Source organism: Glaciihabitans tibetensis, from assembly GCF_003003265.1.
Taxonomy (GTDB): domain Bacteria; phylum Actinomycetota; class Actinomycetes; order Actinomycetales; family Microbacteriaceae; genus Glaciihabitans; species Glaciihabitans tibetensis.
In genome coordinates, this window is the sequence record NZ_PVTL01000001.1 from 282666 (window position 1) to 340336 (window position 57671).

At 64.0% G+C, this 57671-nt stretch carries 52 protein-coding genes and 1 pseudogene (2 of these 53 cut by a window edge); 25 read left to right on the forward strand and 28 right to left on the reverse strand.

Translation table 11 applies throughout. The annotated features are described in order from the left end of the window. On the forward strand, positions 1-728 hold the 3' portion of the coding sequence (locus B0I08_RS01410) for an FAD-binding oxidoreductase (RefSeq protein WP_106209086.1). Its footprint begins 706 nt before the window's first position; only the last 728 of its 1434 coding nucleotides appear in the window; its start codon lies beyond the left edge, outside the window; its stop codon occupies positions 726-728. A 40-nt stretch (positions 729-768) separates the two neighbouring features. Here B0I08_RS01410 and B0I08_RS01415 read toward each other — a convergent pair whose 3' ends face one another. After that, positions 769-1191: a pyridoxamine 5'-phosphate oxidase family protein gene (locus B0I08_RS01415; protein WP_106209088.1), complete on the reverse strand. Its 423-nt coding sequence runs from the start codon at positions 1189-1191 to the stop codon at positions 769-771. A 146-nt stretch (positions 1192-1337) separates the two neighbouring features. Here B0I08_RS01415 and B0I08_RS01420 point away from each other — a divergent pair, with 146 nt between their 5' ends. Continuing rightward, on the forward strand, positions 1338-3794 hold the full coding sequence (locus B0I08_RS01420; RefSeq protein ID WP_106209090.1) for a phosphoketolase family protein: 2457 nt from the start codon (positions 1338-1340) through the stop codon (positions 3792-3794). Between the two features lie 128 nt (positions 3795-3922). Here B0I08_RS01420 and B0I08_RS01425 read toward each other — a convergent pair whose 3' ends face one another. Then, positions 3923-4771 carry a universal stress protein gene (locus B0I08_RS01425; RefSeq protein WP_106209091.1) on the reverse strand — a complete coding sequence of 283 codons (849 nt, stop codon included), beginning with the start codon at positions 4769-4771 and terminating at the stop codon, positions 3923-3925. Positions 4772-5012: 241 nt separating this feature from the next. On the opposite strand from B0I08_RS01425, the gene B0I08_RS01430 reads away from it, so the two are divergent. The 4 genes from B0I08_RS01430 (at position 5013) to B0I08_RS01445 (ending at position 9254) form a co-directional block, all read left to right on the forward strand. Continuing rightward, on the forward strand, positions 5013-6728 hold the full coding sequence (locus tag B0I08_RS01430) for a sensor histidine kinase (protein ID WP_106209092.1): 1716 nt from the start codon (positions 5013-5015) through the stop codon (positions 6726-6728). Continuing rightward, positions 6725-7375, forward strand: a complete 651-nt coding sequence (locus B0I08_RS01435) for a response regulator (protein WP_106209093.1) — start codon at positions 6725-6727, stop codon at positions 7373-7375. Before B0I08_RS01430 ends, B0I08_RS01435 begins: the two co-directional genes overlap by 4 nt. Before the next feature lie 76 nt (positions 7376-7451). Next, the gene (locus tag B0I08_RS01440) at positions 7452-7994 is read left to right on the forward strand and encodes a universal stress protein (RefSeq protein WP_106209095.1); all 543 of its coding nucleotides are present in this window, start codon (positions 7452-7454) and stop codon (positions 7992-7994) included. A 210-nt stretch (positions 7995-8204) separates the two neighbouring features. Next, positions 8205-9254: an LLM class flavin-dependent oxidoreductase gene (locus tag B0I08_RS01445; protein WP_106209961.1), complete on the forward strand. Its 1050-nt coding sequence runs from the start codon at positions 8205-8207 to the stop codon at positions 9252-9254. 127 nt (positions 9255-9381) lie between these two features. On the opposite strand, the gene B0I08_RS01450 is transcribed toward B0I08_RS01445, so the two are convergent. The 3 genes from B0I08_RS01450 to B0I08_RS01460 form a co-directional block, all read right to left on the reverse strand. Further along, a complete protein-coding gene (locus tag B0I08_RS01450; protein ID WP_106209096.1) occupies positions 9382-9585 on the reverse strand; it encodes a cold-shock protein in 204 nt (67 codons plus the stop codon). Positions 9586-9735: 150 nt separating this feature from the next. Continuing rightward, the gene (locus B0I08_RS01455) at positions 9736-9981 is read right to left on the reverse strand and encodes a putative acetyltransferase (RefSeq protein WP_106209097.1); all 246 of its coding nucleotides are present in this window, start codon (positions 9979-9981) and stop codon (positions 9736-9738) included. A gap of 46 nt (positions 9982-10027) precedes the next feature. After that, positions 10028-11521 carry an SDR family NAD(P)-dependent oxidoreductase gene (locus B0I08_RS01460; protein ID WP_245884440.1) on the reverse strand — a complete coding sequence of 498 codons (1494 nt, stop codon included), beginning with the start codon at positions 11519-11521 and terminating at the stop codon, positions 10028-10030. 94 nt (positions 11522-11615) lie between these two features. Here B0I08_RS01460 and B0I08_RS01465 point away from each other — a divergent pair, with 94 nt between their 5' ends. After that, on the forward strand, positions 11616-12536 hold the full coding sequence (locus tag B0I08_RS01465) for a nucleoside hydrolase (protein ID WP_106209100.1): 921 nt from the start codon (positions 11616-11618) through the stop codon (positions 12534-12536). Positions 12537-12603: 67 nt separating this feature from the next. Further along, entirely contained in the window at positions 12604-15183 is a 2580-nt protein-coding gene (locus B0I08_RS01470; protein WP_106209102.1) for a DEAD/DEAH box helicase, read from the forward strand. Positions 15184-15256: 73 nt separating this feature from the next. Here B0I08_RS01470 and B0I08_RS01475 read toward each other — a convergent pair whose 3' ends face one another. Beyond that, positions 15257-16504 (reverse strand): D-arabinono-1,4-lactone oxidase, encoded by a 1248-nt coding sequence (locus B0I08_RS01475; protein WP_106209103.1) that lies wholly within the window; start codon positions 16502-16504, stop codon positions 15257-15259. A gap of 119 nt (positions 16505-16623) precedes the next feature. Here B0I08_RS01475 and B0I08_RS01480 point away from each other — a divergent pair, with 119 nt between their 5' ends. Beyond that, on the forward strand, positions 16624-18033 hold the full coding sequence (locus B0I08_RS01480) for an MFS transporter (protein ID WP_106209105.1): 1410 nt from the start codon (positions 16624-16626) through the stop codon (positions 18031-18033). Here B0I08_RS01480 and B0I08_RS01485 read toward each other — a convergent pair. Continuing rightward, positions 17969-18799 (reverse strand): UbiA family prenyltransferase, encoded by an 831-nt coding sequence (locus tag B0I08_RS01485; RefSeq protein WP_106209106.1) that lies wholly within the window; start codon positions 18797-18799, stop codon positions 17969-17971. The two genes, B0I08_RS01480 and B0I08_RS01485, sit on opposite strands and share 65 nt — an antisense overlap. Positions 18800-18907: 108 nt before the next feature. Here B0I08_RS01485 and B0I08_RS01490 point away from each other — a divergent pair, with 108 nt between their 5' ends. Together B0I08_RS01490 and B0I08_RS01495 are read left to right on the forward strand one after the other, a co-directional pair. Then, on the forward strand, positions 18908-19393 hold the full coding sequence (locus B0I08_RS01490) for a hypothetical protein (protein WP_106209108.1): 486 nt from the start codon (positions 18908-18910) through the stop codon (positions 19391-19393). Positions 19394-19686: 293 nt separating this feature from the next. Then, positions 19687-20685 carry a glycoside hydrolase family 3 N-terminal domain-containing protein gene (locus B0I08_RS01495; protein WP_181243126.1) on the forward strand — a complete coding sequence of 333 codons (999 nt, stop codon included), beginning with the start codon at positions 19687-19689 and terminating at the stop codon, positions 20683-20685. Here the strand turns inward: B0I08_RS01495 and B0I08_RS01500 are convergent. Genes B0I08_RS01500 through B0I08_RS01520 form a run of 5 tightly spaced genes read right to left on the reverse strand, consistent with a single transcriptional unit; the run spans position 20661 to position 26504 of the window. Then, positions 20661-21623, reverse strand: coding sequence for an alpha/beta fold hydrolase (locus B0I08_RS01500; protein WP_106209111.1), 963 nt, complete (start codon positions 21621-21623; stop codon positions 20661-20663). The two genes, B0I08_RS01495 and B0I08_RS01500, sit on opposite strands and share 25 nt — an antisense overlap. Next, positions 21620-22741, reverse strand: a complete 1122-nt coding sequence (locus tag B0I08_RS01505) for an FUSC family protein (protein WP_106209113.1) — start codon at positions 22739-22741, stop codon at positions 21620-21622. The genes B0I08_RS01500 and B0I08_RS01505 overlap by 4 nt, the downstream gene beginning before the upstream one ends. 46 nt (positions 22742-22787) lie before the next feature. Beyond that, positions 22788-24626, reverse strand: a complete 1839-nt coding sequence (locus B0I08_RS01510) for a glycoside hydrolase family 15 protein (RefSeq protein WP_106209115.1) — start codon at positions 24624-24626, stop codon at positions 22788-22790. Between the two features lie 44 nt (positions 24627-24670). Continuing rightward, the gene (locus tag B0I08_RS01515) at positions 24671-25741 is read right to left on the reverse strand and encodes an App1 family protein phosphatidate phosphatase (protein WP_106209117.1); all 1071 of its coding nucleotides are present in this window, start codon (positions 25739-25741) and stop codon (positions 24671-24673) included. Positions 25742-25778: 37 nt separating this feature from the next. Beyond that, positions 25779-26504 (reverse strand): SOS response-associated peptidase, encoded by a 726-nt coding sequence (locus B0I08_RS01520; RefSeq protein ID WP_342748149.1) that lies wholly within the window; start codon positions 26502-26504, stop codon positions 25779-25781. Between the two features lie 253 nt (positions 26505-26757). Here B0I08_RS01520 and B0I08_RS18255 point away from each other — a divergent pair, with 253 nt between their 5' ends. The 5 genes from B0I08_RS18255 (at position 26758) to B0I08_RS01545 (ending at position 30906) form a co-directional block, all read left to right on the forward strand. Further along, a complete protein-coding gene (locus B0I08_RS18255; RefSeq protein WP_425432982.1) occupies positions 26758-27264 on the forward strand; it encodes a TetR/AcrR family transcriptional regulator in 507 nt (168 codons plus the stop codon). 276 nt (positions 27265-27540) lie between these two features. Further along, the gene (locus B0I08_RS01530) at positions 27541-28446 is read left to right on the forward strand and encodes an ABC transporter ATP-binding protein (RefSeq protein WP_106209121.1); all 906 of its coding nucleotides are present in this window, start codon (positions 27541-27543) and stop codon (positions 28444-28446) included. 43 nt (positions 28447-28489) lie between these two features. Beyond that, positions 28490-29176 carry an ABC transporter permease gene (locus B0I08_RS01535; protein WP_106209123.1) on the forward strand — a complete coding sequence of 229 codons (687 nt, stop codon included), beginning with the start codon at positions 28490-28492 and terminating at the stop codon, positions 29174-29176. Continuing rightward, a complete protein-coding gene (locus B0I08_RS01540; RefSeq protein WP_106209125.1) occupies positions 29173-29925 on the forward strand; it encodes an ABC transporter permease in 753 nt (250 codons plus the stop codon). The genes B0I08_RS01535 and B0I08_RS01540 overlap by 4 nt, the downstream gene beginning before the upstream one ends. Positions 29926-29979: 54 nt before the next feature. Then, complete coding sequence (locus B0I08_RS01545) at positions 29980-30906, forward strand: ABC transporter substrate-binding protein (protein WP_106209127.1); 927 nt, start codon at positions 29980-29982, stop codon at positions 30904-30906. Positions 30907-30960: 54 nt separating this feature from the next. Here B0I08_RS01545 and B0I08_RS01550 read toward each other — a convergent pair whose 3' ends face one another. Beyond that, positions 30961-31746, reverse strand: a complete 786-nt coding sequence (locus B0I08_RS01550) for a DedA family protein (RefSeq protein WP_219905605.1) — start codon at positions 31744-31746, stop codon at positions 30961-30963. A gap of 67 nt (positions 31747-31813) precedes the next feature. Further along, the gene (locus tag B0I08_RS01555) at positions 31814-32617 is read right to left on the reverse strand and encodes an aminotransferase class IV (protein ID WP_106209129.1); all 804 of its coding nucleotides are present in this window, start codon (positions 32615-32617) and stop codon (positions 31814-31816) included. An 11-nt stretch (positions 32618-32628) separates the two neighbouring features. Between B0I08_RS01555 and B0I08_RS01560 the strand changes: the two genes are divergently transcribed. The 5 genes from B0I08_RS01560 to B0I08_RS01580 all read left to right on the forward strand — a co-directional run bounded on the left by B0I08_RS01560 (position 32629) and on the right by B0I08_RS01580 (position 39107). Next, positions 32629-33960: an anthranilate synthase component I family protein gene (locus tag B0I08_RS01560; RefSeq protein ID WP_106209131.1), complete on the forward strand. Its 1332-nt coding sequence runs from the start codon at positions 32629-32631 to the stop codon at positions 33958-33960. 104 nt (positions 33961-34064) lie between these two features. After that, on the forward strand, positions 34065-36638 hold the full coding sequence (gene leuS, locus B0I08_RS01565) for a leucine--tRNA ligase (RefSeq protein WP_425432976.1): 2574 nt from the start codon (positions 34065-34067) through the stop codon (positions 36636-36638). A gap of 64 nt (positions 36639-36702) precedes the next feature. Continuing rightward, positions 36703-37452 (forward strand): ComEA family DNA-binding protein, encoded by a 750-nt coding sequence (locus tag B0I08_RS01570; RefSeq protein WP_106209133.1) that lies wholly within the window; start codon positions 36703-36705, stop codon positions 37450-37452. After that, entirely contained in the window at positions 37453-38409 is a 957-nt protein-coding gene (locus B0I08_RS01575) for a hypothetical protein (RefSeq protein ID WP_106209135.1), read from the forward strand. Between the two features lie 395 nt (positions 38410-38804). Continuing rightward, entirely contained in the window at positions 38805-39107 is a 303-nt protein-coding gene (locus tag B0I08_RS01580) for a hypothetical protein (RefSeq protein WP_106209137.1), read from the forward strand. Between the two features lie 619 nt (positions 39108-39726). On the opposite strand, the gene B0I08_RS01585 is transcribed toward B0I08_RS01580, so the two are convergent. The 13 genes from B0I08_RS01585 to B0I08_RS01655 all read right to left on the reverse strand — a co-directional run bounded on the left by B0I08_RS01585 (position 39727) and on the right by B0I08_RS01655 (position 54211). After that, positions 39727-40461, reverse strand: a complete 735-nt coding sequence (locus tag B0I08_RS01585) for a hypothetical protein (RefSeq protein WP_146134290.1) — start codon at positions 40459-40461, stop codon at positions 39727-39729. Then, positions 40461-41276: a hypothetical protein gene (locus B0I08_RS01590; protein WP_106209141.1), complete on the reverse strand. Its 816-nt coding sequence runs from the start codon at positions 41274-41276 to the stop codon at positions 40461-40463. Before B0I08_RS01590 ends, B0I08_RS01585 begins: the two co-directional genes overlap by 1 nt. 10 nt (positions 41277-41286) lie before the next feature. Further along, entirely contained in the window at positions 41287-42378 is a 1092-nt protein-coding gene (locus B0I08_RS01595) for a hypothetical protein (protein WP_106209143.1), read from the reverse strand. Further along, a complete protein-coding gene (locus B0I08_RS01600) occupies positions 42375-42734 on the reverse strand; it encodes a hypothetical protein (RefSeq protein WP_106209145.1) in 360 nt (119 codons plus the stop codon). The genes B0I08_RS01595 and B0I08_RS01600 overlap by 4 nt, the downstream gene beginning before the upstream one ends. Further along, entirely contained in the window at positions 42734-44167 is a 1434-nt protein-coding gene (locus B0I08_RS01605) for a hypothetical protein (protein WP_106209147.1), read from the reverse strand. The genes B0I08_RS01600 and B0I08_RS01605 overlap by 1 nt, the downstream gene beginning before the upstream one ends. Then, a complete protein-coding gene (locus tag B0I08_RS01610) occupies positions 44160-44612 on the reverse strand; it encodes a hypothetical protein (RefSeq protein ID WP_146134291.1) in 453 nt (150 codons plus the stop codon). Before B0I08_RS01610 ends, B0I08_RS01605 begins: the two co-directional genes overlap by 8 nt. A 98-nt stretch (positions 44613-44710) precedes the next feature. Then, positions 44711-45142 (reverse strand): hypothetical protein, encoded by a 432-nt coding sequence (locus B0I08_RS01615; RefSeq protein ID WP_106209151.1) that lies wholly within the window; start codon positions 45140-45142, stop codon positions 44711-44713. Positions 45143-45153: 11 nt separating this feature from the next. Beyond that, complete coding sequence (locus B0I08_RS01620) at positions 45154-45528, reverse strand: hypothetical protein (RefSeq protein WP_146134292.1); 375 nt, start codon at positions 45526-45528, stop codon at positions 45154-45156. Then, entirely contained in the window at positions 45518-46144 is a 627-nt protein-coding gene (locus B0I08_RS01625) for a head-tail connector protein (RefSeq protein ID WP_106209155.1), read from the reverse strand. The genes B0I08_RS01620 and B0I08_RS01625 overlap by 11 nt, the downstream gene beginning before the upstream one ends. A gap of 79 nt (positions 46145-46223) precedes the next feature. After that, positions 46224-47837 (reverse strand): phage major capsid protein, encoded by a 1614-nt coding sequence (locus B0I08_RS01630; RefSeq protein WP_106209157.1) that lies wholly within the window; start codon positions 47835-47837, stop codon positions 46224-46226. Positions 47838-47846: 9 nt separating this feature from the next. Beyond that, positions 47847-48884: a phage portal protein gene (locus tag B0I08_RS01635; protein WP_106209159.1), complete on the reverse strand. Its 1038-nt coding sequence runs from the start codon at positions 48882-48884 to the stop codon at positions 47847-47849. Positions 48885-48942: 58 nt separating this feature from the next. Continuing rightward, on the reverse strand, positions 48943-50595 hold the full coding sequence (locus B0I08_RS01640) for a hypothetical protein (protein WP_106209161.1): 1653 nt from the start codon (positions 50593-50595) through the stop codon (positions 48943-48945). Between the two features lie 2179 nt (positions 50596-52774). After that, entirely contained in the window at positions 52775-54211 is a 1437-nt protein-coding gene (locus B0I08_RS01655; protein ID WP_106209166.1) for a recombinase family protein, read from the reverse strand. A 44-nt stretch (positions 54212-54255) separates the two neighbouring features. Between B0I08_RS01655 and B0I08_RS18130 the strand changes: the two are divergent. From B0I08_RS18130 to holA, 3 genes and pseudogenes are all read left to right on the forward strand, one after another. Then, positions 54256-54957: pseudogene (locus tag B0I08_RS18130) on the forward strand (ComEC/Rec2 family competence protein); the annotation flags it as partial. A 105-nt stretch (positions 54958-55062) separates the two neighbouring features. Further along, complete coding sequence (locus B0I08_RS18135; protein WP_281260194.1) at positions 55063-55875, forward strand: ComEC/Rec2 family competence protein; 813 nt, start codon at positions 55063-55065, stop codon at positions 55873-55875. A gap of 25 nt (positions 55876-55900) precedes the next feature. After that, the gene (holA, locus tag B0I08_RS01665; protein ID WP_106209170.1) at positions 55901-56920 is read left to right on the forward strand and encodes a DNA polymerase III subunit delta; all 1020 of its coding nucleotides are present in this window, start codon (positions 55901-55903) and stop codon (positions 56918-56920) included. Between the two features lie 170 nt (positions 56921-57090). Here the strand turns inward: holA and rpsT are convergent, their stop codons facing one another. After that, complete coding sequence (gene rpsT, locus B0I08_RS01670; RefSeq protein WP_106209172.1) at positions 57091-57351, reverse strand: 30S ribosomal protein S20; 261 nt, start codon at positions 57349-57351, stop codon at positions 57091-57093. A gap of 267 nt (positions 57352-57618) precedes the next feature. Here rpsT and B0I08_RS01675 point away from each other — a divergent pair, with 267 nt between their 5' ends. Next, positions 57619-57671 carry the 5' end (the start) of a pyridoxal phosphate-dependent aminotransferase gene (locus B0I08_RS01675; RefSeq protein WP_106209174.1) on the forward strand. The gene runs 1099 nt beyond the window's last position, so 53 of the gene's 1152 nt are visible here — the first part of the coding sequence; its start codon is at positions 57619-57621; its stop codon lies off the right edge, out of view.

Here is a 57671-nt window from a genome sequence, read left to right on the forward strand (position 1 = left end):
AGCCGCAGTGGAGACAGGCGCTGCGCGCATATGAGGTGTGGACTCGCGACATCCCCGACGAACTCACCTCGATACTCACTTTCATGGTGCCACCCGCCAGTTGGGACCTGGGCGACGAGCCGCGGCTCGTGATCGGATTTGTGTGGGCCGGTGAGGACATCACGGCTGGTGAGCGGGTGATCGCGAGCCTTCGTGAAGTCGCTCCGCCCGATGTGGAGGTTGTCGAGCCGATGCCCTGGACACAGTGGCAATCAGCGGTTGACGAACTCTTCCCGCGGGGTGCCCGCGCCTACTGGAAGAACCTGGCGTTCGATGAGATGGATGACGCGGTGCTGGAGGTTCTCATGCGCCGGGGTGCGGAACAGAACTGGTACGGCACCGGGTTCGACATCCACCACCTGGGTGGTGCCTTCGGGCGGGTGGCAGAAAAGGCCACACCCTTCCCCAACCGGGACGCGCGGTTCTGGCTCAACGTGTACGGATTCTGGCCGGATGCTGCGGACGATGCGGCGCGGATCGCGTTCGTTCGGGGGCTCGCGGCAGACATGGACGCGTTCGCCGCTGGGGGCCAGTACGTGAACTTCGTGGGGGAGGAAGCGGGCACTGACCCTCTGGCGCTGGCACGGGAGGCGTACGGCCCGCAGAAGCTGCGGCGCCTTCGCGAGGTGAAGCACGAGTTCGACCCCGACAACGTCTTTCGCCTCAACCACAACATCCCGCCTCGCTGAGCTGGGTTGGTGGGCGCTCCACCCGCCAACGGCGGCAGCGTTAGTCGCGCTCCGGTTCTGGTCCCCGCACGAATCGCCGCCCGGTCACACTCGTGGGGGTGATTCGCACGTAAACGTATTTCAGCGTGGGAAGCCACGAAACCAGGGGCGCCCGGTCTGCCTCCTCGATCGCCGAGCGCGTGTCGAGCCACTCGGCGGTGCCCTTCACCACCACGCTCACCGCTTCTTCATCGGTGAAGTCGTCGATCTCGAAGGCGACATCGGAGTGGATGGTCATTTCCACGAGCTTCGTGCCCGGCGTCGTGCGCATGAGAATCGTGGAGCCATCGGCGTAATAGTTGAGCGGAAAGATGTCGATCACGCCAGCGGCGCTCGCGGCCAGTCGTCCCAGCGAGTGGCTCCGGAGCAGTACCCAGCACTCCGACTCGTCTAACACGATCATGACGTCTTCGGCGTCCGACATGGAGATGCACCTTTCGATCGCGGGACTCCAGCGTGCCCACCAATCCAGTAAAGCCGTTCCCTTATGGCGCGCTTAGGGCCTTAGGTCCCGGGGCGTTGGGCCTTTCTACCTATGCCTCACGCATCCAGGCTGGCTACTCTGAAACCATGACACAAGGTCGCGCCACCACGCCCGTTTCCGTCCCGGAATCCGTTTCGCTCGCGGTTGTTGACGGGTGGTGGCGCGCGGCAAACTACCTCTCCGTCGGCCAGATCTATCTGCTCGACAACCCGCTGATGCAGCGGCCCCTCGCCGCCGCAGATATCAAACCGCGGCTGCTCGGGCACTGGGGCACCACTCCGGCGCTCAACCTCGTGTACGCACACCTGAACCGGGTCATCCTGCAACGCGACCTGGACGTCATCTACATTGCCGGTCCCGGCCACGGCGGTCCCGGCATGGTCGCCAACGGCTACCTGGACGGAACGTATTCCGAGCTCTACTCTGACATCTCGGAGGACCGCGAAGGCCTGCGAAAGCTGTTCCGCCAGTTCTCCTTCCCGGGCGGCATCCCCTCTCACGCGTCGCCGGAGACACCAGGATCAATCCACGAGGGTGGCGAGCTCGGCTACTCCGTGGTGCACGCCTATGGTGCCGCGCTGGACAACCCCGATCTCGTGGTCGCCTGCGTGGTGGGAGACGGAGAGGCAGAAACCGCGACCCTCGCCGCCAGCTGGCATCTCAACAAATTCCTGAACCCCGCCACCGACGGTGCCGTCCTGCCGATCCTCAACCTCAATGGGTACAAGATCGCGAACCCGTCGTTCCTCGCACGCATCCCGGAGGCCGAGCTGCTTGAGCTGTTCCGCGGCTACGGTTACTCCCCGCGCATGGTCGCGGGCGGCTTTGATGGCGAGGATCCGATGAAGACCCACCAGCGCTTCGCGGAGGCGTTGGAACTCGCGCTCGACGATATCGCTGCCATCCAGAAGGACGCTCGTGAGGCCGGCCAGACGGTTCGACCGATGTGGCCGCTGCTCATCCTCAAGACGCCGAAGGGTTGGACGGGCCCGAAGGTCGTCGACGGGCTCCCGGTCGAGAACACGTGGCGCGCTCACCAGGTGCCGCTCGCGGGAGTTCGCCAGAACCCCGAGCACCTCGCCGAGCTGCAGGCGTGGCTGGAAAGCTACCGCCCTGACGAGCTGTTCGACGCCGAAGGCAAGCTCGTCGCCGAGTTGCAAGTCAACCGGCCCCTGGGTTCTCGGCGGATGAGCTCTAACCCGCATGCCAACGGCGGACTCCTGATGAAGTCCCTGTGCCTGCCGACGCTCGAATCCAATGCGGTGGACATCAGCGACGGGCGCGGCGCGCTTGCCGAACCCACGCGCGTGCTCGGCGGGTGGCTTCGCGATGTTCTCACCGAAAACCCCGACAACTTTCGGGTCTTCGGACCGGATGAAACGGCGTCCAATCGCCTCGACGACGTGTACGACGTCACCGCGAAGGCATGGCAAGGCGAGGTGCTGCCGACCGACGAGAACCTGTCACACGACGGCAAGGTCATCGAGGTGCTCAGCGAAAACCTGACCCAGGGATTGTTGGAAGGGTACCTCTTGACCGGGCGGCACGGCCTGTTCAGCTCCTACGAAGCGTTCATCCACGTGGTGGACTCGATGTTCAACCAGTATGCAAAGTGGCTCGACTCCAGCGCGGACGTTGAGTGGCGCCGCCCCGTCGCTTCCTTCAACTACCTGCTCTCGTCGCATGTCTGGCGGCAGGATCACAACGGGTTCTCGCATCAGGATCCCGGTTTCCTCGACCACGTCGTAAACAAGCGCGCCAGCATCGTGCGCATCTACCTGCCCGCCGACGCGAACTCGCTCCTGGTCACCGCATCGCACTGCCTGCGTTCCAAGAACTACGTCAACGTGATTGTGGCGGGCAAGCAGCCCTCGCCGACGTTCCTGAGCATCGACGAGGCACGCGCCCACGGCGCCCGCGGGCTGAGCATCTGGGATTGGGCCGGCACGGAGGTCGCCGGGGAGGAACCAGACGTTGTGGTCGCCTGCGCCGGAGACGTTCCCACACTCGAAGCCATGGCCGCGGTGCAGATCCTCAAGAAGGAGATCCCGGAGTTGCGCGTGCGTTTCATCAACGTCGTCGACTTGATGCGTCTGCAGGACAGCACCGAACACCCGCACGGGCTGACGAGTGATGCCTTCGACGCCCTGTTCACGCCGGACAAGCCCGTCATCTTCGCGTTCCACGGCTACCCGGCACTGGTGCACCGCCTGACCTACCGCCGAACCAATCACCGCAACATTCACGTGCGCGGCTTCAACGAGCGGGGCACCACCACCACGCCGTTCGACATGCTGATGATGAACGACCTCGACCGGTACCGGCTGGTGATGGACGTCATCCGCCGCGTGCCCAAGCTGGAGAAGACCTACGCACCGCTGTCGCAGCGCATGGACGACGAGCGATTCGCCCACCGCGCGTACACCCGCGAGTTCGGCGAGGACAGCGCGGACGTGTCGGGAGTGCAGGGCCTGCCGTTCACTGCCCACGAGGGACGCACGGACAGCACCGGGGACGACAACGCGCCGCTGACGCGCGACTGACCGTTCGGCGATCGCCCCGCGAGGGCCGGATACCCGTCTTTCGGGATCCAGCCCTTTCGGGGCGATCCCTATGCCGCGTCGGCGTGAACTGTGCCCGGTCGGCGTGAACCAGGCCGCGTCGGCGTGAACTATGCCGCGTCGGCGTGAACTACGACCGTGGGGCCGGCGAGATTGAGGAGAACATCGTGGGCGACCGACCCGAGCAAGCCCTGGCCGTCGCTGACCGGGCCGGAATTGCCGAGCACGACCAGGGCGGCCGATGCCGAGGCATCGACGAGGGCTTCCGCCGGAGGCAGCCGAATCAACCGCACATGCACCTCGACGTCGGGAAAGTCATCGCGAACCCGGTCGGCCTGCGCGTCGAGAAGCTGACGCACGTACTCTTCATGCCGGCGGTCCTGGTCGGGGTGCGCGTCGGTCTGGCCGATGTCTGGCAGACGCCACGCGGAGAGGAGTCGGAGCGCTTCACCGGTGCGGAGAGCCTCCATTGCGCCGAAGTGCACGGCAGCGTGGCTGGCGTCCGAATCATCCACCCCAACAACAATGCCCGTGCGCTTGCGACCGGAAGAATTCGGGATAACCGCGACCGGGGTGCGGGAACCGGCAGCGAGCACAATGCTGCGCGAACCGAAGATTCGTCCCCTGATAAAACCGGTCTTGTGAGTGCCCACAACGACCATGTCGACCTCGCGGGAGACCCGGATCAGCTCACGCATGGCGTTGCCGTGCATCAGCCGGGTGTGGACGGTGGGACCAGGAACGCGACCGCGTGCGTACTCCGCTTCAAGCGCGAGCACTCGCTCGCCTTCCGCAGCACGCTCGTCGTCCGAGAGTCCTCCCATGGATGCCAGATCCGCGCCTACAACGTAGACAACCAGCACCTCGGCCTGGGTAGCGATCGCCTGGCGCATCGCCCAGCGCAGGGCGACCCTGCCGGGACTCGATCCATCGACGCCGACCGCAATTGTTCTAGCCATCGTTGCCTCTTTCGCTGTTCGCTGCGCTCCACGTGCGACCTCGACAATTCCCGATCGCCATCAATCGTGTGGTGCTTCCACCATCCCGTTTTGCCGCTCTTTTACGTCAGAGGCTTAAGGCCCGCAGGCGGGTCCGGGGGGCGAAGCGGCAAACATCCGTCCCGCACACCGGCTAAACTCGCGCTGCGGGTGGTCAGTGCAGCGCAGTTGCGTCGTCACATGATTTCCAGCGGGAGGTGACATGGATCAGGATGGCTCTCTGAGTTTTCCCGATTTCCCCCGGGCCGAGCTCGATCGTTCCCTGAGCGAGTTGGTCGCCCTTGCCGGGGACGTGCTCTCCACCCAGGGCCGCCTGCGCGCGCTCCTGAAGGCCAACCAGGCCATCGTGCAGCAGCTTGACCTCCCGACGGTACTCCGGCGGATCGTCGATGTCGCCGTCGAGCTGGTAGGCGCCCAGTACGGCGCGCTCGGCGTGATTTCGCCCCACGGCGGGCTCGAGCAGTTCATCACCGTCGGCATGAGCCCCGAGCAGATTGCGCGCATGGCGCATCCCCCCGTCGGTCACGGGCTCCTCGGTGCCCTGCTTGACGTTCCTGAGCCCATCCGGCTCGCACACATGACTTCTGACCCGCGATCGTCGGGTTTTCCGGAGGGCCACCCTCCCATGGACAGCTTCCTCGGTGTTCCCGTGCGGGTGCGCGACGAGGTCTTCGGCAATCTGTACCTCACGAATCGCTCGACCGGTAGTTTCACCGCGGATGACGAGGAGCTGGTCACCGCCCTGGCCGCCACCGCCGGATTTGCGATCGACAATGCCCGGCTCTACGCCGAAACCAAGCGCCGACAGGACTGGTCGGCCGCCTCCGCAGAGATCACGGCCTCATTGCTGTCCGTCGACCAGGAGGACGCGATCACGCTCCTCGCGTCGAAGGTACTCGAGTTGTCTGACGGCGACTACGTGCGGGTGGCCCTCCCCAGCGATGACCCGACCCAGCTCGTGATCAGCACAGCGCGTGGCCTTGATGAAGACGACGTCGAGGGCCGGCTCGTGCCGCTCGCCGACACGATCTGGGGCAGCGTCATCGACGGGAGGCAACCGCGGCTGGTCGAAGAAGAAGAAATGCGCGGAACGGTCACCGCAACGGCACGCCCGATCGGCCCGACGATGGCGGTGCCGATGATCGGGTCCGGCCGCACGCTCGGCGTCCTCGTTGTCTCCCGGCTCGCCGGGCGCCCGCGCTTCACCCCGGCCGACCTCGAACTCGCCGCGGACTTCGCCGGTCAGGCGAGCCTCGCGATGGAGCTTGCCAGCGCGAAATCCGACCAGCAGCGAATGGTGTTGCTCGAAGACCGGGGTCGGATTGCCCGCGACCTCCACGACCACGTCATCCAGCAGCTCTTCGGCACTGGACTGGAGCTGCAGAGCGTCGTCGGTGCGCTGCCGCCCGGACCGACCGCAGACCGGGTAGACCGCGCAGTCGCCGGTCTGGACTCCGCAATTGCGCAGATCCGCACCGCGATCTTCGCCCTGTCGAGCAGTGAGACCGACCGCGCAGACACGGTACGGCACCGCGTGATCGACGTGGTCAACGAGGTTGCCGCCGGCCTTCCCCGCACGCCGCACGTCGCGTTCTCCGGGCCGGTCGACCTTGCGGTCACGGGCAGGTTGGCGGATGACGCGGTCGCGGTCATCCGAGAATCCCTGACCAACGTGGTGAAGCACGCTTCGGCACACCAGACCTCGGTGAGCCTCGCGGTCGTGCACGGCGTAGTGGTCATCGAGGTTGTCGACGATGGGGTTGGCGCGACCATGGGACCGCGACGCAGCGGGTTGGCGAACCTCGAGACGCGCGCACGCTCCTACGGCGGAGAGTTTGTATTCGAATCCGAACCGGGCAATACCCGGTCGCGGTGGAGCGCCCCCTATCAGGAAACAGTGGAAGAGACGAAACGATGAGCGAACTGATCCGGGTTTTTCTCGTGGACGATCACGAGGTCGTGCGCCGCGGAGTCGGCGACCTTCTCGACGCCGAGCCTGACATCGAGGTTGTGGGCGAGGCGGGAACCGCCGCACAGGCTCGTTCGCGCATTCCCGTCACGCACCCAGATGTGGTGTTGCTCGATGTGCGCCTTCCCGATGGCAGCGGTATCGACGTGTGCCGCGAGCTGCGTGCGACAAACCCCGAAACACACTTCCTGATCCTCACCGCCTACGACGATGACCAGGCGATGTACGCGGCCGTCATCGCCGGGGCATCCGGATATGTGCTCAAGGACGTTCGGGGAAGCGGCCTGATCGACAGCGTCCGCCAGGTGGCCGCCGGCCGGTCGCTGCTTGACCCGTCGCTGAGCAGGAAAGCCGTCGAGCGCATGCGCGACACCACCCACCAGGACCCGCGACTTGCCGTGCTCAGCGTGCGCGAACGTGAGGTACTCGCCCTGATCGCGGACGGGATGAGCAATCGGCAGATTGGCGAGAACCTGTCGCTGGCCGAGAAGACCGTCAAAAACTACGTATCCAGCCTGCTCAGCAAACTCGGACTGCAACGACGCACCCAGGCGGTCGCCCTTCAGCTGGACGCGCGTACACCGAACAGCTACTAGCTCGGCCCGCGAGCTGGCGGCCCGCGAGGGGCTTTCGGCCCTTCTCCGCTTGGGCAGTCGGGCGCATACTTTCGGTATGTCGGGCAACGGGGACCACACAGGCAGCAACGATCGCCCCAATCGGGGCGACCGGTTTCGGCATGCCCCGACCGGCATTCCGCCGCACGCGGAACCCGCCATTGGCGGTGCGGTGTCCGATCCGCTGCGCGTTCGCCGCATCGTCGTCGGAGTGGACGGCTCGGACTCCTCCCTCGAGGCGATGCGGCATGCGCAGTTCATCGCCACCCACTTCACCTGCAGCGTGGAGGTAATCGGGGCTTGGCAGATCGCTTCGTCGGTGAACCCCTACGTTCCCTCTCCGCAGTGGTCACCCGAGTCCGACGCGCGTGACGTGATAGCGGAGGCGATCACGCAGGTATTCGGCGCGCACCTGCCGATGTGGCTTCAGTGGAGCGTGAGGCAGGGCCCGGCTGCCCGAGTGCTGATCGATGCCAGCAAGGACGCGGATCTTCTCATCGTCGGCAGCAGGGGACACGGGGGAGTGGTTGGACTCCTGCTCGGTTCTGTCAGCGCGTCCTGCGCGGAGTCGGCGCACTGTCCCGTGCTCATCATGCACTGAGCTCATCACGCAGTGAACTAATCAGGCACTGAACTGATCAGGCACTGAACTGATCAGGCACTGAACTGAACAAGCTCTGAGCTCATCACGCGCTGACCGCCCTAGGATGCTACCCACGAGCTTCGTCGGGGTTAGGGAATGTCGGTGGGGGACATCCGGTTAGCATGATTGATACATACGCATGGAAAATCTGACAGAGGGATGAGCGACATGACGCAGGGCAACAGCAGGCAGATTCTCGAGATGGGTCTCGATACCTTCGGGGATGTCACACATGACACGAGCGGAACCGCGCTGCCGTATCCGCAGGTGATCCGTAACGTCATCGCCGAAGCTGTGGTGGCCGATCAGGCCGGCATCGATTTCTTCGGCGTGGGCGAGCACCACCGCGAGGACTTCGCCGTCTCCGCGCCGGAGATCGTGCTGGCGGCCATCGCCGGGCAGACGTCGCGGATTCGCCTCGGCTCGGCCGTCACCGTGTTGAGCTCGGACGACCCGATCCGCGTCTTCCAGCGCTTCGCCACCCTCGATGCCGCCTCGAACGGTCGAGCAGAGGTCATTCTGGGCCGTGGCTCGTTCACGGAGTCCTTTCCCCTCTTCGGGTTCGACCTGACCCAGTACGAGGAACTGTTCGAGGAGAAGCTCGACCTGTTTACGGCGGTGCGCACCGAGAAGCCCGTGACGTGGGAGGGCAAGACCCGGCCGGCGCTGAATAACCAGAACGTCTTCCCCAGGACGGAGTCCGGCCAACTCACGACGTGGATCGGTGTGGGCGGCAGCCCCCAGTCGGTTGTGCGCGCAGCGACGTATGGCCTTCCAATGATGCTCGCGATTATCGGCGGCGCCCCGGAGCGTTTCGCCCCGTATGTTGACCTGTACCACCGCGCGCTGGCACAGCTGGAGATGCCAACCCTCCCGATCGGGGTTCATTCACCCGGTTACATCGCTGACACCGACGAGCAGGCGCGGGAAGAGCTGTGGCCGCCGTTCAAAGCCAATCGCGACCTCATCGGAGCGCAGCGCGGTTGGGCGCCGATGACCCGCGCCGAGTTCGACAACGAGGCGGACCATGGCTCGCTCTATGTCGGGTCTCCCGAGACGGTGGCCCGCAAGATCGCTGCTACCGCAAAAACGCTCGGGTTGTCGCGGTTCGACCTGAAGTACAGCGCGGGCCCGCTGGACCACAGCAAGATGGTGCACGCCATCGAGCTGTACGGAACCCGGGTGATGCCCATGGTGCGCGATATCCTCGCGTCGTGATGTCGGGCCCGGCCTGCTCCTGATACGACAAAACCCCCGCCCTTCCGAAGAAGAGCGGGGGTTTTGCTTAGGCGGCTAATGCTGCCCGGTGTAGAAAACTGCCGTTCTGAAGCTGTATTTCTAAAGCTTAGAGGGGGCGAATGTTCTCAGCCTGGGGTCCCTTGGGGCCCTGGGCGATGTCGAATTCGACCTTCTGGTTCTCGTCGAGGGACTTGTATCCGCTCGAGGCGATCGCCGAGTAGTGTGCGAACACGTCGGGGCTGCCGTCTTCGGGGGAAATGAATCCAAAACCCTTTTCAGCGTTAAACCACTTGACTGTTCCGGTTGCCATGTTGACTCCTTCTAAATTGCATTCGGTCGGTCCCGAATACCGGAGCCTCTCGATCAGCGCGTAAATTCACCCGCTGACTCATCAAAAGCCTAGCCCACAGATCGGGCGACGCAAAACCCAAATTTGGGTAAACGGGAAAATCCCCGAAATTTAGTTGAATGTGGTAGGGAAACGAGGCCTGCGGGGCTCTGGCGGCTCCGGCACGGGCTTGGCCGCGACAACCTCGGCGAGGAGAACCACCCGGTCGCCGCGGCGCGTCTCAATCGTGCAAGTGGTCTGCGTCCTGGCGCGCAGGTAGCCGAGCGCGTCAGTGGCGCCGCCCTCGATCCGGTAGCGCACCACGAGTCGCGACCCGAGTTCGGCGCCCGTGATGATCGCTACGGCAGCCGCGCCCATCAGGTGTCTTCCGCCAGGCAGAGGGCTTCCATCAGACAGATGTCATTCACCAGGCAGAGGGCTTGTAGTCCTTCAGGAAAACTCCCGAGAGGTCCACGCCCGCCTCTCCCTGCACAATGGGGTCGTACACCCGTGCGGCACCGTCGACCAGGTCGAGCGGCGCATGAAAGCCCTCCTCGGCCAGGCGCACCTTTGTCGGGTGCGGACGCTCGTCGGTGATCCAGCCGGTGTCTACGCTGGTCATCAGGATGCCATCAGACTCCAGCATCTCGCCGGCGCTCGTGCGGGTGAGCATGTTCAGCGCGGCTTTCGCCATATTCGTGTGCGGATGCCCCGGGCCCTTGTAGCGGCGGGAGAACACTCCCTCCATCGCGGAGACGTTCACGATGTACTTGCGGTGGGCGGTCGAGGCCGCCATTGCCGGGCGCAACCGGCTGATCAGCAGGAATGGGGCGGTGGTGTTGGCCAGCTGCACCTCGAGCATCTCGAGCGGATCCACCTCCTGCACGTGCTGTGTCCAGCTATTCACATCGTGGTGGTCGGGAACCAGCCCGCCCGCGTCGATTGCGGTGCCGGCGGCGAGACGTTCGAGCGACGATGATCCGGCGGCCAGAGCCGCTGCGGTGAGTGACGCGGCGCTGTCGGCCGCCGTGCCGGTCGCCGCGAGAGACAGGATCGGGTGGGCCGCCACCGATGCGGCCAACGCCATCGGGTGGGCGTCGTTGGTGTGCCCGAATGTCAGCAGCTCGGGAAGCGGGCCATCGGGCAATGGAGCGAGTTCCGCGTCAGCCAGCGGGGCGTACGCGCCGGGGGAGCGCCGCACGGTCTGCGCAGCGTTATTGATGAGGATGTCGAGCGGACCAGAGGCCGCGACGGCGTCGGCGAGGCCGAGAACCTGCGCAGGGTCGCGCAGGTCGATTCCCACAACGCGCAGGCGATGCAGCCACTCGGCCGAATCGGGCAGCGACGCGAACCGCCGCACCGCGTCGCGGGGGAACCGCGTGGTGATGGTGGTGTGTGCGCCATCACGCAGCAGGCGCAGCGCGATGTACATGCCGATCTTCGCCCGGCCCCCGGTGAGCAGTGCGCGCTTGCCGGCGAGATCCGTCCTGGCATCCCGTTTGCTGTGGCTCAGGGCCGCACACTCCGGGCAGAGCTGGTGGTAGAACGCGTCGACGCGGGTGTAGTGAACTTTGCAGATGTAGCACGCCCGCGACTTGAGGAGGGTGCCTGCGGTCGACGCCTCTGTCGTGGTGGCCAGCGGGATCCCGCGGGTCTCGTCGTCGATTCGGTCGGCGGCGCCGGTGGCGGTCGCCGCGATCACGGTCAGGTCGGCCTGGGCAATGACGGCACGTTTTTCCAGCCTGCGGTTCTTCTTCACCGACTTGAACATTCGTGCGGTCGCGCGCCGGACGGCGATGAAGTCAGGGTGTTCCTCGTCGAGTTCGTTCATCTCATCGAGTACCCGCAGGGCGGTCGCCAGGGCGTCCGGGTCGATCCCGGATGGCTCGGCTGCAGTGTTGGAATCCCCGTAAGTCACAACAGATTGTAGACGATGCCGAGATGCCCGGCCCGGCGCGAGGGTGCGGGCAGTGGTGCGCGCAGAGGTGCGGGCACTGTGGCACAGTGTGGCCATGGTAAAGATTCTGCTCGATTGCGATCCCGGACTCGATGACGCGTTAGCGATCCTGCTCGCCCACGGTGACCCGAACATCGAGCTGGTCGCGGTCACCTGTGTGGGTGGCAATGTCGCGCTGGCCAACACCACTCGCAACGCTCTGCAGCTGGGCGAATACCTCGGGTTCGAGAACATCCCCATCGCCGCCGGGGCAGGAGAGCCGTTGGTGCGCGCGGCAGAGCACGCTTCTCACGTGCACGGCACGGAGGGTATGGGCTCGGTGAGCCTGCCGGATCCGTCTACTGCCGCCGCCGACATCCACGCCGTCGATCTCATCATCGAAACCCTCCGCAGTCAGCCGGGCACCGTGCACCTCGTGGCGACCGGTCCGTTGACGAACATCGCTCTGGCCCTTCAGAAAGAGCCGGCGATTGTGGAATGGGCCGCGTCGTTTGTGATCATGGGCGGCTCCTTTACCCGGGGCAACACCACCCCGGCCGCCGAGTTCAACATCTACGCCGACCCCGAGGCCGCCGCTGTCACGTTCGCCGCGGGATGGGATGTGGTGATGGTCGGACTCGACCTGACCCTCCAGGCGATTGCGACCCCGGAGGTCGTTGACCGGATGCGCCTGCTCGGACGCCTCGGCGACGAACTGGTTGTGCCGCTGTCGACATTCTGGAACGACGACAAAAACCCGGAATGGAACGGCCAGGCCGTGCACGATGTGGTCGCGGTCGCCTACGTCACCCACCCGGAATTCTTCAGCTCGCGTCCGGCCCACGTCGAGGTGGAGACCGCGGGCGAATTCACCTCGGGAATGACGGTGGTGGATTTTCGCGCCGACAGCCACAACGCGACCGTGCCGACTCGGCTCGACGTGGACGCGTTCTGGGAGTACGTCTTCGAGTCGTACGCGCGCATCCAGCTTCCCTGAGCGGCGGATCAGCCGCGCACGCCCGCGTGGAATCGCTAAACAGGTCCATCCGTGGCACGGTTGAGCCATGTCCCTCGCTCCGCTGCTCGACCCGTCTGCGACCCCGGCTCCCCAGGACCCGGATGTCGTGTATTCGCGCTTCGTGGAGTGGGTAGAAGGGCGCGGCCTCACCCTGTATCCCGCGCAGGACGAGGCGATCATCGAGATCGTGTCGGGCGCGAACCTGATCCTGAGCACGCCGACCGGCACTGGCAAGTCGCTTGTGGCGGTGGCCGCGCACTATGCCGCGTTGCTGGAGGGTAAGCGCAGCTACTACACCGCGCCGATCAAAGCTCTGGTGTCGGAAAAGTTCTTCTCTCTCGTCGAGATTTTCGGCGCGGACAACGTCGGAATGGTCACGGGCGACTCCTCGGTGAACCCGGATGCCCCCATCATCTGCTGCACCGCCGAGATCCTGGCCAACATCGCGTTGCGGCAGGGCGCCGACGCCGACGTCGACCAGGTCGTGATGGACGAGTTCCACTTCTACGCCGACCCCGACCGCGGCTGGGCCTGGCAGGTGCCGCTGCTCACCCTCTCGCGGGTGCAGTTCATCGTGATGTCCGCCACCCTGGGAGACGTGTCCTGGTTAGTGAAGGACCTCAGCGCTCGCACGGGGCGCGAGACGGCAACGGTCACCGGCGTAGAGCGGCCGGTACCGCTGCACTACTCCTACGCGACCACCCCCGTGCACGAGACCGTCGAAGACCTGCTGGCGACCCAGCAGGCGCCGATCTACGTCGTGCATTTTTCCCAGGCCGCGGCCCTCGAGCGGGCCCAGGCACTCACCAGCGTGAAGGTCGCCACCCGCGAGCAGCGGGACGAAATCGCCGAACTCATCGGTGACTTCCGGTTTACCACCGTCTTCGGCAAGACTCTGTCACGGCTCATCCGCTCGGGGATTGGTGTGCACCATGCCGGAATGCTGCCGAAGTACCGGCGCCTCGTCGAGCAGCTCGCCCAGAGCGGGTTGCTGCGGGTGATTTGCGGCACGGACACGCTGGGGGTGGGCATCAACGTGCCCATCCGCACGGTGCTGCTCACCGCGCTGACCAAGTACGACGGCACGCGGATGCGTCAGCTCAACGCGCGCGAGTTCCACCAGATCGCCGGACGCGCCGGACGCGCCGGCTTCGACACCGCGGGCACCGTGGTGGTGCAGGCTCCCGAGCATGAGACGGAAAACGCTCGGCTCGTCGCCAAGGCCGGCGACGATCCGAAGAAGCTCAAGAAGGTCGTGCGCAAAAAGGCACCCGAGGGATTCGTGTCCTGGGGGCAGCCGAGCTTCACCCGGCTCATCGTCGCAGAGCCGGAGCTGCTCACCTCGAGCATGCAGATGACCTCCGCGATGTTGATCAACGTGATCGGACGGGGTGGGGACGTCTTCGAAAACGTGCGGGCGCTCGTCTTCGACAACCACGAACCGCGTCACCGCCAGTTCGCCCTCGCTCGGAGGGCGCTGGGCATTTACCGCACGTTGCGCACGGCGGAGATCGTGACGCAGGTGAGCGTGCCCGACGTGGTGACGGCCGACTACGAATCGTTCGAGGAGCACATCGAGATTCGCCTGACGGTCGACCTGCAGCCCAACTTCGCCCTGAATCAGCCACTCTCGCCGTTTGCGCTTGCTGTGTTCGACCTGCTCGATCCCGACCCCACCAAGAGCGCGGGCACCGGCCACTATGCGCTCGACATGATCTCCGTTGTTGAGGCGACGCTGGATGATCCGCGGCCAGTGATCTCTCAGCAGCAGTTCCAGGCCAGAGGTGAGGCCGTGGCCGCGATGAAAGCGGAGGGGATCGAGTACGACCAGCGCATGGAGTTGCTCGAGCAGATCGTGCACCCCCAGCCGCTCAAAGAGCTGCTCGATGAGGCCTTCGGTACCTACAGCGCGACGCAGGCCTGGATCGCGGACTTCGAGCTTCGGCCGAAATCTGTCGTGCGCGACATGTACGAACGCGCCATGACCTTCGCCGACTACACCGGCTACTACAAGCTCGCCCGGTCAGAGGGTCTCGTGCTTCGCTATCTGTCCGACGCCTACCGTGCCGCCAGGCAGACGATTCCCGACGACGCAAAAACGGAGGAGTTGCTCGATCTGATCGAGTGGCTCGGCGAACTCGTGCGCCAGGTGGACTCCAGCCTCCTCGACGAGTGGGAAGCGCTCACCCACCCGGGCGAGACCGTCGAGAACGCGCCGCTGCTGCCGCCGGCGCCCCCGGGCGTCACCACCAACGCCCGGGCGTTCCGCGTTCTCGTGCGCAACGAGATGTTCCGTCGGGTGCAGCTTGCCGCGTTGGAAAAGTACGAGGAACTGGGCGAGCTGGACGCCGCCGCCGGGTTCGACGCAGACGCCTGGGCCGATGCGCTCGACGACTACTACGACCTGCACGACGACATCGGAACCAACGCAGACGCTCGCGGCTCCGCGATGCTGATGATCACCGAAACCCGGACCCAGTGGAACGTGCGGCAGATCTTTGCCGATCCCGCGGGGGATCACGACTGGGGCATCAGTGCCGTGGTCGATCTGGCGGAGTCGAACGAGCAGGGGATCGCGGTCGTGCGGGTCACCGCGATCGGCGCGCTCGAGCACTCGGCCAGCTAGCGTCGGGTCGAGGCGCGTCTGGGAAGTCGCGTCTGGGAAGTCGCGTCTGGGGCGCCGCGTCTGGGAAGTCGCGTCAGAGCCCGAGCGTGCGTTGCAGGTACTCGTTACCGAACAGCCGGTCAGGGTCGTGGCGCTTCACCAGCTCGCGGAAGTCGTCGAGGCGCGGGTACAGGGGCGCGATGGCCGCCGCAGACGCGGTGAAGACCTTGCCCCAGTGTGGCCGCCCACCGAGCTCAAGCAGCAGGGCCTCGATCTCCGGCAGTAGTGCATAGACCTCGGTGGGCAGCATTTTCCAGGTGAAGTGGATACCCACCGTGGCCCTCCCGAAGGCGCCGCTCAGCCAGAGCGAGTCCGCCGCCATCGTGCGCAGCTCGCTGATGAGCAGCAACGGCGCGATCCGGTCGCCGAGCGTCCGTAAGCCGGTGAGTGCGTCGACGACGTGCTCGCGAGGGACCAGAAACTCGCTCTGCAGCTCGTTGCCGTTGCTTGGGGTGTAGCCGAGTTTGAAGTGGGCGAGGCGATCGCTCCAGGGTCCGGGGATGCCGCCCTGCACCGTGGTGTTCGTCGCCGCCTGATCGGGCAGCGGGTGGAGGTCATGGTGCTGACGCGGTGCGCCGAACAGCGTGGACGGCGGGCCACCGGCATCCACCCTTGATTTCAACCACGCGTTTCCGGCGGTGTCGCCGAGCCAATTGGTGAACACACTCACGCTGTACGCGCTGGAGGTGACGGCGGAGAAGTTCTCGAGCAGGGTGTCCCAGGGAAGATCGGTGAAGACGTCTTGCCGTACGTCGAACGTCGGCTCGATGTCGAGGGTGATTCTGGTGACGATGCCGAGGGCGCCGAGGGCAACCACCGCGCCCTCGAAGTCGTCGTCGCCGCGTTCGAGGCGTACCTCGGTGCCGGTGCCGTCAACGAACTCGAGCGCACGGACCGCCGTCGCCAGGGTGCCGTTGCTGTCGCCCGAGCCGTGGGTGGATGTGGCCACCGCGCCGGCCACAGAGATGTGCGGCAGCGACGCCAGGTTGTGCAGGGCCCAGCCCGCGGCATGGAGCGATTGCGCGAGCTCGCCGTATCTCACCCCTGCCGCAACGGACACGGTGCGTGTTTCGCGATCGATGGTGATGGCGGGATCGAAGTTTTCGAGGGAGACGAGCTCACCTGCGCTGTCGGCGATGTCGGTGAAGGAGTGCCGGGAGCCGAGCGCGCGCAGGGGGGTTCCCCGGGCGACCAGCTCGGCCAGCTGACCGACGGTGCCGGGCCGCACCACGGACTTTGCGCGATAGGCGTAGTTGCCCGCCCAGTTGCTGCCGGCGCTCATCGGATGATTCCAGCGGGAGTCATGTCTTCGTCGTCCATGGCAACAATTCTGCACGCGATCCTTGGCCCCCGGTGTGTGCTGCATCCCACGTCGGGGCGCCAGCCGTGTTGAATGGGCCTATGAATCGACAACAGCGACTCGTCCTCACCATCGCCGTGCTCGCGTCGTTCGTCGCCTTTCTCGACGGCAGCGTCATCAACGTTGCGCTGCCCGCGATTTCCGATGAACTCGGCGGCGGGCTCACTGTGCAGCAGTGGGTCGTTGACGCGTACCTGATCACACTGGGGTCGCTCATTCTGCTCGCGGGGTCGCTGTCTGACGTGGTCGGGCGCATCCTGATCCTGCGAATCGGTCTCATCGGGTTCGGAGTGACATCGGTGCTCTGCGCGGTGTCACCCACGCCTGAGCTGCTCATCGTGTCGCGCGGGCTGCAGGGCGTCGCGGGCGCGCTGCTGGTGCCGTCGTCGCTCGCGCTGATTCTCTCCTCGTTTCGGGGCGCTGCGCAGGCGAAAGCCATCGGGCAGTGGACCGCGTGGACCAGCTCTGCCTTTCTCGCGGGTCCGTTGCTCGGCGGATTGTTTGTCGACTACCTGAGCTGGCGTTGGGTATTCGCCATCAACGTCGTTCCGATCGCGGTCACCGTGTGGCTGCTGATCGTGCTCGGCCAGCGCGATACGCGCGTCGCCGGATCGCGGATCGACTTCCTTGGCGCCGCGCTCTGCGTACTCGGACTCGGTGGCCCCGTTTTCGCGCTCATCGAGCAAGCCAACTACGGCTGGGGCAGCCCGGCGGTGTATTTGCCGTTCACGCTGGGCCTCGCGTGCTTCGCCGGCTTCCTGTGGCGCCAGCGAGTCGCGGCACAACCGCTCATGCCGCTCTCGCTGTTCACCGTGCGGAACTTCTGGGTCGGCAACCTCGCGACCGTGCTGGTCTACGGCGCGCTCTCGCTCGGCGGGTTCGTTCTGGTGCTGTTCCTGCAGCAGGTCGCCGGGTTCCCCGCCACGCTCGCCGCTCTCGCCCTGCTCCCGATGACGATCCTGAACATCGCGCTCTCGTCGTCATTTGGCACCTTCGCCGGAAAGTTCGGGCCACGCCGGTTTATGGCGGCGGGTCCCATCATCGCGGGGCTGGGGTACCTCCTCATGCTCGGCGCTGGCGAGGACCTCAACTACTGGACGCAGATCCTGCCCGGCGTGCTGCTCTTTGGGCTCGGGCTCTCCATCACCGTCGCGCCGCTGACCTCCGCGATTCTTGGGTCGATCTCGCCGGCGCAGTCAGGGATCGGCTCCGCGATCAACAACGCGGTGAGCCGGGTAGCCGGGCTGATCGCCATCGCGCTCGCGGGCGTCATCGTGGGGGAGTCCTTCGACGTGGATGGTTTCCACCGCGGGCTTATCGTCACGGCGGTGTTGTTGATCCTCGGCGGGATTGTCTCGGCACTCGGCATCCGCGATTCTCGACCGGCTACACCGCCACATGATCCCCGGCCAGTACCAGCAGAGCCACGTTCAGCAGAGCCGCAGCCATGATCAACTGGAACAGCAGCCGACTCGGCGGGCGGGTGATCACGAGAGTGATGCCGACAGCGGCTATGGCCAGGTTCAGCGCGAGCCCGATGCCCCCAGCGAGCACCGGGATGCCGGAGCTGCTGACCACCACCACCGACGCTGCGGCAAGCACGACGTAGGTCGTGATTCCCGCGGCGACCCGACCGAGACGATGTGGCAAGCCCCGGATGCCCGTGCGCTTGTCGTCGTCGAGGTCGGGAAGCACGTTCGCAAAATGGGCGGCAATGCCGAGCAACGCGCCGACCGCCACCGCCCACCAGGCCGCCCCCGCGGGTTCGGTAAGCGACTGGGTGACGAGCACGGGGAGCAGGCCGAAGCTGACGATGTAGGGCACGACAGAGAACGCCGTCGCTTTGAGCCCGGCGTTGTACGCCCAGGCGGAGGCGATGAAAACGAACTGGGCACACCACGCTCCGACGCCGAGCGGAACCGTGAGCACCAGGCTCGTCGCCGCGCTCACCCAGGCAGCGGTGCGCACCGTGCGCACGCTCACCCAGCCGCGGGCAATGGGTTTGTCCGCGCGGCCGACGGCGCGGTCGCGGTCGGCGTCGATCCAGTCGTTGGAGAGACCGACGGAGACCTGGTTTGCGAGCACGGCAAGACCGAGGAGAAGCAGACGTGGCGGTTCGACGCCGACGCCGACTCCCAACAGCACGGCGATGGTTGTCACCGCGACGGTTGGGCCCGGGTGGGTAGAGCGGGCGAGCGCTCCGACGAGAGTGGGCATGCCCCATTATGGTCAGGCCGAAGCGTTGACGAGACTAAATCACCGTCGAGCGACGAACCGCCGAGCCCCTGCAGCCGTCGCAGAACCGAAGGCGACTAGGTTGGACGAATGCTGACCGCACCGGACGAACACCAGCTCGCTGAAATCCTGCCTGGAACCTGGCGGGTGGTCGCCACCAATTTTCCGATGTGGCTGCGCGGGGACCGCCTGGATCCCACGTTCACTTTTGCCACGCGCGGTACCGAGCCCCTTGTCCTCACCGACGACGTCAGCTACACCACCCAGACCGGCGAGGTGAAGCATCTTCTCGGCGTCGACACCTGGCGTGGCGAAGGATTCGTGTGGCGTGGCAAGGGTCTGGGGCGTCTGGTTTCCAGCTCGTGGACGGTTCCCGGTGTCAGCGCCGCGGGCACGATCGCCGCCATCCGCTTCTCGAAGTCCCTGGTCAGCCCCGCGGGCATCGACATCGTGGTGCGCGACGGCATCTCGTTTCCTGAGCCGCGCGCCGCCGTCGCAACCGAGTCGAAACGCTTCGGGCTCACCACCGAGGACTTCGCGTCGCTATCGTGGCTTTCCGAGCAGAACGCGTCCTGAGCAGCGGTCGCCGGGGCGAGCGGTCAGCCTCGCGAGGGGCAGCGTCTCGTAGTTCTGGGCACCTGCTTCCTGGTGGGATGACTCCCGTGCGCGGGGGAGGGATCGCGGTTGCGATCGCGCTGATCCTGTCGGCGTGCGTTGCCCCGACACCGACTGCGCCGGGGTCGCCGCTCACACCACCGTCCGCGTCGACAACGGCGCCGCCCTCGACGCAACCGCCGACGCCGACGGTGAAACCCACGCCGACGCCGGAACAGCTGGTGCGGTCCTTTGCACAGAAGACTCTGGCTGCGATGAGTCTCGACGAGAAAGTCGCGAGCCTGCTTATGCTGCACTCGCCGGGATCCGATGTCGGGCAGTTGCGCGCGTTCGTCGAGTCCTACCGCCCCGGCGGTCTGATCCTCATGGGCGACAATGTCCCCGCGAATCCGGGTGAGTTGGCAGCTATCATCCCCCAGCTTGATCTGAATCCTGATCTGCCGATGCTCGTCGCAATCGACCAGGAGGGCGGGACCGTGCGGCGGATTCGATCGGATGTCGCGGCGGCAGCGCCGCAATTGCAACAGCTTCCGGTTGCGGCAACCAGCGAAGCTTTCGCCTCCCGCGCGAGCCTGCTCGAAACCCTGGCCATCAACGTGAACTTTGGGATCGTCGCCGACCAGACCAGCGACCGCTCCTCGTTCATCTTCCCCCGAGCGCTGGGGACATCGCCGGGTGATTCCGCCGACCGGGTCGCGGCCGCGGTGGCGGGCGAGAGCGGGCACGTTCTCTCGACTCTGAAACACTTCCCAGGACATGGTGCGATGGCGGATGACTCGCACACCAGCATCCCGACGTCGGACGTTTCGCGAGACACGTGGCGCACGACCCACGCGGTTCCGTTCGAACGCGGCATCGACGCGGGCGCGGAGCTGGTGATGTTCGGTCACCTGCGCTATAGCGCCGTTGACGCCGCTCCGGCATCGCTGTCGGCGGCCTGGCACACGATCCTCCGCGAGGAACTGGGCTTCACCGGCATCACCGTCACGGACGACATGCTGATGCTGAACGACTCCGGAGAGGCAGCACTCGCCGACCCCGTACAGAACGCCGTGAGCGCGCTGGCCGCGGGCACCACTATGCTGCTCTACGTGCTGCCATCAGACCCGGCGAGCGTGGGCGCTGACCCTCGTGGGATCGTCGCGGGCGTTGTCGCGGCCGTCGCCGACGGACGCCTGAGTGAGTCGTCCATCAACGAGGCAGCGCTGAAGCTCCTCGTCGCACGCCGTCAGCTCGCCACGGGCACGCTGTAGCCGAGTACGGAGAGCACTTCCGCGGGGCGCTCGATGGCGGCGAAGTGGCCGCAGTCGGGCACTACGGTGACGACGCACCGCGACACGATGGCCGCCAGGTGTCGCAGGTCTTTGTCGCGTGAGAATACGTCCTGGTCCCCGTTGAGCGCCCGCACGGAACATTCGATGCGTGACCAGTTGTCGCCAGCGTTGTACCCGCGCGCGACGTTTGCCGCCAGAGCGAAGGTGTGCGGCTGCAACTCGGACCCGAGCGCATTGATCACCGAATCGTCGATGCGACGGGTGTGCCGGAACAGCGGACTCACTGCCCAGCGCAGAACCCCGACTCGTTGGAGGGCTCGGATCGGTGCGGCGCCGACCGTGCCGAACCGCCCCAGGGTGGTCATTGCACGCCAGAGCAGGGTGAACGCCGGGAGAAGGAAAAACTCCCGCACCGGGCGGTCAAGGCTCTGGATGATCGAGGTGCCCGTTCCGGAAATGACACCCACCGAAAGCACACTCTGCGGCCAGATCGACGCCATGTGCAGGGCGATGAACCCGCCCATGGAATGACCGACGATATCCCATTCCGTGTACCCGAGTTCCTCCGCGCAGTCTTTTACCAGCTCGCAGACATCGTCGATGGTCAGGGTGGTGACCCCCGGGGCAAGTGACGCGTCTCCCCAGCCAGGCAGGTCGATGAGCAGGGGGTTGTCGATTGCGATGCCCGCCGCTTGCGCGCTCGCCAGGAGGGGCGTCCAGGTGGTCCACGAGCCCGCCGCACCGTGCAGGAAGATGACCGCGCGAGTCGACGACCGGGTGCGACGGTGGTGGGCGACTGCGGTTCCGACCTCACCCACTACCGTGACGGCGTCGAGTCCCAGCTGCGCCGGGTCGGTGCTCAGCCCGTAGGGTGCGTACGAGCGGGTTTCGCGACCCGTATGCCGGGCCTGGCTCATCCGTCTGCCTCTCCGGTAATCTCTTCGCGCACCCGGCGCATGTCCTCCATGAGGGAGCCGATGAGAACCCAGTGTTGGGGGTGCGGACGGGGGATCATCAGGGGGGCGGTCAGAGCGGGCACGAGATCGTCGTCGATGGGGGTGCTTGCTGGGTTGCCGTCCTCACTCACGATCGCGGCGGTGACACTCCCGGCGGTGCCGCGCTTCCCGCGCGGGGTAGTGGCGGGGGGTGGATCGTTCTCGTTGGCCAGCAGCACCAGGTCATGAGATGCCCGGGACAGCTCCCGCGCAATCTCGCTCACGGTTGGTTCATTGTGCAGGTTCGCATCGTAGTGGTCGCGGAATGCGCGGGACATCCCGAGGATCCGGCGGGCGAGAACACGCCCTCGGCCGAGCAACTGCGACTCACGCTCGAGCACGCGCCTGTGGGCGGCCCGGCGTGGATTGAGCGTCAGGCTCTCCTCACCCGTCGCGATTGCGGCCGACGCCGCAGATTCGAGGCTTCGCAGGGAACGGGCATGCACCAGCAGCTCCTCCAGAGAGGCGGCGTCCTGGGGTTCGCGGAGGCTGCGCGCGAGGTGCTCGAGGGTGGCGGCGCACTCGCGGAGCAGGCGACTCACGGCAACGTGGGCGGGAACCAAAAGAACCGGCGGAGCGATTGTCACGTTGACGGTCATCGCAACAGCGGCGCCGATCATGGTCTCCAGAACGCGCTCGAACGCGTAATTCGGTGTGGCGGCACCGATGGACAGCATCAGCATCGCACTGATCGGGATCTGTGTCGCCGAGCTTGGGCTGAGCCGCAGCACCCACCCCAGGAGCAGGGCGGCGACCACGACCGCGAGCACGATCCAGCTTCCGGCGGCGAAGATTGCTGCTGCAGCGGAGGCGAGAAGCACGCCGAGGATCACTCCGATGCTGCGCTCGATCCCGCGCGAGATGGACTGGTTGACACTGGGTTGCACCACGAGCAGGGCCGCGATCGCGGCGAAGATCGGAAGGGGCTCACCCATCACCACGGTTGACACAAGCCACGCGAGCACGGTTGCGAGCGACGTCTTCGCTACCTGCGACAGCGGTGCGCGCGAACTTGCGCGAAGGTAGCCTGCGATTCTCACTGGTCCACAGTAGTGGTCGCGGACGCGAGGGATGCGGTGACTAAGGTCACCCTGCCGGGCGGTCGCGAGATGTCATCCCAGACACCCGGTTCTGCAGAGCAATCGCGCCGCGGATGGCGTCTGCGGTGCGCACCAGTGCGAGGTGGGAGAGGGCCTGCGGAACGTTGCCCACGGCTCTCCCGGTGCTGGCGTCGTATTCTTCGCTGAGCAATCCCAGGTCATTGGCAAAGCCGAGGAGCCGGTCCATCAACGCCGTGGCGTCGCCCAGTCGGCCCGAGCGCGCGTATTGCTCCGCAAGCCAGAATGAGCAGGCGAGGAAGGGATGCTCGTCGCCGGAAAGCCCATCCACCCCGCTCTCGGTGCGGTAGCGCAGCAGTAGGCCGTCGCGCATCAGTTCGGATTCGATCTGCCGAACCGTCGAGATCATCCGGGGGTCATCTGCGGCGATGAACCCGATCTGCGGCAGCTGCAAGAGCGATGCGTCAACGGTTCCGCTGCCGTAGTACTGGGTGTAGCTCCCCAGAGTGGCGTCGTATCCCTGGGTTTCGATTTCGTCCCGAAGTTCGTCCCGCAGTGCTGCCCAGCGATCCGCTGGCCCATCAAGGCCAAAGTCGCGCACGGCCCGCACACCGCAGTCGAGTGCGGCCCACAGCATCGCGCGGGAGTGGGTGAAGTTCCTGGCGGGCCCTCGGATCTCCCAGATTCCGTTGTCGGGGCGTTCCCAGACCGTCTCGACATGTTTCAGTAGTGCGCTCTGCAGCCCCCAGCTGATGCTGGTTTCCGGTACGCCGGCGACCCGTGCGTTGTGCAACGCGAGCATCACCTCGCCGAAGATGTCGCCCTGGTACTGCTGGTAAGCCGCGTTTCCTGCGCGCACCGGCGTGGAACCCTGATAGCCCGGCAGCGAGTCGATTTCCCATTCCGGCAGACGACGCTCGCCCGAAAGGCCGTACATGATCTGTACGTCCGACGGGTCGCCGGCCAGCGCTCGCAGCAGCCAGTCCCGCCACGACAGCGCCTCGGCCTCATACCCGTGACTGATGAGCACATCGAGCGTCAGGGATGCGTCGCGCAGCCAGACGTAGCGGTAGTCCCAATTGCGTGAACCACCGAGCGATTCGGGCAGGCTCGTCGTGGCGGCGGCGACGATGCCGCCGGTGTCCTCGTGGGTGAGGGCGCGGAGCACGAGGAGGGATCGCCGCACCACGTCGTGATAAAGCCCGCTGCCGTCTTCTGCGACGCTCACACCCGTCTGCGCCCATCCTTCCCACCAGAGCACCGTCCTGGACAGCTGTGCGTCCACATCCACGGCCGGGGGTGGCGGTCGGTGCGCCGGAAACCAGGTGAGGACGACGTCGATTGTCTGCTCGGCGGCGACGACGAAGGTGGACTCGTGATACTGATCCCGCGGTGTCATTGCGGGCCCACGCACGATGACGGCGTCCGGGCCGGCGATGGCGATGATCGCGTTGCCGCCCTCTTGCGGCGACTGGCGCAGCCACGGCAGCGCGGCGGCGTAGTCGAATCGGATGCGAAGGTCCTGCGTCATCGGCACGCTGCCGGAGATGCCGCGCACCCGCCTTACGAGATCCGCTCGCCTGTCTCCGTGAGGCATAAAGTCGATTACCTCCACCTCACCAGATGCCGTGACCCAGCGCGTCTCGAGGACGAAGGTGTCTTCCCGGTATCGTCGATGCGTCGAGATGATGGGTTCGCTCGGGGCGAGCAGCCAGCGGCCGTGGTTTTCGTTTCCGAGTAACGCGCCGAAGGTTGAGGCCGAGTCGAAACGCGGGAAGCACAACCAATCGACTGAACCGTCGGATCCGACCAGGGCACCGGTGTGGCAGTCGCCGATCAGCGCGTAGTCCTCGATATTTCCTGACATCGAGTTATTGTCGCAGCCGCGACATCCCACCGCCGCGAAGCGGTCTACAGCTCCTTGGATTCAGGGAGAAGAGTCAGGTGCTCAAGCTGTTTGACCAGCCCCGCGCCATCCGGAGCCGACAGCCACGGTACCGAGACGCCCTCGCCATTGCCGTCCCGCTCACTGCGACCGCCGGCGAGAACCGCTTCGCCCGGGGACAACTGCCGGATACATACCGCAGACACGCTGCTCTCGTGCTCGCGGAGGAAGTCTCCGTACAACTCTTCATCGTGTTGTCCGTCGTCACCGACGAGCAACCAGCGAATGTCCGGGAACTCGGCGGCGATCCGGCGCAGGCTGCTGTGCTTGTGGTCTCGCCCGCTGCGGAACCAGCGGTCGTGGGTCGGACCCCAATCGGTGAGCAACAGCGCCCCGGAGGGATACAGGTTTCGGGACAAGAACCGGGTGAGCGTCGGCGCAACGTTCCACGCACCGGTCGAGAGATAGATCACCGGGGCGCCGGGATGAGCGCGCACGAGTCGCTCGTACAACACCGCCATACCGGCGACCGGACGACGGGCATGCTCGTTGAGCACGAATGTGTTCCAGGCCGCGAGGAATGGGCGAGGAAGGGCCGTCACCATCACGGTGTCGTCGATGTCGGACAACAACCCAAACCGCTGGTTCGGATCGACCACGTGTACCGGCGCCTCGACGTCGTCGGACTCATCGGTGCGGATCTGGATGGTATTCCATCCAGCGGGAAGGTCTACGTCGATGCGCGCATCGACCACACCACCGCGTCCCGCCTTGACACGGAACTCCTGTCCGCCGGCCGTCACGATCACGGTGACGTCGTCGACGGGAACGCTGGTGAAGCTTCTCCACCCACGGACATTGCGGTTGGCGGTACCCAGCTCTTCGTCCGCGGTCGCACCGGGGGCGGTGAGGAGAACGCGGCACAGTACCCGGATCCACCCGGCACCGCCGTATCCGGCGTAGGGAATGACGGTGGCGACGCGGCCACGGCGACGCGCACGCTTTTCACGGAACGCGTGATACGCGTCTTCAATCCGAGCTGCGTGGTGAAGGATCGGCTCTGCAGCCGCTGGAGTCCTGCGGGATGCGCGCGCCATGTGCCCAGTCTGGCACGGTTCGGCCCGGCCCCGTGGTTCAGACGGCGGCGCGGATGAGACTCGGGGTGTCGTTCTGGACAGTTCCGACTTCAGATCCGACCGCGTGGAACTGAGCCTGATCGGCAATGTCCTCCGCGGCGTCTGCCACAAGCTCAACCAGTTCGATGGACCCGTCAGCGTGGGGATCCAGCCACTCGCTCGCCAGTTCCGCGTCGAGGAACACCGGCATCCGCTCGTGAATTTCGCTGAGTGGCCCGGTCGACGGCCGGGTGAGGATCGTTGTAGACAACAGCCAAAGCTCGGCAGCAGACTGGGCAGCCGGATTGCGCCACCACTCGTACAGGGCCGCGAAGAGGAAGAGTTCCTCGTCCGGAAGCGAGATGTACTGGGGCGTTTTCACGCCGTCGACCTCGTGCCATTCGTAGTAGCCCGAGGCGGGGACTACGGCCCGGCGCGTGCCGACGGCCGACTGGAAGGCCGGCTTCTGCGTCACCGTCTCGCTGCGCGCGTTGAATAGCGGCGGGCCGGACAGGTCCTTCGCGAACGAGGGAACGAGGCCCCACCGCGCACTCTCCAATCGCCGTACCGGTTCGCTAGCCTCCGTGCCTTTGGGGACGGCGTCGATCACAACCCGGACGTTCTGGGTCGGTGCAATGTTCCAGCTCGGGCCGGGCAGTATAGCGCCTTCGACGTCAATATCGAAGAGCGCGACCAGGTCGCTCGTTTTTCGGTCCAACACGAATCGTCCACACATACTGTCCATAATGCCAACATGATTCAGGGAAACCTCTCCGGCGGTTCTGCCGCCCCCAAAGCGGGGGCGCGGTAAGATTTCCTCGACACATTAAGAAGGAGATGAAGTGCCGACCACAGACCTCACCGAAGTGCAGCTCGGGAGATCAGCGCAACTTCGAAACGAACCGGTTCAGGCGCGCAGCGCAGCGCGTCTGGAGGCATTGCTTGATGCCGCCGCGTCCGTTGTCGAAGAACTCGGCTACGAGAGGCTGACTACCGCAATGGTCGCGGAGCGCGCAGGCGCTTCCATAGGGACCGTTTACAGATATTTTCCAGATCGGATTGCCGTGCTTCAGGCGTTGGCTGCCCGAAACCTCGATCGCGTTCTCGAACGCATTCGGGCGGAACTTGTCGAGGAGAAGTACGACACCTGGACAACAACCCTCACCGCGGGCTTTGACATATTTGTTGACGCCTTTCGCACAGAGCCGGGTTTCCGGTCCTTGCGGGTGGGAGACGTGCTCGATCTCAGGCCGGCATCGAACCCGACGACGTTCAATTCGCGCGTCGCGGAGGAAATGCTCCGCATCCTGACAGAGCGCTTCGAATTGGATGGCGGTCGAGAAACGCAGTTTGCGTTTGAGACGGCTGTTGAAGTGACGGATGCGCTTGTCGCGCGTGCCTTCGCGCGCGAGACGGACGGCGATGATGCATTTCTTGATCAGGCCCGGACGATCGTTCATTCGATCATCGTGGAGCACCTTCCGAAAGAACCTGCCGCGGCATAACAGCCAGCAGGGTGCACGTAGCTCCAGTCCGTACCAGAGCTGGACAGTGCCCGTTGTCGCCTGCCCCGGACCCCGGCAGGCGATTTCACGGGCGGGGCACACCTACGCCCGCGTCGCACATAGAGTCGCAGCACACCCACGGCCGCGGCACACCCACGATGCGTCGTGCGAGCGCTAACACCAAACGGCCAGTGTCGGTGGTGTCGAATAGTGTTTATGAATGTCCTGCCAAGAATGTCCACGCGCGGCTTCCGCGAGGAATGAGCGGCGCGCAGAGTGATTGAGTTTCGAGCGGTCAACAAGACCTTTCCCGATGGAACGCGCGCAGTCGAGAACTTCAGCGCCGTAATACCGTCGCGCACGACGACGGTGCTGGTCGGCTCGTCCGGCTGCGGAAAGACGACTCTCCTGCGGATGATCAACCGGATGGTCGACCCGACAGATGGTGCGATCGAGATCGATGGCGAGAACATAGCCGACGTCGCCGCGGTAAAGCTTCGCCGCAGCATCGGCTACGTCATGCAAAACTCCGGGTTGCTGCCGCACCGCAAGGTCATCGACAACATAGCAACCGTGCCCCTTCTTAAAGGCGTCCCCAAGGCAGACGCGCACCGCCACGCACTCGAACTCATGGAGACCGTCGGTCTCGACCTCTCGCTAGCCCAGCGTTATCCCGCGCAGCTCTCCGGCGGACAGCAGCAGCGCGTCGGCGTGGCCCGCGGATTGGCGGTCAACCCCAACATCCTCCTGATGGATGAGCCGTTCGGCGCCGTGGACCCCATTGTGCGCGCCGACCTTCAGAAGGAAACGCTCCGGCTGCAACGGGAGCTCGACAAAACGGTGGTCTTTGTGACCCACGACATTGACGAGGCTTTTCTGCTCGGAGATCAGGTGATCATCCTCGAGAAGGGTGCACGGATCGCACAGCAAGGAACTCCGGAAGAGATTCTCGCCAACCCCGCAAGCGAATTCGTGGCCGACTTTATCGGGGCAGACCGCGGCAAGCGTCGACTGACCGTGAGTTCAACAGCCCAGCCGCAGGGCGACGACGTGGTTCTCATCGATGCGGGTGGCTACGCAGCCGGGGTGATCTCTGCACCGGACGGAAAACTCGCGACCGGTCACTCGAGCCCAAAGTCGCGCAGCATTTCGAACAAGACAGACCAGGCGGGCGACGCCTGATGCGACAGCCGTCGACCGCTAACCCACTCGGGGGTGCGCCGCAATGAACTGGATTGGCAACAATCTCCCGTTGATTGGCGAGCGAACCCTTGATCACATAGCGATCACGGCGCCGGTGATTCTGCTGAGTTTCCTCATCTCGGTGCCCATCGGCTGGGTTGCGAATCGGTTCACCGCGAGTCGCGGTATCGTCCTGTCGGCCTCCGGCGTGTTCTACGCCATCCCGTCCCTGCCGCTGTTTGTCGCGCTCCCCGTCATTCTTGGTACCGGGCTGCGATCTCCGGTCAACGTGACCATCGGTCTGACGCTCTACGGGATTGCGTTGATGGTGCGGTCGACGGCCGACGGATTGGCGTCGGTCGATCCCGATGTGACCCAGTCCGCGACTGCGATGGGATTCTCCGACTCGTCCCGGTTCTGGCGAGTGGAACTTCCTCTTGCTGGCCCCGTTCTGCTCGCCGGGCTTCGGGTTGTGTCGGTCAGCACCGTGAGCCTCGCGACGGTTGTGGCGGTGCTCGGCGTGCCGACGCTCGGGTTGTTCTTCACTGACGGTGTCGAGCGCAACATCCTCGGCGAGATCTGGGCCGGAATCGTGATGACCATCGTCATCGCCCTGGTGTTCGATGTGATCATCGTGCAGCTTGGTCGGCTGCTGATGCCGTGGACACGATCTTCCTCCGCGGCCGTCTCGCGGCCCGGCCGCCGGACCCGGGTGGTGGCGCCGGTATGAACCTGCTTTTCGAGGGCTTCGCGTGGATCTTCGATCCCGCGCATCATGGTGGAGACGAGGGCATCGGCACCCGGATTCTGCAGCACCTCGGTATCACTCTCGTTGTGATGGTGATCGCCTCGCTGATCGCGATACCCCTCGGCTATCTGATTGGTCATACCGGGCGGGGACGCTCCGTGGTTGTCGCGCTGTCCGGGGGAGTGCGCGCACTTCCCACGCTGGGCGTGATCTCACTCATCGCGCTCAGCGTGGGAATCGGATTCACTGCTCCCGTGATCGCCCTCGTGATCCTCGCAATACCGTCGATCCTCGCGGGCGCCTATTCCGGGTTCGAGGCAGTCGACCGCCGCACGATCGACGCCGCACGGGCTGTGGGGATGACCGAAGGGCAGATCGTCACGCGGGTCGAAGTTCCCCTGGGTCTTCCGCTGCTGATCGGGGGCCTTCGCTCCGCGACCCTGCAGGTCATCGCGACCGCTACCCTCGCCGACTACGTCGGCGCAGGTGGGCTCGGGCGCTACATCTTCAGTGGGCAGGCGACGAACGATTATCCCCAGATGCTCGCTGGCTCCATTCTCGTGATCATGCTCGCGCTCGTTTCGGAGGCCCTATTCAGCCTTCTTCAGCGCTCGCTGGTGCCCGCGGGCGTAGTCGCTGCCGAGCAGCGGCAGCCCGACGGGGAAACCAGCGGCGGCCCTACCAGAAAAAGCGGGCCACGCCGGAGCCTGATCGCCGGCGCGCGAAGGTAGCGTGCCCCACCTTTCTCCAATACCTCCTCCCTCCCAAGAAAAAGGATGAATCACATGTTCACAGCAGGAAAAGGCCGACGCGTCGCCATTGGCGCAGTCGTGGTTGGGGCAGTAATAGCCCTCTCAGGGTGTGCGTCCGGCGATCCCCTCGCCGACGAAAACTCCTCAAGCGACGGCGAGACTCTCGTCGTCGGGTCCCAGCAGTACTACTCCAACGAGATCGTCGCCGAGATCTACTCGCAGGCGCTCGAGAACGCCGGGTACACGATCGACCGCCAGTTTCAGATCGGCGCGCGCGAGGTTTACCTGCCCGAGGTCGAGGAAGGCAACATCGACGTCTTCCCGGAATACACGGGAAGCCTGTTGCAGGCACTTGACCCGAGCGTGACGAGCGGCACCAGCGACGAGGTCTACAGCCAGCTGGTGGAGGCGCTCCCCGAGGAACTTTCGGTGCTCGACCCGGCGGAGGCCTCTGACCAGAACTCATGGACGGTAACCCAGGCATTCGCCGACCAGTACGACCTCACCGACATCGCGTCGCTGTCGAACGTGACCGAGCCGATCACCGTCGGAGGTAACTCTGAGCTGCAGACCCGCCCGTACGGACCGGACGCTCTGCAGGAGCTGTATGGCGTGACGGTTGCCGGTTTCACCGCCGTGGAAGACAGCGGCGGGCCGCTCACCGTTAAGGCACTGGTCGACAACACGATCCAGCTGACAAACATCTACACCGCGAGCCCGTTGATCGAGGCGAACGATTTGATCGCACTCGAAGACCCCGACGGACTGTTTCTTCCTGACAACATTGTTCCCGTGGTCTCCGACAAGGTCGATGCTGACGCCACCGACATCCTGAACGAAATCAGCGCCGCACTCAGCGCCGAGGACCTCGTGAGCATGAATGCGGAAAGCGTCGACGAGCAGAAGTCGTCGGAGGAGATCGCCACCGCGTGGCTCACCGAGAACGACTTGCTCGGCTAGCAGCAGCGAGCACCACCCGCGCACCATCGGCGGGACGCGGGAGGGGACAGGCGCTTATGCGTCTGTCCCCTCTCGCGTTCGTCGTCCCGGCTCCGGAATCGCCGAAACCGCCGGAACAACTGGAGCTTTCGGAACCGCCGGAACCACTGGAGCTTCCGGATCCGCCGGAACCTCTGGATGGCCAGCAGTTTTGCTCGCCTGCGGATGAGTCATATGTCTCGCTTCGATGCGATTGATGACCTTTTTGATGGCGAAGACCGCGAGTACGAAGACAGCAATGATTCCCACGAAAATGTACCCGGCGGAATGGAGGCTATCGGATAGTTCGCGGTAGCTGCCGCCCGCCAACGACCCGACTGACACGTAGGCGGATGCCCACAGCACTGAGGCGGGAATCGTCCAGATCATAAATCTTCGGTAACTCATGCTGCTCATTCCGACGGTGAGCGGGATCAGCGAGTGGAGCACGGGGAGAAACCGGGAGAGGAAGACGGCGATCCCGCCGCGGCGGTCCAGATAGTTCTCGGCGCGGATCCAGTTTTTCTCGCCGAGTCGGCGTCCCAGTCGGGAGGAACGAATGCGTGGACCAAAGCGGCGACCAAGGGCAAAGCCGATGCTCTCGCCGCACAGGGAGCCGATGATCACTACGAGCACAAGGCTGATGAACTGCACCGGTCCCACGACGGCGGTGCTGGACACCAAAACGATGGTGTCACCCGGCACGACCAACCCCACGAGCACAGAGGTTTCCAGGAGCATCCCCAGGCCGGCGAGGACCAGTCTCCAGACCGGTCCGACCGACTCGACGACGTTGAGAATTGCGGCCAGGGCGTCATTCAGAGACGCGCCAAAGGCGTTCACTACATCGGCAATCCAGGTCAGGAAGTCGGTCACTCTGCGAGCATAGCTAGGCTGCCTGACGAAGAGCCTCAAGTCGTGCGCGCCAGGTGGACAGCCGGCGGGGCAGTTCGGCCAGTGCAGGTCCGTCGACCCACGCGGTCACAATCCTGACCCCGTGCAGGGCGCTCACGGACCAGAGTTCTGTGCCGTCCAGCTCAGCGGGAGTCACGGCCTCTTCGAACGTCTCCACGCCAAGAGCCGCCGCCAGCGCGAGCACGCTGCGGGCGGTGACGCTGTCGATGCGGTCGAACGTTGCCGGCGGACCACACAGGATGGTGCCGCGCCACCAGAGCAGCGCACTGTACGCGCCCTCAACCACGAATCCTTCGTCCGTCAGCACCACGGCCTCGCCCGCGCCCAGCTTCGCGACGTGTGCCCGTTCGATCGCCATTCGCTGGAGGTCCGGTCCTTTGATGCGTGGCTGCGTGCGCGGGTCTCCTCCTGGAATACTCGCGACAACGACGGAGCGCGTGACCTCCGGTGCCGGCCGCAGCCGAAGGATGAACTCGTCACCGTCGGTGCCGCGGCGGAGCTCCACCCGCGGGAAGAGTTGCCCGCGGCGGGGGATGGCTGCGACCGCCGCGTCCCAGAACGCCGCCGCGGTGCTCGAGACAGCGCCGCCGTGAGCTGAGCCGTCGGCGACATCCCGCACCGCATTCAAAAATCGCTCGCGATGCAGGGCAAGGGCCAGCACCGTGCCGTCGGTGACCAGCCACGAGTCCGCGACGGCGATCGGGGCGTCCGGTGTCAGATCGATGTCTGATTTGCGGAGCGTCGTTTCGTGCCACCGGTAAATTTCGTCGGAACTCATACTCTTAGGCTATGCGTCACAAAAACTTGCGTCACACCGTGCCCGGGTGGACCGACCCAGCCGCAGCTTTCGTGGCCCTGTGTGGAAACGACACCGATGTCGTCTGGCTGGACAGCGGAGTCGATGCGGCACGCGGCAAGAGCTACATCGGGCGGGCCACCCGCAGCATCACCACCGACGCCCTCGACGGGTCGATTCTCGATTACCTGCGCGGCGAGCTGGCGGCCGCCCAGACCGAGCCGGATGGCGAGGGTTTCTCGCTCGGCTGGGTCGGCTGGCTGGGGTACGAAATGCGATTTGAGACGATGGGCCTGCCCAGAACGCGGCACTCGCGGTATCCCGACGGCGCGTTCCTCTTCATCGACAGGGTCGTTGAGTTCGACCACGAGGCATCGACCGTCACCCTGATCGCCCTCGGGGACGCATGGACGGACGAGTTAGCGGCCTGGCGCACCCGCGTGGTCGAACGCCTGACGAACGCGCAACCGGCGTTGCCACCGGCGCGCGTGCGGGCGAGCGGGTCCGACTACTGGCGTTACAGCGACGCCCAGTATCTCGACCTGATCGCGGCGTGCACAGCGGCGATCACGGAGGGAGAGGCCTACCAGTTGTGCCTGACCACCGAGTTTCGCCTCGAGGGCTCACCCGACCCCGTTGCGACCTACCTCCGCCTGCGGACGTCGAGCCCCACCCACCACGGCGCCCTGGTGCGCATCGGCGGCGTCTGCCTGCTCAGCGCCTCGCCGGAGAGCTTCCTGACTGTCAGCCCCGACGGTGTCGTGCAGTCCCGTCCGATCAAGGGCACGCGACCGCGGGGCGATACGGGGCAGCGGGATGTCGCGCTGCGCGACGAGCTGTTGGGCAACGAGAAGGAACGCGCGGAGAACCTGATGATCGTCGATCTCATGCGCAACGACATCGGGCGGATCAGCGAGCTGGGTTCGGTCGAGGTGACACGGCTGCTCGAGGTGGAGAGCTACGCACAGGTGCACCAGCTGGTCAGCACCGTTCGCGGCACGCTCCGCGCCGGGCTGTCCGCGGTGGATGCCGTCGCGGCCTGCTTTCCCGCCGGATCGATGACCGGGGCGCCCAAGCGCAGCGCGACCCTGATCCTGGACGCGCTCGAGGATCGCCCGCGGGGAATCTACGCGGGTGCGTTCGGCTATTTCGGGTTGGACGGCCGGGTCGACCTCGCGATGGTGATCCGCAGCATCGTGATTGACGAGCACGGTGCGACCGTCGGGTCGGGAGGCGGGATCACCGCCCTCAGTGACCCGGCGGAGGAGCTGGCCGAGGTGAAGCTGAAGGCGGCCGCGCTGCTTGCGGCGCTCGGGGTTCGCTGACGAAGACGGGGAGGGGGCTCGGTTTAGTACAGTTGTGGCGGGCAACTCCCCGGTCACGCCGTTGAGAGGTTGCCCATTCCCTGCAATGAATTGAGATTTCCGTGGTGAACGAGCACGACCGCATCCCCTCCGACGAGCCCGCCGGATACGACGTCGCACGAATCCAGGAGAAGTGGCTCGGGGTGTGGGACGAACTCAAACCCTTCAGCAGCAACAATCCGAATGACAAGCGCCCGCGCAAGTACGTGCTCGACATGTTCCCCTACCCGTCCGGAGACCTGCACATGGGTCACGCCGAGGCGTACGCGCTCGGAGACGTGATCGCTCGGTACTGGCGCCAGCAGGGATTCAACGTCATGCACCCCATCGGGTGGGACTCGTTCGGGCTGCCCGCGGAGAATGCCGCCATCAAGCGTGGAATCGACCCGCGCGAGTGGACCTACGCGAACATCGACCAGCAGAAGACCAGCATGCGGCGGTATGGCGCGTCCTTCGACTGGGACCGGGTGCTGCACACCAGCGACCCGGAGTACTACAAGTGGAACCAGTGGTTGTTCCTCAAGATGTACGAGAAGGGCCTCGCCTACCGCAAGGACAGCTGGGTCAACTGGGACCCGGTAGACCAGACGGTTCTCGCGAACGAGCAGGTGCTCGCCGACGGCACGTCTGAGCGCAGCGGCGCAATCGTCGTGAAGAAAAAGAAGACCCAGTGGTACTTCAAGATCACGGACTACGCCGACCGCCTTCTCGACGACCTGAACCAGCTCGAGGGCCGCTGGCCGTCGAAGGTGCTTGCGATGCAGCGCAACTGGATCGGACGCTCGATCGGCGCCGACGTCGACTTCGTCATCGAGGGCCGCGAGGAGAAGATCACGGTCTTCACCACCCGCCCGGACACCCTGTACGGCGTGACCTTTATGGTGGTGGCGCCCGACTCTGACCTCGCGGCCGAGCTGGTCGACGATGCGAGCGTCGAGGTGCGCGCGTCGTTCCAGGAGTACCTGGAGCGGGTGCAGAAGTCGACGGAGATCGAGCGCCAGGACGCCAGCCGGCCGAAGACCGGAGTCTTCCTCGGCCGGTACGCGGTCAACCCCGCCAGCGGTGAGCGGATTCCGATCTGGACCGCGGACTACGTGCTCGCCGACTACGGCCACGGAGCGGTCATGGCCGTGCCCGCCCACGACCAGCGTGACCTTGACTTCGCCATCAAGTTCGACCTGCCCGTGCGTGTGGTGCTCGACACCAACGCGACCCAGACGACGACGATCCCGGTCTTGGAACTCGACGAGAACGGCCAGGCCATTCTCCCGGAGGACCTGCCGCCGCTCGACCCGATTTCGACAGGCAAGGCGCTCATCGGAGACGGTCGGATGATCAATTCCGGTCCCCTGGACGGCATCACAAAGTCCAACGCCATCAAGAAGATCATCGTGCAGCTCGAAGCCGCCGGCACCGGGCGTGCAGCAAAGACCTATCGCCTCCGCGACTGGCTGATCTCCCGCCAGCGCTACTGGGGCACCCCGATTCCGATCATTCACGGGGCGGACGGCGAGCTTGTGCCCGTGCCGGAGGACCAGCTCCCGATCGTTCTGCCGCCGACCGAGGGCCTCGACCTGCAGCCGAAGGGCCAGTCGCCTCTCGGGGCCGCTGAGGACTGGGTCAATGTCCCCGATCCGCGCGACGGCAGCCCGGCGCTGCGTGACCCGGACACGATGGACACCTTCGTCGACAGCTCCTGGTACTTCCTGCGGTTCCTGAACCCCAACGACGACACGAAGGCCTTCGACCCGAAAGAGGCCGACAAGTGGGCCCCCGTCGACCAGTACGTGGGTGGCGTGACGCACGCGATCCTCCACCTGCTGTACGCGCGCTTCATCACCAAGGTGCTGTTTGACCTCGGCTACGTGGGCTTCACCGAGCCGTTCAGCGCTCTGCTCAACCAGGGCATGGTGCTGATGGAGGGCTCGGCCATGAGCAAGAGCAAGGGCAACATCGTGCGCCTGAGCGACCAGCTCGACGAGCACGGCGTCGACGCGATCCGTCTGACGATGGCCTTTGCCGGCCCGCCAGAAGACGACATTGACTGGGCGGATGTCTCGCCCGCGGCTTCCGCGAAGTTCCTAGCTCGTGCGTGGCGACTCTCCGGCGACGTGACAAGCGACCCCGACATCCGCTGGCGAACAGGGGACGTGGCCCTGCGCCGACAGACGCACCGTTTCCTCGCCGAAGGACCGGGCCTGGTGGAGTCGTTCAAGTTCAACGTTGTGGTCGCCAAGATCATGGAACTTGTCAACGCGACGCGGAAGGCCATCGATTCGGGCCCCGGCGGCGGCGACGCAGCGGTGCGCGAGGCGGCGGAGGTGATTGCGGTCGCCCTCAGCCTCTTCGCCCCGTACACGGCCGAGGAAATGTGGGAGCGACTCGGTCGCACCCCGACGGTCGCGGAGGCAGGATGGCGCAAGCCCGATCCCGCTCTGTTAGTCGAAGAATCGGTGACCGCGGTGTTCCAGGTTGACGGCAAGGTGCGTGACAAGGCGACCGTGTCTCCGAAAATCAGTGGAGAAGAGCTCGAGAAGCTGGCCAGGGCTTCTGTCGGGGTCACCCGTGCGGTCGGGGACAAGGAAATCGCGAACGTCATCGTGCGCGCTCCTCGTATCGTGAACATCGCTACCCGTTAGCTGTCACTCCACAACTCCGAGGCCGTCCTGCGGCGCGGGGAGTAGCCCGATTTAGTCTTCGGGCGTGGAGATCACCGAAGCGCATCAGCCGCGGCGTCGGCGCCTGACCATCGGCGCCGGCGTGGTGCTTGTGTTGCTGGCGGTGGCTGTCGCGGTGCTTGTGGCGGCGCTGAGCCCCCACGGTGGCTCCACCACCATCGAACCACCGTCGTTCGGGGCTGGATCTGGGTCTGGGTCTGCCGCGGCCGGTTCGTCCGGAGCCGGTTCGGCTGGTGACGGTTCGGCCGACGCCGCTGTGCCTCCCGGAGGTGGGGTGGAGGTGACCGACGGCGCGCCAGCGGTTTTCGTGCACATCCTCGGGGAGGTGGCGAACCCCGGGCTCTACGAGCTACGCGAGGGTGACCGCGCGATCGATGCCGTTGCTGCTGCGGGCGGGTTGACGCCGGCGGCAGATGAGACGCAGCTCAACCTCGCCCGCTTCCTCAACGATGGGGAGCAGATCGTGGTGCCTTCCGCGGGGGCCGCTCCCGTGGCGGGCGCTGCGCCCGCGTCTCCCGGCGGATCACCGGGCACCGGCACGGGCGCAGCCACGCGCGCCGGCGGCGCGGGGGTGAGCGGCGCGGGGACGATCAGCATCAACAGCGCAGACGCCGCGACGCTCGAAGACCTGCCCGGCCTCGGCCCCGAGCTCGCGGGGCGCATCGTCGCCTGGCGCGAGGCCAACGGACCCTATTCCACCGTCGACGACCTGCTCAACGTCGAAGGAATCGGCGAGAAGACCGTCGACGGTCTCCGCGACAGTGCAACGGTCTGAATGCCCGTGGATCTGCGCATCACCCTCCCCGCCGCTGCGGCGTGGCTGGCCGCCGTTGTGTTGTTGGGCAGCCCCGAACTGCTGGTGCCGGGCGCCGTCGCCGCCTGGGCGCTCTGCGCGGCGCTGGCGGCGGTTGCGCTGGCGCGCGCGTCCCGGAGCACCCGGAGCACTGCCCGAGGGCCGTTGTTCGCGGGCACGAGTCGCGCCACGACTGGCTCCCTGACGTGCTCCACGATCGGCTCCACGACGGGCTCAGCGATCGTGATGGCCGGAGTTGTCGCGGCTGCCGTGGCCCTGGTCGTCACAGTTGCGGCGGTGCGCAGCGAGCACCGGAGCCCGCCCATCCTCACCGCTGCAGCGCGCGAAGGCACCGCGGTGACCCTCACTGTGGTCCTCAGCGAGTCCATCGGCACCGGGCCGTTCGCCGTGTCGGCCAACCTGCTGACAATCGCGGAGGGCGAAGCTCCCGTCGCCCTGGCCGCCGTGCCGGTGCTCGTCTTCGACGGGGCGCCACCGGAGCGTGTGGGAATCGGAGCCACGATCGAGGTCGCCGGGCAACTGGTCGTCACCGAACCCGGAGATGACGCCGCCTACCTCCTGTTCGCGTCCGGCCCGGGTACGGTGCGCGCACCTCCGCCGTGGTACCTGAACTGGGCGCACGGGCTTCGAAGTGCCTTCGGCGAGGTCGCGGGCGGTCTGCCCGGCGACGGAGGGGCGCTGCTTCCCGGCCTCGCTATCGGCGACACCTCCGCGGTGACGGAGGAGCTCGACGCGGCGATGAAAACAAGCAGGCTAACCCACACGGTGTTACCGCAAAATTGCAACTCACGCGAGCCAGCGACACGCCGAAGTCCAACGTTACGTGCATCGAACAAAATTCTGATGGCCGTAAATCGTCGGATACGCGTCGTACAGTGGAGATGTCCCCGGGAACATACCGATAGGGATGAACCGTGAAAGTTCGTTTAGCACAGAGAGGAGGACAAGTTGGCGAAGAAAAAAAGGCCGCCGCCTTTGGCAGTTAAAGCGCTAAGCCGGGTGCTTGAGACACCCGGCTTCGCTCTGCTAGCAGTACTCGCAATAGTGATGGTGCGATAGCCAGTGACTTGTTTGAAGACTGGCATTTGCTATCTTTCCAGATTAGTTGTCCGAATGGGCAACTGAGTTACCCAAATAGATAATTCAACTGAAAACGAAATGGTGGGCTTCCTGACAGATTTTTGTCGGGACGCCCACCATTTTTTCGTTTCGCGATGACACCCACGCCACGAACAACATCGTGGAAAAACGTTACATTGAGGAATGCCCATAGGCGGGCAGTCGTCTAGATATAACGAAAGCAGGAATACCGCATGGCAACCATCACGATTGACGGCAAAGATTTCAACGGCACGACCGACGACATGGCGGGAATTCTCTTGGTCGTCCGCAAGTTGATCGAATTCGGAGAGCCTGAGTGGCTCGTCCTTGATGGCACCACAGATGAGGAACCCGTCAAGACGGTGCTGCTGATCACTGAGTCGACGAAGGTCTCAGCTTTCCTCGATGATCTCCAGAACAGTGACACGGGAAGTTCGTGGACTTCGAACGTCTCGATGTTGACAGAAAGATTCTTCTCAAGCAAAGACGACGAGAAGCCGGAAATCAGCAACTAAGAGCTAGTAGGGGTACATGCATCCGCGTGCCCCTAGAGCATCAAGCCCGGAACGGGATGCCCTTGAAGAGCGGAGGCGAAAGAACTGACACGCCGGAATGTCGGGAGTTCGTTCGCCTATAGCGTGCTGAAATCAGCCCACCAGTGTGTCCACAAAAGGTGTGCGCACGGGCCGGTAGACTGAACACATCGGTTAGGAACATCCTGATTATGTATTGACGAGATGTTCTTGCCCGACATGCAAAACGCCCTGAAATCTCACCTTCAGGGCGTTTACAACTAAATACCGGAAGGAGGACAAATGGCTAAGAAAAGTCCTTCACCAGCATTAGTGACGCAAATCCAAGCGGTGCTTGTAACACCGGGATTCAATGCGTTGGTAATTCTTGTGATCTTGCTTGTTCGTTAGTTATCGCGTTAGTAAAGCAGTAAACCAACTTGTATTAACTCTACATGTTGATGTGTCGCAATTGCGACACATGGGCGGGTTTGTAAACGGGAAGTTCTGTTTGCAAACCCGCCTTGTTTCGTTTCACAGGTGTGGTCGTTTCGTAAACGGTTTGCACGCGCCAATGTAAACGGCGTTGCAGTTTCGTTTGCGCAACGTCATGCGGATTCTGTTACAGCATCAGATACGGAACGCCATCCTCATCTGTGAGCAGGGGGACGGCGTTCTCAAACGGGATATTGTGCCCGAAGTAGGGGACTCCATCGGTGTCGATCCCAATCATGACTTGATCGGTTCGGACGTAATGTTCCGCCAGCTCCTGCTTGATGACGGCGAGGTCCTGAGCTGCCTTCCACGCACTAGCAGCGGACTCCTCTGCGGACTCCTCAGCGTCTTGAGCAGCCTCGCGTGCGGCGATGGCAGCTCCGAGTGCAGCAGCTGCCAGAGCTTCGGCCTGCGGGAGCGGGATGGCACCCTGAGCCGCCTCTGAAGGGATGACTGTGGTGAGCCAGACTTCCGCTCCAGCTGGTAGAGCGATGTCGTGAGATTTCGGCTCATCGAGTCGCGTGCCATCGGGGCTGTACAGGTTGTAATCAACCGTCCACACCCAGCCCGCTGGAGCGTTCTCGGGGTCGTCTGTAGCCAGCAGCTGCACACCGCGAGCACCGGGCGTAGCGCCATCGCTCAGCGGCGTACAGAGGTATCCCTGAGGGTCTAGAACGCCGGTGATGACCGAGCGGATGACGGACACCGGGTTAGGGGTGTTGCCGACATTTCCCAGCGCTCCGACAGAGGCGCGGAATGAGACGGTACCAGTGGCGGTGACGAGATCCGGGGCGCTGTCAGCGTCGGGTCCGTCAATTACATCGAGGACAAACTGCCCCCTCACGGTTCCAAAAGTAGGCATCAGCGAACACCCAGATAGGTGAACGCAACACGACCGTAAACGTTCACCGGGCTTGGTGAGTTCTGGTATACCCGGACGTACAGTGCTGATGCCAGCCCGACGGGGATAGTGGCGGATAGGTTGCTTACGGTCGCGTAGTTGGTGGCGGAAGGCCGCGATTCCTCAATAGTTACCGGATCCCCCGGGGTGGACGGGTTGTAGATCTGCACGAGGCGGCGGCTGGTCTCGGTAGTACCGGCCCAGTTAATTTGGACATCGACCCGGTATAGGCCTGCCACCGGAAAGTAGAACTGCCCGCTTTCGTCGTTGTAACTCGTCTCCCAGTTCAGGGCGGGTCCGGTTGTTTCAAATGAACGAGTGGCAGTCGGGAAGGTGACCGGCGTCATGACTGCCACCGGGATCGTTTGAAGGTTCGTGGACATACGGTGCTGTGCAGCGCGAGGCATGCGCCCCGATTCGGGATACCAGCCAGCACCCACACCAACACCGGCAGGGTTCAGGGTGGCGTCGTGCAGGCCGTAGAAGCGTTCCGTCCATCCCTTGTCACTACGCCACACGGATGCGCCCCGGGCCTGCAGAGCGATCTCGCCAACTTGTGTTGTGGGTGGTGGATAGATGAGGTCTCGCTGTGCGGCGTTGGCGGCGATACGCTCAGTCATTTTCCCATCGGTGTCAGAGGGTAGCTGGTCGAGGGCCGCTCCGATGTCGAAGACCTTATCTGAGACAGAAGTCATGCCTTTGTTGAGGAGGTCGGAGACCAGGGAAGCGTCTTCTGTCTCGGTGTATTTGTAAATTCCTCGGCTGTCGAGTGGCATGGTCGGGTCCTTAGTTGGTGATGTCGCGGGGCGTGACGGTCATCACGGAATCGGGCAGTGCGAACGAAACAGCGGAAAGAAATCCGCTGCGGTTGTAGATCCCGGGCAGCTCCACCGTGAGGGCCTGCCCCGGGGTTGCGTCGTAGTTGGAGACAGCGCGCGGTGAGAGCGTGATTCCCCGTGCTAGGTTGCGCTGGTTGACGGCAGCAGCTGCGCCGGGTCCCGGGTAGCGGGTCGGCAGGGACAGCAGGCGGGTGCGGCTGAACCCCACGGCGGCGATGTCGTAGCGGGGGAAGCCATCTCCGGTGTATTCGATCACGGTTCCGTCGTACCAATCGGATTCACGGGAGATCGTTTCAGGTGACTGAATTAGCCCCGTGGACGGTGACAGCTCCAAGGTTCCGCCCGGTTCATATGGGCTGGTGGTGAGTCGCCAGACTCCTCGCTCGTCAGAAAAGAGCCGGTACCCCGCTGCCTGCACCATGGGCGCGAGCCAGTCCCAGACTGACACACCGGGGAGCCACTCGGTTGCGTCTACTTCTAGTACGAAATCGGGCGCGTTGATGATCACCGATGCGCCGATGGTGGCAAGTCCGAACTGCACAGCTTGATGTAGAGATCGCGTGAACGGTGCGAGCGCAACGGTTGAGAGGCGCTTGGCGTCTTGTGCGCGGGCTTCGTCTGATGCCAGTGTGAGGACCATCGTCCCAGCAAGGTGATCGATTGTTCGTGACCGAATGCCTAGAAGGAACGTCCGTGTCGTCGCCGGGATAGGAATTGTGTTGAGGCTGAGACCGAACTGAGCCGACATGTGTGCCACGGTGGCATACGTCCCAGCGAGTCCCGAGAGCTTCTCACCGGCCCATGCGGCGGACATTGCGGAGACCGGCTGAGAGGCTGTGAACGACTGTGTGAGCGTCACCTGCACGCGGTCGTCGTCCAGCGGATTCAGTCCGTCGAGGTCATCGGGAATCGAGGCTGTGAGCGTCGCCTGAACGTACGGAGACCATCCTTCGTCCAGAGTCACCCCGGCGCTTTGTAGGGCCAGCTGCGTGCCGTTGGCGGTCAGTGCGGTACCGGTGTGACGGTCGAGGCGGGTCACAGAATCACCTCTGAGTAAGGGACGGTCACGAGCCACTGCACGAGTGTCTGCGGGTCGAGGGAAATGGACAGCTGCCCTGTCGGGACGTACCTCATATTGAGTTCCGGTAGGTCGGTGTCTGCGAGACGGAAAGACCCTGCAGCGGCGTGTGCGGTGAGTGCTGCCCACGCGGTTGCGCGGGTGGCAAACAGCAGCTCCAGTGAACCTGTGCGAAGCGGTGCGGGGAGGAACGTCACGTCTGGGTCGGAGCGTCCGAAGATGGTGTGCACGATGTTGGCGGACTCCCTGCCTGAGGCATATCCCAGCACGAGAGTGGGAGTGATTACGGTCCCGCTCGGTGTAGTGATCGTGGTCATCAGTTCACAGCCGTTCCCGGGCGCAAGAATGTTTGTGCTTCGATTTTGAGGACTCCATAGCCCTTGACCTTGTTCTGTGCCTCCCGGAAGAGAGCCGCTGTGTCGGGCGCTCCGAGTACTACAGTCGGCCCGTCGATGGTGGAGGGGATCCCGTCCTTTAGCGCGCCGGTGTAGCTGCCTGAGGAGGTCTTACCGGCTTCGTTCCAGATGGTCGAGAGGCGAGCCTTCATCTCCGGAGAGGCACTCTCGTAACCCTGCAGGAGCTGCGCGGCGGAATCGACACCAGTGGAGTTGATATAGGCCTTCGCCTGAGCACTGAGGGGCGAGCTGGCGAGGGTGTCTTGGTAATTACGGAGCGCCTCTTGCTTCGCTTCCATGGCCGTGACGTACGCCTCAGTGTCGAATAGTCCCGACTCTTCCGAGATGTAGTCCTCTACAGCCCCGGCTGCGTCGTCGTAGGCGGTGTTGATGGCCTCAATGAGAGCAACTTTGGCTTCCATCTCAGGTCCACCGGCAGCGGCGTAATTGGCCTCTGCTTCTGCAGCAGCATTCGCCTTGTCGCGGGCGTCAAACAGGTAGCTGTTGTACTCCTCCTGAGCAACAATCTTTTCCTGAATCGCCTTAGTCTGCGCCGGGGTGAGGTCGGGCCGGTCGGCCTGAGCCTCAAGCTCTGCGTAATAATCCTTGTTTTTCTGAACTAGCTTGCTCAGCTCGTCCGTGTTGCCTGAGTAGATCTTTGCGAGGTCTTCAAAACTGGAGCCAGCTCGGTCCGCTACGTCGCGGAGGTCGCCCAGATTGGTCGTGCCGTCTTCGGTGGCGGCGGCAAGCTCTTTGAGCTGGTCCACAACGTACTCAAGAGATGGTCCACCCTCCCGGCCTACCTCCAGCAGCTCGGCAGTGAGTGCGCCTACCTTCTCCTTGAACTCGTCAGTCGCTTCCCCTCCCTTGGCGAGGTGAGCGCTAATCAGTCCAATTCCGGCAGCAGCCGCAAGACCGGCGATCATGCCCGCCGGACCGAACCCCGCGAATGCGTTTGCAGCTACTTCTTGGAATGCGCCCACGATGGAATCGGCTGAGCCGTCGAAGGAAGCAGCGGTCTCGCGTGCGGTCCCCGCTGCTTCCTCTCCTACCTCACGAATTCCTTCCTGAGCGTCATCCGTTCCGCGCCGCATGTTGCTACTTACGTCATCCCCAGCTGTGCGGGATGAGCGTGAGGCGGTGTTTGCGAGGTCCTCAAGAGCGCCGTCAAGTCGGCCAGCCTCGCGGCGGCTGTCGTTGAATGCGTCAGCGAGCTGGTCACCAGAACGGCCACCGTCCCGGCCCACGTCATCGAGGCTGTCTGCGACTTCGCCTAGTGCGTCCCCGATGTCCTGAGCGCCGCGTACGGCATCGCGGGTGTTCGCCGCGACGTTGATTGTTAGGGGTTTAGCCATTTGATTTGCCCTCAAGAGCGTCTGAAAGAGTGCGGACAACTGTCTGCGCGTAGAGCGCGAGAACGCGCGGGATGATCTCGTTTGCCGCTGGATAAAAGGCCTTACCTGCGCGGCGTCGAGGACCGAGCTGCACGGATGTGCGGCGGGTCACGCGGTAGGACTTTCCCTTACGGGAGGTGGTCACGTAGGTGCGCTCCGATTGCTGGTCTGCGCCGAACTCCACGGGTCCTGCTGCGGTCTTTGGGTCGAGTCCACCCGCAAGCGGTTTGCCCTTAGATCCGGCTGTGAGCTTCACATTCAAGTTGGTCACGGTGGCCGCTGCGGTGGAGACCAGGACTCGGTGCTGTAGGCGCGTATCCGCGTGCTGAGCCAGCGTGGACTTCCACTCCGGGACGATGGCGGCGCGGGTTGTCTTGCGGATCTGAGATGCGATTGTCTTGTCCATAGCAGCCATCGCGAAAATGATGGCGCGGAGTTCCCGGGATGTGTTGGCGTCTACCTGTAGCACCTCGGGAACTCCTTTCAAATCGAGAAAATGGGTGGTTACGCGGGGACCGCTGCGACGGTCAGGACCGGGCGTCCGATGACTCCGAGAGTGACCGTCGCGGTGGCAACGGCATCGACGGTTCCACCGATGGCACCCGGGGTGATGATGATGGTTGCCGTGAAGGTCGGGACGGTCCCAGTTGCAGCGGTCTGCGGAATGAACTTGGCAACGATGGTCTTGCCTTCGTTCGCTAGCAGGTACTGAGCGAGAGAGTTGGTCGTGGTCCAGTCCTGCGCGTAGGCGAGTTCACAGGTCCACGTTGCGGTGCTTGTGCCGGTGTAGGTACTGGTCGGGGTGAGGCCCTTCCACGTCACCGTGGACGAGTTGGGGGTGAAGGTAACCCCGCTAACTGCGGACTCGTAGGAGTCAGCTGCGACGAGGAATCGTGCGTCCTTCAGGACGATTGGGGCGGTTGCGATCTGAGCCATGAGAGTGGTCCTTAGGGTTTGTCTACGGTGATGGTGAGGTCGAGCACGTAGGCCAGCGAGTCGCCCACTTGCCCCTTCTGGCAGCTGGTCCACGCGATGGAGCCACCGAGTGAATCGATTGCGAAAATCAGGGTCATAACGTCGTCGTCAAGAAGGTCCTCGCTCTTCGAGAAATCAATTCCCGGGGCGATGATCTGAACGATGAACGAGACCAGCAGGGAGCCAAGCGGTGCCTGCGGGTGGCGCACGATTGACTGCTGAGAGATGCGGAGGACGGGAGCTGTCTTGATGTCGAGATCCCGCTCTACGGTGACAATTTCCCACTTCTTCGGCAGCAGCGGTTTGAGCATTTCGGCCAGCTGCGCGCGTACGGTTTTAGAAGACACTCGGAACGCCTCGCTTGGGTCGGAGGAGGTTCTTGACGGTGCGGTCCATCGGGAAGACGGTGACCGTGAATCCCTCAGCATTGATGGAGTCAGAAGCGTTTGCCTTGGTGCTCTGCCAGAGGGCGCGGGCTTGCATAAGTTGGGCTTGCTTATAGTGAGCTGGGACCCATTGCGCGGCTGCTTCGAGGTTCGGTGCGAAGGCGAGGCACTGGGTTTTTGCGGACTCAAGCAGGATGAAGAGAACGTCATCCGGGTCTGGTGCATCGATCCATTGAGACCGCGCGGAGTCCAAAGTGTGCCAGCCGTCTGCGGCCTGAATGACTAGGGGGAGAGCGTTGAGGCGTACCTTGTGGCCGGTAGCGTCAGCGAGCGTAACGAGGATCTCGTACAGCCCGGATGAGTTGAATACAGGCCACGCGAAGTCGATCTCGTCTTCGACAATCGGGGTGCTTGCGATGGTGAAGCTGTAGCCGCTGGCAGTGTCCCGGAAGAGGGCTGTAGCGGTCGTGTACGGGATCTCTTCGCTGTCGTTGTCGAGCTGAACGGTGAACGTTCCAGCGGGCTTGTCAGCCGCCCAGAAAGGTCCAAGCGGATTGAGCGGAGATGCTGTGATCATGGCTTGTCCTTTCAGTTTCGAAAAATGAGGTGGTGCACTGAGGCGGGGTGGAGGGAATCGTCCCCGCCTCAGTGAGTTGCTAGACGGCTGGCGAGACCAGCGCGAGGCCAGAAGCCTTGTTGATGGTCACTGCCGCGTAACCAAACAGAGCCTCATCGAGCTGTCCACGGATCTGGTCGAGCGCCTCGGTGCGGATCGGTGCAGCACCCGGCAGCTCGTAGCTCGTGGCTGCTGCGGAGGTACCAACGAGTACCTTTCCAGCGGCAACCCCGGCGTGAGGAATCACGCGGAAGTTGTCAATGGTTCCGGCCTCAAGACCAAGCGAAGTGTTGAGGAACGCCAGACGGTCGATCTCCTTACCAAGCAGGATGCTGCGGTACACATCCGGCGCGGCGATGGCGAACGATGGGACAGCCGTGGGGATAACTGCCATAGCTCCGTCAATGATGGAAACGAGGCCAGAGTTGGCACCCGCAGGGACTGCCCCGGCAGTGACGGTTGTTGCACCAGCTACCAGAGCGGCGAGAGCTGCGGAGTCGGTCAGGCTTGCGTAGGAGTCGGTCATTGCGGCGAAGTATGCCTCCCAGAAACCCTCGACTGTAAAGTCGCGGAACTCACGCGAGACCGCGTGCCCGCCCGCATAGCGGACAGCTGTGGCGGTGTAAGCCTCGGTGGTCGGGGTGTTCGTCGGAACGGCTGCACCGTCACCGGCCCATGCGGCCATGGTCGGCTTCACGAGCCAACGGAAACCCTTGATCGTGAAGCTGGTCAGCGCTGCCTGCGAGAGCAGAGGAATAACGCGGCGCTCGAAGGTGCGACCGCTCCAAAGCTCACCCAGCCACTGAGGCTGAGGGATTCCGGCAGTCGCTCCGACAGAGCCAGCCGTGGTGATCTTCACATCGTTCAGAGCGAAGAGCGCGGTGTCCTTATCGGGGCGAGCCTCAAGCGACTGAAGGCCGCTGCGGTCGTCGTTGTTGGCGAAGAGTGCGAGAGCCTGTGCGACTTCGCGAAGAGAGGTCCCAGCAGGTGCAGCGGGGGCTTCTAGTGTGGTTCCGGGTACAAGTGCAGCGCCCATTAGGGCCTCGCCTTCTGGGGGTAGTGGTGGGGTGAAGATGGTGGGTTCTGAACCGTCAGCAGTGATGGTCACCGTGGCGGGGATCTCGGTCGCTGAGATGGCAATATCGCCGTCTGCGTCGGGGGCCAGGGGGGCGTTCTCGTCAGCAGCTGGAGCCTCGGGAGCGTCCGGGTCTGGAGCGAGAGCGAAGAGTCCAGCGCCCTCAAAAGCACCGGCTGAGGTGAAGGCCGCACCGGTCAGGATCGCGGAGACGGCGAACAATCCATCTCGCACAATGCCCTTGACCTCAGCGCTGAGCTTGGACAGCTTGCCGCTGGCGATGGACGCTAGAAGCTCGTCGCCTTCGTCAGTGTCGGCAACGGAGAACTCAGCGACTAGACCGGCTTCGGTGTCTTCGATAGAGGTGGCTCGTGCAACCGGCGTGAATCGGTCGTGTTCGATGTTCGCGGAGACAATCGAGACATCCCGTGGAGCCTTCAGAGTGCCCCGGGGGAAGGTGATGGGAGCAGTGGTGAGGCTCTGGCGCGAGGCCTGTCCCCAAGGCATGAGGACTCCACGAACGGTGCGGTCCTTCACGGTGGCGAAAAGCGCTCCACCCTCGATAATGAGATCAGTCATAAGTGGTCCTCAGTCCTCAGTGGGCGCACCGGTAGCAGCTGGAGCCGCCCCGATGAGGTCGGTCAGATCGAAGCGGATGCGCTGCCCGGGAGGCACCACATCATCCATAGAGAGGCGCTGTTGGATGGGTTCAATCCACAGCGGGATCGAGTAGTCCGTGTACTCGCTGCGCTTGCCGTCGGCGGTCTCGTAATTGAGGCTCGCTTTATCGAGCGAGGCGTCCATCATCGAAGTTGGGATTCCAAGGAACGAGCCAACGTCGCCGCGCACTGCGTTGCGGCCTTCGGTGTACAGGTCTGCGGACAGCTGCCCGTGAGTCTTGAGTTCGATCCCGGCTGGCGTGTAGCCAATAGCGCCATCAGGATTACGGCGAGCAATTGACCACGCCTTGACGACTGCGGCAACCTCGGGGTCCGTGAGATCGATGTCACCGCTGGCGCTTAGCTCCATCGCGGGGATGGGGTTTTTGACGCGTCCAACCCACGCTGTCTCTTGGTCCCGCGCACCGCGAAGAGTGCGAGATGCGAGAGTGAGAAGGCCTTCGTGGGGACCGGCGATATAAAGAACGTCTTTTGAATCGACTGAGGCACCGTCGATGAGGATCGTTCCGTTGGTTACGGTCCAGCGCTCAGGCGGGCAGCGGTCGGCGTCGGTGACGTATCCCGCTTCGTCGCGTTCAACGAGCCAGATGGAGCACCCGAAAAAGATCAAGTCCTCCAGAGTCCACGCCATGCGCTGCCACGGGGAGACCAGACCGTCCGTCCGTGAGAGCCACTCAGGCTGCTCAGCGAGGACACCGTTCTCGTCCAGAGCGCGAAGCGGGAGTTTCGGAATGGTGGCTTGCAGGAGGTTCCGGCCCTTCGCGACAGCCGGAATGGAGAGTGCCTCGATACGGGTGAGAGGGAGGTTCTCTAGAGTCCCGAAGACATCCGACCATACAACGGATTGAAGCTCTCCCTCAGACCATGGCGAAGCGATGGAAGCGGTGGGGCCAGCGAGGTAATCGGTGGTCGCACGCGAGAGGCGGAAAGCGGAGAGGATACCCATTTCTTGTAGTATCGGCCGCGCGCGTATATGCCGATCAGGCCATATGTTTACTGGGTTTTCAGTCCCCCATAATGGGCGTTACGGGCACTCGGGGCTTGATCTGGTCGTACGATCTCAAGGCCAAACTTGCCGCTACGACAGCACCTACGTTGTCGGTCTGGTCAGCCATGCCGAAGGCCCAGAATGCGGAAGTCGCAGTGCCGCGCTTCACCACTTTCTTGACTGCCTCAATGAGTTCATCCTGCTGATAATGCACGACATTGCCCGTATCGAGATCCCGCTTGAGAGTCGCGGCGGCTGTAGTCACTTGCGGCCAAGTCTGTGGCTCCATTCGGGGGCGCGGTCGGGCGCGCTGGAGCTTCTCCACCTCTGCCAAGTTCCAGTTTCCTTTTGCGTCATGGACAACGGGGATGCGCGGAAACCTCTTGTTGAGAACCCGGATGGAGTTGTAGAGCCAATCGACTCCCGCGAACTGCGACAGCACGAGGAGGTGGGCCTTCCCATCGACTCGCCACGCGGCGACAATGCAAGCGCTGAGCTGGTCAGGTCGCACGTAAAACGCATAGCGGAACACTGGCGGCAGCTCGGGGATGGCTCCCTCTACACCTCCCGCGAGGAACTTGGCCTGATCGAGGAAGGATGCGCCCCCAACCCGGCCATGAATACCCAGATATTCGCGTGCGAAAGCTAGCGGTTCGAGCTTCCCGAAGTTGCCCTCAATGATGTCTAGGGTGGTGAGCGTCCCCAGCCCGGGGTGTGCAGCCTCTAGAAGCTCGCGAACGTGGCTCTCAGGGAACTCCTCAGAGGGTTCCCAACTCTGGATCTCGGCTTCTGTGGTGGTGTCCGGGGCTGAGTACTCCAGCAGGCCCGATGACTTCGCCTTCTTGCGTCCGTCTTCGAGCGCGTTCCACAGGAGATTGCCCTTCCGGAAAAGAGAGGCAGTCCCCGCGAAGATGAACTGTGCATGTGCCCGGGTGTCGAGTGTGGACAGCGCCCCCTGCATGAGGTCGAGGGACATCACTGCATCCGCCTCTCCGCTCTCATCAATGATGATGAGATCGAAGGCGTCTGAGCGGAACTTGTCACCCTTCGGAGGGAGCACCTGCAGCACACTGCCGTTGTCGAACACGATGCGCTCGCGTCCGGGTGCTTTGACAATCTTGAATGGTCGGTTCTTAGCGTCTGGGAAGACCCGCTCCAGTCCCGGGACGATCTCTCCATGGAACCTCTCGCGAGCCTTGAGAGCTGTGGTGGCGACCGTGTACGCCACGAGATAGCGCTCCCGTGTGCTGCAGCGTCCCAGTGCCCAAGCCAGCAGCGAGGAGGTCTTAGCGGAGCGCCGGGGGAGCATCAGCCCGAAGAACTTGTGACCGAAGTTCAGGGCGTCGCACACGCGGAGCTGCTGCGGTTTCAGCGTCTGGGGGAGCAGAGTGTTCTTGTCGTTCCACGCTTTGGGACCATGCAATCCCATGAGGACAGCACCCGCGAGGAACTCCTCTCTCAGCTTCGTGGTGTCGTCCAGCCCCGAAGAAAATGAGGGTTCGATTCCGCTGTCCCGGTACTCTTCCCAGCTGAGACCGTCAGCCGAGTAGAAGAGATCCTCAGGAGTGGCCTCACCGGAGAAAAAAGTTTGAGGGCGAGCGGCCAGAGTCTCGTTGACTTTCTCAAAAACTTGATTCTGAGTTTCAATTTCTTGAAGTTCGAGAGTCATTTGCTTCCCTTGGGAGTTGGCATGAACGATGGGAATCTCTGAGTTGAAGTCTTACGTTGTGCACGCAACTTGTTACCCAGTGCTGCACCAGCCGACTGGTTACAACCGCGCTGCCCTGCACTCTTGCCGTGACTTGGGCCTAGGTTCTCGCGTGCGTTGATCTCTGCTTCCGTCCATCCCATCCGCAATGCAAGGACTGCGGGAACGATGTGACCGATCTGAAACGTCTGACCAGGCTGAATGAGGCGGCGGCAATCTACGCAAGGTAGGGGCAACTGTGCCTGCAGCTCCGGCTTCAGGACTCTGCGGATGGCAGTGAACGATTTGCTCCGGTGGATGGCGCTCACACTGTGCCCCGTCGTGGTGCTGTGCCTTGAGAGAGGGGGAATTCCGGGGTAAGCGCGGGGAGCTTCTCCATTGGTCCCTTGTACCGTGGGGCGCATTTCTTGCATCGAGTGTTGCGGGCATCAAGCGCCGCGAGGTTTGAGGTTCGGGCCAATGCCAGCGATCCACACTCACACCGCAACGAGACCGCTGAGGTCCCGCTCTTGAACTTCAGGCCTGTCTCTTCAACTACGCGGTGGCCCACTTTCGAGCCAAGGGGGTAAGCAGCTAGGCCCATGTTGTGCAGAGGGCAGGCGGGGCTGCAGAAGCGGGTCTCCCTGAGATACCGGGTGGCAACTGAGATGGTGTTGCCACAGTCGCAGAGCAGGTCCACTGCGGGAAGGTCGAGGCCCGCATACGGGAGGAACCCACCCACGGCGGTCACGGTGAGTTTCTCGAAACGATCTCCCACAGCGGGGCGTAGTGGCTTCCCTGCATAGTGTGCACACGAGCGACAGGCCCGGGTGGGTCTCGTTGCATGGAAGAGTCGAATATTGCGAATCTCGAATTCCAGACCACACTCACATCGAACACGGCAGGAGCGATCTCCCAGCTGTTTCAGTGCAACCTGTCGTGCTGTGATGGCTGCGCGGAGGTCGATCTCAATCACGGTCAGTTGTCCCAATACAAGGCCAACTACTGGCTGGTGTGCGACGTTTGTGTAGTTACTCATTTGTAGATGCCTTGTCCCATTTCGAAGCGCTGCAGCAGATTGGCTGACTCCCGGAGAATTGCTCTTTCTCTCTTCACCTGTACTATCGGCCCGGCCAGCCACGTGATCACCTTGAGCATTTTCATGAAACTGCCTGGTTGCTCGTCAGTAGGTTCTGAGCCTCTTCGATGACTCGGCTGATTTGCTTTGCGGTCATGGGTCGTAGCTGCTCTGCTCTGACCTTCATCCCTGCGGACTTCAAGAGCTTGTAGGCGTATGAGCGTTGTGCCGAAGAGGCAGGCTTGCTGTGCTCGCTGTAGATCCCGACTCTGTGTTGCTGTGTAGCAAAATTCCTCTGGTGATCTTCTTTCAGGGTGGCTTTCTTCACTTGGTTCTCCAGTGTCCAATGAGGCATATTGCCCAGAGGGCAAGTCCGCCCTGTGGGACAGTCAGAGGCTTCGCCACTAGACCCCCGGGAAGTCCCCCTAAGTCTTAGAAAGCCAGTTGTCAGAGAGGGCATGACAATGGCCCTAAGGGCTTCTTAGGGTGTGGACTATGAGGGCCAGTGACAGACGCGTTCTGACTGGTTGGGAGGGCTGTACATCCCTAGCAATGGCTTCTACGGGAGACTGTTGGCGGGATCTGAATCAGTGCCAAGCTGCTGCAACCGGAAGGAAGAGGGGCATTTGTATTGCGTCGTTCCGTCCGAGATCAACTTAACATGGCAAGACGAATTGTGCAATACAAATAACCACTTTGATCAGGGCTTTCAGGCGACATATGCAACCTGCCCGGGCATGAGGAAAGCCCCTCGCCTAGAACTGGACGGAACTGCGGCGGGGGGCTTCTACCTAAAGATTGGAGAACCGTTTAGGGTGACTCCAGAGTAACAGATTTATCGCGTTTGACCTATCGAAGTTTGACTGCAGCTCGCTCGAATTCGCGAATCAATCTGTCCTCTTCTCGGCGCACCGCACGCGCTACCGCATCCGCTTTCCGAGCCTTGAGTCGGGACGCGTCCTCTGCGATGCGAACCGAATAGCCGTGGTCACTCCGGATCGCTATCTTTGTGAGTCTGAGCAGCTGCTGCAGGGTCTCGGGAGTGTACTCGGGCATGCCCCAACTTTATCGTTGTTCACCTATCTAGTTCAGTGAAGTGACCACGCGGTGTTCAATGAGAACCCGCTTAGGGCCGCGTCCCTTAGCAAGCCGGATGTCCAGCAGGAGGGAGACCAATTCGCGCTGCCGGGGGAGTGTGAGGCCGTCGAAGCGCTCGGCGAGCTGCGCCTTCACGGCTGCTGCGTCGTCAATCGACACGGTGGGACCGGCGAACAAATTCCTCTTGATGTCCAGCAGGACTTCCGCGATGACGTTGGCGCTGGTCAGGTCGTTCCGGCGCTGCAAGAGGCCCTCTTCATCAGTCTTGATTGCTTCGAGCTGCGGGCGCACCTGCGCGAGTTTGACGAGTCCTTCTCCCAGCGCCTCAGTTAAGTCATCGCGGCGCTGCTGCAGCTCGCTGAGAGCCTCTGACAAGGCACTGAACGTGGCTCCGTTGGTGTCCATTGGGATGAGATCGCTAGGACCGGAGAGCAGGGCAGAGAGCGCCTCTGCGCGCACCAGGGCATCAACCGGGGCAGCACTCGCGGAGACACAAACCTTCACGGAGCATGCGTACTCGTGAGAGTTCGAGCCGTCGCCCCGGGCTTTACGGTAGACCTTGCCGCCGCACACGTCGCAGCGAATGATGCCGCTCAGAAGGCTTGTCGCTGAGCGCGTGAAAGAGGAGGAGAGCACCTTCCGCTTGGACGCTGCACCCTTGTACAGCTCCCACTGCTCTGGGGTGATGATGGGAGCCCAATTTCCGGTACCAACGACTACTCCCTTGTAGCTGTTGATACCGGCGTATCGCGGGTTGTTGAGGACTTCACGCAAAGCGGTGATTGACCATGGCTTCCCGGTCGCGGTGAGCGTGCCCGCCTCATTCAGGCCCTTGACTAACGCATGCCGGGACTCGCCGCCTTCGTAGTATCGGACGTATAGGTCACGGAGGAGTGCAGCCTCTTCCTCAACGACCACAACTCCCTCAGCGGTGCGCTCGTATCCGTATGGGCGGTGGGAGAAGTGCCATTCTCCCGCTGCTGCGCGAGTGCTGTAAGCGGTGCGCTGGCGCTCGGTGCGGTGCTCGCCTTCGTAGCTACCGACAGATCCCACCATGGAGGCGACCATGCGGCCCGATGGGGTCGAGAGGTCAATCTCACCCGCTTGCACACTCACGATGTTTAGGCCGTGCGCCTTGGCGATATCAACGATCCGGACGAGATCGGCGAGCTTGCGGTAGAGGCGGTCCGGGTGCCAGACAACCACCGTTGAGATCTTCCCAGCCTCGACCAGCGTGAGCAGTTTCTCGAAACTCGGTCGCACTCTCCCCGTGGTTGCGCTGATGTCGTTGTCGGAAAGCTTGGTCGTGACAGTCAGCCCCTGACGCGCTGCGAGGTCTTCACACTCGCTGAGCTGGCGGGAGACACCGGCTGCCTCGCCAGTTTTATCGAGAGACTGTCGAGTGTAGATCGCTGCGGTCATGACTACACAGTAACACTGTGTGACTCAGAAGTCTCAGTCATCTCACCGCCGTCTCGGGAGCCAATTGCGCGATCATCGTTGGCTTGGTGCTGCTCGGTGGCGGGGCGCTCGATCTCGGGCGGGGGCCGCGCGTCGCACTGGCCATCGTTGTCCTCGCCGGTTTCGTGGTGCTGGTAACCCCCGAGCCGAGCGTCCTGCGTGCGTCGGTGATGGCCGGGCTGGTTCTCATCGCGTTTGCCCGGGGCCGCCCGAGCGGCGGACTGCCCATGCTCGGCACCGCGGTGGTGGTGCTGCTGGTCGGCGACCCGTGGATGGCGAGGAGCTATGGCTTCACGCTCTCGGTGCTGGCGACCGGCGGACTGCTGCTGCTCGCGGGACCGCTGGCGCGGCGAATGGCGAGCGTTCTTCCGCTGTGGCTCGCCGCGGTCGTCGCCGTTCCCCTCGCGGCGCAGCTCGCCTGTCAGCCCGTCTTGCTGCTGCTCGACCCGAGCCTGTCCGTGTTCGGAATCGTCGCCAACCTGCTGGCGGCCCCTGCCGCACCGATCGCGACGGTGGTTGGCCTCGCATCATGCCTGCTCGCCCTCGCGTCTCCGCCGCTGGCCACGGTGTTGGCGACGCTCGCGTGGCTCCCGGCCGCGTGGATCGGAGCAGTCGCCCGGTTCTTCTCCAGCCTGCCGCTGGCCCGGCTGCCGTGGATCGGTGGTGGTGCCGGTGCCCTGCTTCTCGCCGCGCTTACCGTGCTGGTGCTTGTTGCCGTGATCGGGCCGCTCTCGCAGCGATGGCGCCGACGGTTGTTGATCCTGTGCGCGGTCGCGGTGACCTGTGTCCTGGTGGCCACCGGGGGAGCGCAGGTGGCGGGTCTGCTCACCCGGCCGGGCAACTGGCAGGTCGCCGCGTGCGACATCGGGCAGGGAGACGCAATGGTGGTGCGAAGCGGAGGACAGGTGGCGCTGATCGACACGGGCGCGGATCCGGGCCTGCTCACGGCCTGCCTCGAGACCCTCGCAATCGGTCGGATAGACCTGCTGATCCTGACCCACTACGACCTCGACCACGTCGGAGGAGCGGAGGCGGTGGTCGGCTTGGTCGATCGCGTGCTCGTCGGCCCACCCGGAGAACCCGACGACGAGCGGCTCGCGCAGCGCTTTGCCGACCACGGCGCTCTGGTCCACTCAGCCAGCCGGGGCGACAACGGGAGTTTCGGTGAGCTGAGTTACACCATCCTGTGGCCCCCTGCGCGGCTGGGCGACTTCGAGCCGGGCAACGACGCGAGCGTGGTCGCGCACTTCACCCCCGCGGCCGACTGCGCGGACGGATGCCTCAGCTCGGTGTTTCTCGGAGACCTCGGCGAAACCGCGCAAACCCGTCTGCTCGCCGTAAACCGGTCGCTCGGGCGAGTCGACCTGGTGAAGGTCAGCCATCATGGTTCGGCCGACCAGAGCAGCGCGCTCTACCAGCGCCTGGGCGCGACCGTCGGTCTCATCGGCGTTGGCGCCGGAAATGACTATGGTCATCCCACGCCCCAGTTGTTGGACATGCTGGCGGCGTCCGGTACCGCGGTCACGCGCACCGACCAGGACGGCCTCATTCTGGTTGCTCCCGCGGGCACCGACGGCGGACTCACGGTGTGGCGGGAAACAACGGGTGTCGGAGCGGACGATTAGGCTTGGCCCATCGAAAGGGGACACTGTGCCTGCGAAAACGGCGGCGAAAAAATCAGCGCCAGCGATTCCTCAACTGCCGTGGAAGGCCATTCGGCCGGCCCACATCATCCTCGTCTCGGGTCCTGAGCAGTTTCTCGCGGACCGCGCCCTGCGCCTGCTCCGGCAGACCCTTCGCTCCGAAGACCCGAGCCTCGAGGTGAGCGACATCGAGGCAGACGGCTACTTACCCGGGGAGCTGATCACGCTCGCCAGCCCTTCCCTGTTCGCCGAGCCGCGCCTGATCCGGGTCACCAACGTCGAAAAGTGCACGGACGCGTTCATCAGCGAAACCCTCTCCTACCTGGAGTACCCCGCGGACGACACCTACCTGGTGTTGCGCCATGCGGGCGGAGTTCGTGGCAAAAAACTCCTCGATGCCATCCGGGGCGGCCTCGGCGGCGGCATCGAGATTGTCTGTGCTGAGTTGAAGAAGGACAGCGACAAACTCGACTTCGCTTCCGCGGAGTTTTCGGACAAAAAGCGCCGCATCACCGCCAGCGCCCTCCGCGCGCTGGTCTCTGCCTTCTCCGACGACCTCGCCGAACTCGCCGCTGCCTGCCAGCAGCTACTGGCCGACTCGAGCGAAGAGATCACCGAGGTGACGGTCGAGAAGTACTACTCCGGGCGGGTAGAGACAAATTCATTCAAGGTGGCGGATGCCGCGATCGCCGGTCGTCGCGGAGAGGCGCTCGTGCTCCTGCGGCACGCCCTTTCCTCCGGCGCCGACCCGGTTCCCATGGTCGCCGCGTTCGCGGCGAAACTTCGCACCATGGCAAAGATCTCTGGTGCGCGTGGGGGATCCGGCCAGCTCGCCCAGCAGTTCGGTCTGGCGCCGTGGCAGGTCGAACGCGCGCAGAGAGATCTTCGGGGGTGGAACGACGAGGGTCTTGGCCGCACGATCGAGCTCATCGCGGAGACCGACGCGCAGGTCAAGGGCGCCGGTCGCGACCCAATCTTTGCGCTCGAGCGCATGATCGGGGTAGTGAGCGACCGCGGCGCCCGCTGACAGACGCCACCGGTGTCGCGGGCGGCCAGCGAGGGCGCAGAAGGCGGCCAGCGAGGGCGCAGCAAAGCGCCCACCGCTGCTTCAGCGATGGGCGCTTGTGTGATGCACGTCGTTCGCACGGCCTCGGCCGGGAACGCGGGCCCGACCCTGACGGGTCGAGCGGTGTGGAGTTAGAGGGAAGCGACCGCGCGAGCGATGGCCGACTTGCGGTTCGCTGCCTGGTTCTTGTGGATGACGCCCTTGCTTGCAGCCTTGTCCAGCTTCTTCGCGGCGACGAGCAGGGAGTTGACGGCCAGCTCCTTGTCACCGGTGGTGATCGCGGCGCGGGTCACGCGGATCGCGGTCTTCAGCTCGCTCTTGACCGCCTTGTTGCGCTCCTGAGACTTCTTGTTGGTGCCAATTCGCTTGATCTGCGACTTGATGTTTGCCACGTGAATAACCTTTTCGTTTGCGTAAATGATGGGAGGCAGCCGAGGATAAGAATCAGATACCAATTCTCGGCCGCGATCGCGTTTGCGTTCCTTCGGAACCCAGCGCGCAAGCCAACAGGAAACATTACCAGTTGGAGGGCCATTCCGACAATCGATCCGGATTTTCCGATGTCGCGCTGCGGAAACGATTCTGGTCGCCACTTCCGCCGCGGTCCGCGCACCACGCCGCAGTGTCTCGGATCGACAGCGCTCAGGTACCGTTGGGGCATGCCTTCTCTCGCGCCACACATTCCCCTGGTGCCGGGTTCGGGCATCCGCCG

Excerpts from the sequence above, each read along its gene's own strand:
- B0I08_RS01415 (WP_106209088.1), bottom strand. The coding sequence starts at position 1,191 with ATGTCGGACGCCGAAGACGTCATGATCGTGTTAGACGAGTCGGAGTGC.
- B0I08_RS01420 (WP_106209090.1), top strand. The coding sequence starts at position 1,338 with ATGACACAAGGTCGCGCCACCACGCCCGTTTCCGTCCCGGAATCCGTT.
- B0I08_RS01425 (WP_106209091.1), bottom strand. The coding sequence starts at position 4,771 with ATGGCTAGAACAATTGCGGTCGGCGTCGATGGATCGAGTCCCGGCAGG.
- B0I08_RS01430 (WP_106209092.1), top strand. The coding sequence starts at position 5,013 with ATGGATCAGGATGGCTCTCTGAGTTTTCCCGATTTCCCCCGGGCCGAG.
- B0I08_RS01435 (WP_106209093.1), top strand. The coding sequence starts at position 6,725 with ATGAGCGAACTGATCCGGGTTTTTCTCGTGGACGATCACGAGGTCGTG.
- B0I08_RS01440 (WP_106209095.1), top strand. The coding sequence starts at position 7,452 with ATGTCGGGCAACGGGGACCACACAGGCAGCAACGATCGCCCCAATCGG.
- B0I08_RS01445 (WP_106209961.1), top strand. The coding sequence starts at position 8,205 with ATGACGCAGGGCAACAGCAGGCAGATTCTCGAGATGGGTCTCGATACC.
- B0I08_RS01450 (WP_106209096.1), bottom strand. The coding sequence starts at position 9,585 with ATGGCAACCGGAACAGTCAAGTGGTTTAACGCTGAAAAGGGTTTTGGA.
- B0I08_RS01455 (WP_106209097.1), bottom strand. The coding sequence starts at position 9,981 with ATGGGCGCGGCTGCCGTAGCGATCATCACGGGCGCCGAACTCGGGTCG.
- B0I08_RS01465 (WP_106209100.1), top strand. The coding sequence starts at position 11,616 with ATGGTAAAGATTCTGCTCGATTGCGATCCCGGACTCGATGACGCGTTA.
- B0I08_RS01470 (WP_106209102.1), top strand. The coding sequence starts at position 12,604 with ATGTCCCTCGCTCCGCTGCTCGACCCGTCTGCGACCCCGGCTCCCCAG.
- B0I08_RS01475 (WP_106209103.1), bottom strand. The coding sequence starts at position 16,504 with ATGAGCGCCGGCAGCAACTGGGCGGGCAACTACGCCTATCGCGCAAAG.
- B0I08_RS01480 (WP_106209105.1), top strand. The coding sequence starts at position 16,624 with ATGAATCGACAACAGCGACTCGTCCTCACCATCGCCGTGCTCGCGTCG.
- B0I08_RS01485 (WP_106209106.1), bottom strand. The coding sequence starts at position 18,799 with ATGCCCACTCTCGTCGGAGCGCTCGCCCGCTCTACCCACCCGGGCCCA.
- B0I08_RS01490 (WP_106209108.1), top strand. The coding sequence starts at position 18,908 with ATGCTGACCGCACCGGACGAACACCAGCTCGCTGAAATCCTGCCTGGA.
- B0I08_RS01495 (WP_181243126.1), top strand. The coding sequence starts at position 19,687 with ATGAGTCTCGACGAGAAAGTCGCGAGCCTGCTTATGCTGCACTCGCCG.
- B0I08_RS01500 (WP_106209111.1), bottom strand. The coding sequence starts at position 21,623 with ATGAGCCAGGCCCGGCATACGGGTCGCGAAACCCGCTCGTACGCACCC.
- B0I08_RS01510 (WP_106209115.1), bottom strand. The coding sequence starts at position 24,626 with ATGTCAGGAAATATCGAGGACTACGCGCTGATCGGCGACTGCCACACC.
- B0I08_RS01515 (WP_106209117.1), bottom strand. The coding sequence starts at position 25,741 with ATGGCGCGCGCATCCCGCAGGACTCCAGCGGCTGCAGAGCCGATCCTT.
- B0I08_RS01520 (WP_342748149.1), bottom strand. The coding sequence starts at position 26,504 with ATGGACAGTATGTGTGGACGATTCGTGTTGGACCGAAAAACGAGCGAC.
- B0I08_RS18255 (WP_425432982.1), top strand. The coding sequence starts at position 26,758 with ATGGTCGCGGAGCGCGCAGGCGCTTCCATAGGGACCGTTTACAGATAT.
- B0I08_RS01535 (WP_106209123.1), top strand. The coding sequence starts at position 28,490 with ATGAACTGGATTGGCAACAATCTCCCGTTGATTGGCGAGCGAACCCTT.
- B0I08_RS01540 (WP_106209125.1), top strand. The coding sequence starts at position 29,173 with ATGAACCTGCTTTTCGAGGGCTTCGCGTGGATCTTCGATCCCGCGCAT.
- B0I08_RS01545 (WP_106209127.1), top strand. The coding sequence starts at position 29,980 with ATGTTCACAGCAGGAAAAGGCCGACGCGTCGCCATTGGCGCAGTCGTG.
- B0I08_RS01555 (WP_106209129.1), bottom strand. The coding sequence starts at position 32,617 with ATGAGTTCCGACGAAATTTACCGGTGGCACGAAACGACGCTCCGCAAA.
- B0I08_RS01560 (WP_106209131.1), top strand. The coding sequence starts at position 32,629 with ATGCGTCACAAAAACTTGCGTCACACCGTGCCCGGGTGGACCGACCCA.
- B0I08_RS01575 (WP_106209135.1), top strand. The coding sequence starts at position 37,453 with ATGCCCGTGGATCTGCGCATCACCCTCCCCGCCGCTGCGGCGTGGCTG.
- B0I08_RS01580 (WP_106209137.1), top strand. The coding sequence starts at position 38,805 with ATGGCAACCATCACGATTGACGGCAAAGATTTCAACGGCACGACCGAC.
- B0I08_RS01585 (WP_146134290.1), bottom strand. The coding sequence starts at position 40,461 with ATGCCTACTTTTGGAACCGTGAGGGGGCAGTTTGTCCTCGATGTAATT.
- B0I08_RS01590 (WP_106209141.1), bottom strand. The coding sequence starts at position 41,276 with ATGCCACTCGACAGCCGAGGAATTTACAAATACACCGAGACAGAAGAC.
- B0I08_RS01600 (WP_106209145.1), bottom strand. The coding sequence starts at position 42,734 with ATGACCACGATCACTACACCGAGCGGGACCGTAATCACTCCCACTCTC.
- B0I08_RS01605 (WP_106209147.1), bottom strand. The coding sequence starts at position 44,167 with ATGGCTAAACCCCTAACAATCAACGTCGCGGCGAACACCCGCGATGCC.
- B0I08_RS01610 (WP_146134291.1), bottom strand. The coding sequence starts at position 44,612 with ATGGACAAGACAATCGCATCTCAGATCCGCAAGACAACCCGCGCCGCC.
- B0I08_RS01615 (WP_106209151.1), bottom strand. The coding sequence starts at position 45,142 with ATGGCTCAGATCGCAACCGCCCCAATCGTCCTGAAGGACGCACGATTC.
- B0I08_RS01625 (WP_106209155.1), bottom strand. The coding sequence starts at position 46,144 with ATGATCACAGCATCTCCGCTCAATCCGCTTGGACCTTTCTGGGCGGCT.
- B0I08_RS01630 (WP_106209157.1), bottom strand. The coding sequence starts at position 47,837 with ATGACTGATCTCATTATCGAGGGTGGAGCGCTTTTCGCCACCGTGAAG.
- B0I08_RS01635 (WP_106209159.1), bottom strand. The coding sequence starts at position 48,884 with ATGGGTATCCTCTCCGCTTTCCGCCTCTCGCGTGCGACCACCGATTAC.
- B0I08_RS01640 (WP_106209161.1), bottom strand. The coding sequence starts at position 50,595 with ATGACTCTCGAACTTCAAGAAATTGAAACTCAGAATCAAGTTTTTGAG.
- B0I08_RS01655 (WP_106209166.1), bottom strand. The coding sequence starts at position 54,211 with ATGACCGCAGCGATCTACACTCGACAGTCTCTCGATAAAACTGGCGAG.